This is a genomic window from Streptomyces sp. NPDC029466 (assembly GCF_055574515.1).
The window spans coordinates 1-49,552 of sequence record NZ_JBVHZH010000056.1; the positions used below are offsets into that span (position 1 = coordinate 1).

Consider the following 49,552-nt stretch of genomic DNA (forward strand, 5'->3'; position numbering starts at 1 on the left):
TGCCCCCCCCCCCCCCCCCCCACCTCCCCCCCCCCCCCCCCCCTCTCCCCTCCCCCCCCCCCCCCCCCCCCCCCCCCCCCCCCCCCCCCCCCCCCCCCCCCCCCCCCCCCCCCCCACGCCCCTGCGCGAAGAGCCGACCGGCGGCGTACGCGAAGGCGCCGGCCAGGGCCGCGCTCACCGCCCGGCACTACGATCTTGGGTGAGGCGTGGGTACCCGCGCGTCCCGCAGCACCGAGAGGCTCCGCACCATGGTCAGCACGTTCCCGCCGCTCGCCGACGCCCTCGCCGCGGGGCCGGTCGTCCTCGACGGCGGGCTGTCGAACCAGCTGGAGGCCGCCGGGCACGACCTCAGCGACGCCCTGTGGTCGGCACGGCTGCTGGCCGAGGAGCCCGCGGCCGTCATCCGGGCGCATCTGGCGTACTACGAGGCCGGGGCGCAGGTCGCGATTACCTCCAGCTATCAGGCGACGTTCGAGGGGTTCGCGCGGCGCGGCATCGGCACGGAACAGGCGGCGGAGCTGCTGGCCCGGAGCGTGGAGCTGGCCCGTGAGGCGGCCGGACGGGCCACGGCCGCCGGGGTCACCGGGCCGCTGTATGTGGCCGCCTCGGCCGGCCCGTACGGCGCGATGCTGGCCGACGGCTCCGAATACCGCGGCCGCTACGGGCTGTCGGTGGCGGAGCTGGAGCGGTTCCACCGGCCGCGGCTGGAGGTGCTGGCGGCGGCCCGGCCGGATGTGCTGGCGCTGGAGACGGTGCCGGACGCCGAGGAGGCCCGGGCGCTGCTGCGGGCGGTGCGCGGGCTGGGTGTCCCGGCCTATCTGTCGTACAGCGTCGCCGGGGACCGGACCCGGGCCGGGCAGCCGCTGGCGGAGGCGTTCGCGGTGGCGGCGGAGGCGGACGAGGTGATCGCGGTGGGGGTGAACTGCTGCGCGCCGGACGACGCGGACCGGGCGGTGCCGCTGGCGGCGCAGATCACCGGCAAGCCGGTGGTGGTCTATCCCAACAGCGGGGAGCGCTGGGACGCGGCGGCCCGGGCGTGGTGCGGCAGCCCGGAGTTCAGCGCGGACCGGGTCGCCGCCTGGGCCGCGGACGGTGCCCGGCTCATCGGGGGCTGCTGCCGGGTGGGGCCGGAGGCGATCGCGGAGCTGGCGGCCGGGCTCGGCCGCTGACGGGCGCCGGGAGCGGGACCGGCGGCGCTCGCGGCTCCGGACGCGGGCCCAAGGCGTTACACAGACGCAACCGACGGGGCGGCGACAGAGCCCCGGGCCGATGGCAGGATGCAGCCACATCGCAGCATGCACGGCTTGGATGATCTGTATCCGTTCTGGAGGACCAGTGTCCGCTCGCTCCGCGTTGCCTGTCATAGCCGTTGCCACGGCCGTCGTCGTCCTGGCGGGGTGCAGCAGCACCAAGTCCGACGGGAAGAAGGGGTCCGGCGGCCTGGAACTGGTCTCCTCCGGGACCCTGAAGACCTGCACCCACCTGCCGTACGCACCGTTCCAGGTGAAGAAGGACGGCAAGGTCGTCGGATTCGATGTGGATCTGGTGGATCTGGTCGCCAAGGATCTCGGCGTCAAGCAGGAGATCGTCAACACGCCCTTCGAAGGCATTGAGACCGGCCAGGACTTCACCATCCGCAAATGCGACCTGGCCGCCGCCGGCATGACGATCACGGCCGCGCGGGACAAGGTCATGGATTTCTCCGACCCCTATTTCAATGCCACCCAGGCACTGTTGACGAAGAAGAGCAAGCCCGTCAAGAAGATCGAGGATCTCAAGGGCAAGAAGCTCGGCTATCAGAAGGCCACCACCGGCGGGATCTACGCCAAGGACCACGGCAAGGGCGTCGAACTGGTGGAGTTCGAGGACCTGGGGCTGTTGCTGACCGCGGTGAAGTCCGGCCAGGTCGATGCCGGCATCAACGACAACGGGGTGCTCTTCGACTATGTGAAGCAGAACCCGGACACCAAGGTCACCGCGGAATTCAACACGGGTGAGCACTACGGCATCGGCGTACGCACCGGCAATGACGCGCTGCGCAAGAAGATCAACGCGGCGCTGAAGAAGGCGAAATCCGACGGGAGTTACGACCGGATCTACAAGAAGTGGTTCGGCACCACCCCGCAGAGCTGAGGCCGCCCGTTATGTCTGTGTCCAAAAGACAGCGCGCGCGGATCACCCGCGGCGTGCAGTACGGCGTGCTGGTCGCCGCCGTGGTGGTCTTCGCGCTGATCGCCGACTGGCACCAGCTGCGGATGGCGTTCTTCGATGTCGAGGTCGCGAAGGCGCTCTTCCCGGAGATCATCACCACGGCACTGGTGAACACCGTCCTCTACACCCTGCTCGGATTCGGTTTCGGTCTGGCGCTGGGGCTGGTGCTGGCGCTGATGCGGCTCTCGTCGGTGCCGCCCTACCGCTGGATCGCGGTCACCTATATCGAGTTCTTCCGCGGTATCCCCTGTCTACTGGTGTTCATCGCCCTCGGCTTCGGTGTGCCGCTGGCCTTCGAGGTCGCGCTCGATATGAACGTCACCGTGATGCTGTCGCTCGGGCTGGTCGGTGCGGCCTATATGGCGGAGACCATCCGGGCCGGCATTCAGGCCGTCCCCAAGGGGCAGACGGAGGCGGCGCGTTCATTGGGAATGTCGCAGGGGCGGGCGATGGCCTCGATCGTCATTCCGCAGGCGTTCCGTATCGTGCTGCCGCCGCTGACCAATGAACTGATTCTGCTCACCAAGGACTCCTCGCTGGTGTATCTGCTGGGTCTTTCCCTCACCCAGTTCGAACTGGCCAACTTCGGCCGGGACGCGCTCAATGAGCACAAGAGCCTGACCCCGATCCTGATCGCAGGGCTGCTCTATCTCGTGATCACCCTCCCCCTCGGCCAGCTGGTCCGTCGGCTGGAGGCCCGTACGGCGAAGGCCAGGTGAGCGGCGTGACGACCGAGCAGGCGGCACCGGAGACGGTGGACGCGAAGGCCATCGACGTACAGGGCCTGCGCAAGGCCTTCGGGGAGCTGGAGGTGCTGCGCGGGATCGACTTCTCGGTGGCGCGCGGTGAGGTGGTGTGTGTCATCGGGCCCTCGGGCTCCGGGAAATCGACCCTGCTGCGCTGTGTGAATCTGCTGGAGGAGCCGAGCGCGGGCCGGGTGGTGGTGGCCGGCACCGAGGTCACCGACCCGGACGTGGACATCGACCGGGTCCGCCGGCGGATCGGGATGGTCTTCCAGTCCTTCAACCTCTTTCCGCATCTGACCGTGCTGGAGAACCTCACGATCTCCCAGCGGCGGGTGCTGCGCCGCGACCGCACGGAGGCGGAGCGGGTCGCCCGTGCCAACCTCGAACGGGTCGGGCTGAGCGACAAGGCGGCCGCCTATCCGGCGCAGCTGTCGGGCGGGCAGCAGCAGCGGGTGGCGATCGCCCGTGCGCTGTCGATGGACCCGGAGCTGATGCTCTTCGACGAGCCGACCTCGGCGCTGGACCCGGAGCTGGTCGGTGATGTGCTGGCGGTGATGCGGGGGCTGGCGCAGGAGGGGATGACGATGCTCGTCGTCACCCATGAGATGAGCTTCGCCCGGGAGGTCGCCGACCGGGTGGTGTTCATGGACGGCGGCGTGATCGTCGAGCAGGGCACCCCGGAGCAGGTGGTGGGGGCCCCGCAGCACGAGCGGACCAGGACGTTTCTGGCGCGGGTGCTGGATCCGGCGGCCGCCGAGGTCGGCGAGGTCGCGGACACCGGCGCCGCGGGCAAGCGGGTGGATCGCTGAGCGGGGGCTGAGCCCTCGGGCACCGAACTGCCGCGGTGCGCGCACCGACGGGGGGGGGGGGGGGGGGGGGGGGGGGGGGGGGGGGGGTGTGGGGGGAAGCCGAGGGGGGGGGGGGGGGGGGAGCGGGGGGCCTCCCCCCCCCCCCCCCCGCCCCGTGGTGGTCCTGCCCTCGCCCCGTGGTGGTCCGCTGACCTCCGCGGCGGCGGTCAGGACAGCGGCTTGGTGAGCTTCTTGGTAAGCGAACGGTTGCCGGTCAGGCTACAGCTGATGGTCTTGATGCCGAGCCGGTAGCCGCTGAGGCTGGGGTACTGGACGTAGGTGCCCTCGGCGGTGCCGGAGGGCTGCTGGGCCGCCTTGCGCTCCAGCTCGTCGCGGCACAGCGAGGCCGCCTTGCTCTGGATGCCCGATTCGGTGGTGAGCCCGGACCCCAGACGGTGCGTGGCGACGACCTCGGCGTCGTGCGGGCCGTTGCAGGAGGCTTCGTCGTTGTTGCCGCCGCCGTCCGCGGGGCGGTCGTAGCAGTCGCCGACCTTCAGCAGATAGAAGGGGATCTTGCCGTTTGAGGGCGTCGGCAGGGACTTCTCGAAGTCACCGCCGGTGGGCGACGCGGTGGGCGTGGGGTCGTCGTAGGGCGTCGGGGACGCGCTCTCGGACGGGGTGGCGCTGGTGCTCGAACCGGACGGCTGGGCGCGGTGGTTGCCGCCGTCATCGCTGTTGGCCACCACGATGATGGTGATGACGGCGGCCAGCACGATCACGCCACCGCCGATGATCGCCGCGATGGTCTTGCCGTTGCCGCCACCGCCGGGCGGGCCGGGGGGCTGCTGCCAGCCGCCGGGGCCGCCGGGTCCGGGCGGACCATAGCCGCCCGCGGGCGGGCCGTAGCCGCCGGGGGCCTGGCCGCCCGGGGGCGTGCCGTAGCCACCCGGGCCGTATCCGCCCTGACCCTGACCGCTCGGCCCGTAGGCACCGGCCGGCGGGCCGAAGCCGCCCGGAGGGGCGTTGGGCGGCTGGTTCGGCTGATTCGGCGGGGGCGGAGGAAAGCTCATGGCGGAAATGATCGCTTCTTTACTCGGTTTTACGGGACTCGGTGACCAACCTGGAACAATTCACGTCTGAAATGTCCGGCCCCTGGGCACCGTTGGCGACAGACAGCAAGCCAGCCTACGGCCCGGAGGCTTTCCGTGTTCACCGACCTTCCCCTGGACGCGCTGCACACCTACTGCCCACCGCGTCCGGAGCCGGCCGGCTTCGACGCGTTCTGGCGGCGCACCCTCGTCGAGGCCCGCACCCATGCCCTCGACCCGTGCTTCACCGAGGTCGATGCGGGGCTCGCCCTGCTGCACACCCATGACGTGACATTCGCGGGCTTCGGCGGGCATCCCGTCCGCGGCTGGTTCCTGCTCCCGCGCGCGGCCGCCGGACCGCTGCCGTGCGTCGTGCAGTACCTCGGATACGGGGGCGGGCGACTGCTGCCGCACGACTGGCTGCTGTGGCCGTCCGCCGGCTACGCCACGCTGGTCATGGACACCCGTGGGCAGAGCGGCCCCAACCGGCCCGGTGACACCCCCGATCCGGTCGGTTCCGACAATCCGGGGGTCCCCGGCAAGCTGACCCAGGGACTGCTCGATCCGCACGGCTACTACTACCGGCGGCTGTTCACCGACGCGGTACGGGCCGTGGAGGCGGCGCGCGGCCATGGCGCGGTGGACTCCGACCGGGTCGTGGTCGCCGGCCACAGCCAGGGCGGCGCCGCGGCGCTGGCGGTGGCGGGCCTGGTCCCCGGCCTGGCGGGGGCCTTGATCGATGCGCCGTTCCTGACGCACATCCGCCGTGCGCTGGAGGTCACGGACGTCGGCCCGTACGGCGAACTCACCCGCTACTTCGCGGGGGCACGGGACCGGATCGACACCGCGCTGCACACCCTGGACCACTTCGACGGCCTGAACTTCGCCGCCCGCGCCACCGCCCCGGCACTCTTCGGCACCGCACTGCGCGACGAGGTGACCCCACCGTCCACCGGTTTCGCCGCCTTCCATCACTACGCGGGCGAGAAGGAACTGAAGGTGTGGCGGTTCAACGCCCATGAGAGCGGCGGCGGTGAGCAGCGGGCCGCCGAAATAGCCTTTCTGCGCGGCCTGCTCGGGTGAGCAGGTCCGGGCCCGGACCCGGCCCTCAGAACGCCCCGAGCAGATGCTCCAGCGCCAGCTGGTCCAGATGCTCGAAGGCCATCCCACGGGCGGCCGCCGCCTCGACGTCGAACGTCTCGTAGGCGGTGGCATCGGCGAGCAGGCCGGCCAGGCCGTCCTCGGCGGTGGGGCGGGCCAGCTGGTCCAGGCGCGCGGCCCGCAGCGCGTCCTGGACGGCCGGGTCGGACCGGAAGGCCGCCGCGCGCTCCTTGAGGAGCAGATAGTTGCGCATACAGCCGGCCGCCGAGGTCCAGACGCCGTCCAGGTCCTCGGTGCGCGGCGGCTTGAAGTCGAAGTGCCGCGGCCCGTCATAGCCGGCCGTTTCCAGCAGGTCGACGAGCCAGAAAGCAGCACGCAGATCACCCGCGCCGAAGCGGAGGTCCTGGTCGTACTTGATTCCGCTCTGGCCGTTGAGGTCGATGTGGAAGAGCTTGTCCGCCCACAGCGCCTGGGCGATGCCGTGCGGGAAGTTCAGCCCGGCCATCTGCTCGTGGCCGACCTCGGGGTTGACGCCGAAGCGCTCGGGGTGCTCCAGCCGTTCGATGAAGGCGAGGGCGTGCCCGACGGTGGGCAGGAGGATGTCGCCGCGCGGCTCGTTGGGCTTGGGTTCGAGGGCGAATTTCAGGTCGTAGCCCTGCTCGATGACGTATTGACCGAGGAGGTCGAAGGCCTCCTTCAGCCGGTCCAGGGCGGTCCGTACGTCCTTGGCCGCGCCGGATTCGGCGCCTTCCCGGCCGCCCCATGCGACATAGGTACGGGCGCCGAGGTCGGCGGCGAGGTCGATGTTGCGGAGGGTCTTGCGCAGGGCGTAGCGGCGGATGTCGCGGTCGTTGGCGGTGAAGGCACCGTCCTTGAAGACGGGGTGGGTGAAGAGGTTGGTGGTGGCCATCGGGACGATCAGGCCGGTGGCGTCCAGGGCCTGCCGGAAGCGTTTGACGGCCGCCTCGCGCTCGATGCCGCCGGCGCCGAACGGGATCAGATCGTCGTCGTGGAAGGTGACGCCGTACGCACCGAGGTCGGCGAGGCGGTGCACCGATTCCACCGGGTCCAGGGCGCGGCGGGTGGCGTCCCCGAAGGGGTCCCGGCCCTGCCAGCCGACGGTCCACAGGCCGAAGCTGAACTTGTCCGCGGGCGTGGGCTGACGGCTCATCGCGACTCCCTCGATCATTTCGTCAAGGCACTTTACAAATTCTGCCGCGGCCAAACTAATATGCGACAGCACACCGGGGAACCCCCTGGACCGAGAGCACGGATGACGGGCCTCCGAGGGAGAGTGCACGATGGCCGCACAGGCTGCGGGACCGCTGGTCGTCGGGGTGGACAGCTCCACCCAGTCCACCAAGGCGCTGGTCGTGGACGCGGTGACCGGTGAGGTCCTCGCCCGGGGCCAGGCGCCGCACACGGTCGGCGGCGGCGCCGGCAAGGAGAGCGACCCACGGCAGTGGTGGCAGGCGCTGGGTGAGGCGCTGGCTCAGTGCGGCGACGCGGTGCGGCAGGCCTCGGCGGTGTCCGTCGGCGGGCAGCAGCACGGGCTGGTCACGCTGGACGCGGCCGGCGAGCCGGTGCGTCCGGCCCTGCTGTGGAACGACGTCCGGCCGGCGCCGCAGAGCGAGCGGCTGATCGCGGAGCGGGGCGGTGCGAGGGCCTGGGCGGACCGGGTCGGGAGCGTGCCGGGACCGGCGTTCACGGTGGCCAAGTGGGCCTGGCTGCGCGAGCACGAGCCGGCCGCGGCCGCCGCCACCGCCGCGGTGCGGCTGCCGCACGACTACCTCACCGAGCGGCTGACGGGCGAGGCCGTCACCGATCGCGGCGATGCGTCCGGGACCGGCTGGTGGGCATCGTCCACCGGGTCCTATGACGCGGAGATCCTGGCGCACGTCGGGCTGGACCCGGCGCTGCTGCCGCGGGTGGCGCTGCCGGGTGAGGCCGCCGGGACCGTACACGCCGGTCATCTGCCGCTGCCCAAGGGCGCGTTGGTGGCCGCCGGCACGGGCGACAACATGGCGGCCGCGCTCGGTCTGGGCCTGCGCCCCGGCCTGCCGGTGCTGAGTCTGGGCACCTCGGGGACGGTCTATGCGGTCTCCACCCACCGGCCCGCCGATCCGTCCGGCACCGTGGCGGGCTTCGCCGACGCCCGCGGCGACTGGCTGCCGCTGGCCTGCACCCTGAACTGCACGCTCGCCGTGGACCGGGTGGCGGCGCTGCTGGGCCGCGAACGGGAGGCCGTGGAGGAGGGCGGCGGGGTGGTGATGCTGCCGTACCTGGACGGGGAGCGCACCCCGAATCTGCCCGGCGCCTCGGGGCTGGTGCACGGGCTGCGGCACGACACCACGGCCGGCCAGCTGCTTCAGGCGGCCTACGACGGCGCGGTGTTCACCCTGCTGGAGGCCCTGGACCGGGTGCTGGACGCGGACGCCGCGCCCGATGCGCCGCTGCTGCTGATCGGCGGCGGCGCCCGGGGCCGGGCCTGGCGGGAGACCGTGCGCCGGCTGTCGGGCCGTCCGGTGGTGGTGCCCGAGGCGCAGGAGCTGGTGGCGCTCGGGGCGGCGGCACAGGCGGCCGGGCTGCTGCTGGAGGAGGATCCGGCGGCGGTGGCGCGCCGCTGGGGGACGGCGCGCGGCGCGGAGTACGAGGCGCGGCCGCGGGACGAGGCCGCCTGGGAGCGGCTGTCGGCGACGCTCGCCGACGGCGCGCCGCTGCTGCGGCCGTGACCGTACCCCCGCAGCCGTGGACCGGCTCCCGTTCGCACCCTCTGGAGAGCTCATGACCGCGCCCGGCGGCGACACCCAGCACGGCATCCGGCGGCGCAATCTGGCCCGGGTGCTGCGGACCGTGGCCGCGCAGGGCCCGGTCTCCCGGCCGGCGGTGGCCGCACGGATCGGGCTGACCCGGGCGGGGGTGGCGCCGCTCGTCGACGAGCTGCTGCGGGCCGGGCTGCTGGTCGAGACGGGGCGGGCGGCGACCGGCGGCCGGGGCAGGCCGGGCAGTGAACTGACGGTCAGCGACCGGGGCCCGGCCGGGATAGGGGCCGAGATAGGCGTCGACCACCTGGCGGTGTGCGCGGTCGATCTGCGCGGGCGGGTCCGGGCCAGGGTCGCGGCCGATGCCGCGAACCGGCACCGCGCTCCCGGGCCGGTGCTGCGGCAGCTGTCCGGCCTGCTCGCCGAGGTGACCGCGGAGATGGCCGGCGAGGGCCTGCGGCCGGCCGGGCTGACGGTCGCGGTGCCCGGTCTGGTGGCCCGCGACGCCACGACCGTGGTGCACGCCCCCAACCTCGGCTGGCGGGCGGCCGATCTCGCACCGGGGCTGGCCGGGGTGACGGCCCCGGAGGACGGCTCGTTCACCGTCCCGCTCACCGTCGAGAACGAGGCCAACCTCGGTGCGCTGGCCGAACTCCGGCTGGGCGGAGACGCCGGCCGGCCCGCCCCGCCACCGGACTTCGTGCATGTGTCGGCGGAGGCCGGGATCGGTGCCGCGGTCGTCGTGGACGGCCAACTCCTGCGGGGCGCCCGGGGCTTCGCGGGGGAGCTGGGGCATGTGCCGGTGTATCCGGACGGCCCGGCGTGCGACTGCGGCGGCCGTGGCTGTCTGGAGCAGTACGCGGGGGAACCGGCCGTGCTGCGGGCGGGCGGGCTCACCCCCGAGCGGGCGGCGGCACATCCGGGGCCGGGTGCCCGTATCGGTCTGCTGGCTCGCCGGGCCGCCGACGGGGACGCCGCCGTCGTCCGCGCCCTGCACGAGGCGGGGACGGCGCTGGGCATCGCGCTCGCCGGGGCGGTGAATCTGCTCGATCCGCAGGCGGTGGTCCTCGGGGGTGCGCTGGCCGGGCTGGCGCCCTGGGTACTGCCGTCCCTGGAGCGGGAGTTGACGCTGCGGACGGCCGTCACGGCGGAGAGCGGGCGGGCCGGCGGGCCGACGGTGACGGTGTCCCGGCTGGGCGCCGACGGACCGCTGCTCGGAGCGGCACACGCGGCGCTCCAAGGCGTCCTGGACGACCCCCTCCATTGCTGCGCCCCGGCACACTCTCCCCGGAATTGAGCCCGCTAAACCTTTCCAGGGAGCGGGAATTCCATGCCACCCAATCGAGCGATTGTGCCGATAAAAACAGCACCACTACCTTCGGTTCGGCGGGCCGCCGCGGAACTGCCTTGAAACGGGGTTTCGGGGCGGGCCGCATCGCACCGTTCGAGGAGACAGGTGGCACTGTGACCATTGCCGATGAATCGCTGCACGGCACCGCGGAAGAGGCCCGGAATTCCAGCCTGAGTACCACCGCGGCGCGGAATTTGGCGACCACCACCAAAACCGCGCCACAGATGCAGGGCATCACTTCCCGATGGCTGCTGCGGCTGCTGCCCTGGGTGCAGGTTTCCGGTGGCACCTATCGCGTGAACCGCCGGCTGACCTACACCCTCGGCGACGGGCGCATCGATTTCGACACCAGTGGCAGTGATGTTGCCATCATCCCCGAGGAGCTGCGCGAGCTGCCCGCCCTGCGGGAGTTCACCGATACCGAGGTGCTGGCGGCGCTCGGCGACCGCTTCACCCAGCAGGAATACGCGCCCGGTGAACTCATCGTTGAAGCCGGCGGGCCGGGCGACCGGCTGGTGTTGCTGGTGCACGGCCGGGTGGACCGTATCGGCACCGGCAAATACGGCGAGGACACGGTGCTCGAAGCGCTGGCCGGCGGGGACCACCTGGGCGACGAGCCGCTCACCGATTCCGAGGGGACCTGGCAGTTCAGCTATCGGGCGGTGACCCGGGTGACCGTCATGACGCTGTCCCGGCAGGCCGCGCAGGAGATCATCGACCGCTCCCCCGGGCTGCGCGAGCATCTGGCCGCGGCCGGCCAGGGCACCGCGCAGCCGACGAACGCGAGCGGGGAGTCCGCGGTCTCCGTCGCCTCGGGCCACCAGGGCGAGCCGTCCCTTCCCGGCACCTTCGTCGACTACGACGTCACGCCCCGGGAGTACGAACTCAGCGTCGCGCAGACCGTGCTGCGCACCCACAGCCGGGTCGGCGACCTCTACAGCGATCCGATGAACCAGGTGGAGGAGCAGCTCAAGCTGACCATCCAGGCGCTGCGGGAGCGTCAGGAACACGAGATGATCAACAACCCCGAGTTCGGGCTGCTGCACAACGCCGACCTCAAGCAGCGCATCCACACCCGCACCGGCCCGCCCACCCCCGACGACCTCGACGATCTGCTCGCGACGGTCTGGAAGGAACCGGGCTTCCTGCTCGCGCATCCCCTGACGATCGCGGCCATCGGGCGGGAGTGCAGCGCCCGCGGGCTCTATCCGACCGCGGTCGATTTCATGGGGCATTCGCTGCCCTCCTGGCGCGGGGTGCCGATTTTCCCGTGCAACAAGATTCCGGTGACGAAGGAGCGGACGAGTTCGGTGCTGCTGCTGCGCACCGGCGAGGAGCAGCAGGGCGTGGTCGGCCTGCAGCAGACCGGAATTCCCGATGAATACGAGCCGGGTCTCTCGGTACGTTATATGGGCATGGACGACCGGGCGGTCATCAAGTATCTGGTCAGCGCCTATTATTCGGCGGCCATTCTGGTGCCCGATGCGCTGGGTGTTCTCGACGACGTACAGATCGGCCACTGAAAGACCTCCGGCGGAAAAGCGGCCGCGCCCCGGCATTTCCCGCCGTCCTGGCGCGCGGGCATTTCCGCGCACCGCACCGATCTACGCACCGCACAGACAAGAACAGGTGAGCCTTCCTCATGACCACATCGGTGGACCCGACGTCCGGCCCGCAGGCGTCCGCGCCCGAGCAGACCCGCTCCAGCCTGGACACCGCGGCAGCGCGCAAGCTGGCGACCACGACCAAGACCGTGCCGCAGATGCAGGGGATCTCCTCCCGCTGGCTGCTGCGCATCCTGCCCTGGACGCAGGTCTCCGGCGGTGCGTACCGCGTCAACCGGCGGCTTACCCACACCCTCGGTGACGGACGGGTGGAGTTCGTCTCGACCGGGTCCGAAGTCCGGGTGATTCCGGCCGAGTTGCGCGAGCTGGCGCCGCTGCGCGGCTTCGCCGACGCCTCGGCGCTGGAGGCGCTGGCGGACCGGTTCGTCCAGCGCGAGTTCGCGCCCGGTGATGTGCTCGCCCGGGCGGGCGGGCCGACCGACCGGATCGTGCTGATCGCCCACGGCAAGCTCGACCGTATCGGCACCGGCAAGTACGGCGACGAGACCGTGCTGGGGGTGCTGGCCGACGGTGACGCGATCGGTGCGGCGGCGCTGCTGACCGCGGACGCGGAGTGGGAGCACTCCGTACGGGCGGTGACCCGGGTGACCGCGCTGACCCTGTACCGCAGTGACCTGGAGGAGGTGCTGGGCCGGTCGGAGTCGCTGCGCACCCACCTCGCGGACGTCGGTGCGGCGCTGGTGCCGGCGCAGAACAAGCACGGTGAGGCGGCCATCGAACTCGCCGCGGGCCATGTCGGCGAGCCGATGCTGCCGGGCACCTTCGCCGACTACGAACTGGCGCCGCGGGAGTACGAACTCAGCGTCGCCCAGACGGTGTTGAAGGTGCATTCGCGGGTCGCCGATCTCTACAACGACCCGATGAACCAGCTGGACCAGCAGCTGCGGCTGACCGTGGAGGCGCTGCGGGAGCGCCAGGAGCACGAGATGGTCAACAACCCCGAGTTCGGGCTGCTGCACAACGCCGACCTCAAGCAGCGCATCCACACCCGCAGCGGCCCGCCCACCCCCGACGACCTGGACGAGCTGATCTCCCGGCGCCGTAAGACGCAGTTCCTGCTGGCGCATCCGCGGACGATCGCGGCCATCGGGCGGGAGTGGAACGCCCGGGGTATCTACCCCACCACCGCGGAGGTCGAGGGCAGCACGGTCCGTGCCTGGCGGGGCATTCCGCTGCTGCCCTGCAACAAGATCCCGGTCACCCCGGACCAGACCAGCTCGATTCTGGCGCTGCGGGTCGGCGAGGAGAACCAGGGCGTGGTCGGACTGCACCAGACCGGCATCCCGGACGAGTACCGGCCCGGCCTCTCGGTGCGCTTCATGGGCATCAATGACCAGGCGGTCATCAATTACCTGGTCAGTGCCTACTTTTCGGCGGCGGTGCTGGTGCCGGACGCGCTGGGCATTCTGGAGGACGTCGAGATCGGCCACTGACCGGCGGGGTCCACGCACCCGGGTGCCGCGTCCACGAGCGGCCGTCAGCGCCGTCGGCGTGGCACCCGGGTGACGCCCGATCAGGTACCCCGTGCCCCTCCTGACCTGCGCCGTTCTGCCTTTGGTCGAGCCATTGGCAGAACGGCCATTCCCTTGGCAGGCCGTGCCCTGTTGCGCATCATGAACGCACCGCATGTGCGTGACATGTACGCGACCACCCCTCGGTCCTTGTCAGGAGTTCACATGGAGCCCGCCCCCCGCCACCCGGCCCGCCGGCGCCTGCTGACCGGAGCGGCCGCGCTCGCCGCGTCCGCCGCACTCACCCCCCTCACGGCAGGCGCCACCGCCGCCGCCACGCGCCGGCGGACACCGTCCGGCGGCGCCTACCCCCCGGTCCACTGGGTTCCGGCCAGCCCGGGCAACTTCACCGCCGCCGACCGCCCGGCGCAGTATCCGGTCGAGCGGGTCGTGGTGCATGTGACCCAGGAGACCTACCGGGACACCCTCAAGCTGTTCCAGGACCCGGCGCACAAGGCGGCCGCGCACTATGTCGTACGGTCCGCCGACGGCTATCTCGCCCAGTGCGTCCGCGAACGGGACGTCGCCTGGCACGCCGGGAACTGGGACTACAACACCCGCAGCATCGGCATCGAGCACGAGGGCTGGATCGACGACCCGACCTGGTTCACCGACCCGCTCTACGAGCAGTCCGCCCTGCTCACCGCCGCCATCTGTGACCGCTACCGGATCCCCAAGGACCGGGAGCACATCATCGGCCATGTCGAGATCCCCGGCACCGACCACACCGACCCCGGTGAGTTCTGGGACTGGGCGCGCTATCTCCAGCTGGTCAACGACGTCTCCTGGCACACGCCGGATGACCCGGTCCGGCGACACGACGGCCGTTCCGCCGGTCTACGGATTCCTGACACCTCCGGGTCATAGTGAGCGTCTCCGGCGCCTGGGACAGTTGACGTGAGGTCAGGGGGGATCGTGAAGCGGCGATTCGGTCGGGTTCGCGCGATGCTGACGGTGCTGGTGGCGTGGGGTGTGCTGGCCGGCGGAGGGGTGACGGGCGGATCGCCGGCCGCGGCCGCGGGAACGGATCTCCGCCGCTCGGGTGCCGTGCCGGTGGCACCCGGTGTGGTCTACGGCGAGTTCCGGATGACGCTGCCGCGCGGCACCGTGCACGGGCATCTGCTGACCGTCGATCTGGCCGATCCGCGGGTCACCGTGGATCTGCTCTACCCGGGGGCGGTCGGCGCACGGTCCCCGGTCTCCCAACTGGCCGCGGAGCGCCGGGCGGTGGGGGCCGTCAACGGCGACTTCTTCAACATCACCGAGACCCAGCACCCGGGGGTGCAGCCGACCGGTGCCGCGGTCGGCCCGGCGGTGGCCGCGGGGCGGCAGCTGAAGGGCGCGGTGCCCGACGGGCAGCGGTTCGGACCGGCGATGCCGCCCGGGGCGACCACCGAGGACGTGATCGGCGTCGGCTATGACCGCCGCGCCCGGCTGGACCGGCTCACGCTGCGCGGTGCGGTGCTGACCGGCCAGGGAGCGCTGCCGCTGCGCGGACTGAACCAGTACGCGCTGCCGGTCGGCGGGATCGGCGCGTACACCGCACAGTGGGGTCCGGCGTCCCGCCTGCGCGCCACCTGCGGGACGGATACCGACCGGGCGGCGCCGTGCAGTACGGAGACCGCGGAGGTGACGGTCCGGCACGGCCGGGTGACGGCCATCGGGGAGGTGCCGGGCGCCGGCGGGGTGGCCGTGGGCAGTGTGGTGCTGGTGGGCCGGGAGGAAGGGGCGCGGCAGCTGCGCGGGCTGCGCCTCGGTGAGCCGGTGAACGTCAGCTCCTACCTCGCCGGCCGGGGGCACGGCCGCCTGCGCTGTGCGGTGGGCGGCTTCCCGATCGTGCGGGACGGTGCGCCGCTGGCCGGACTGGACACGGCCGCCGTGGCGGTGCGTACGTCCGCGGGGACCGGGGACGGCGGCCGGATGCTGTATCTCATGGCGCTGGACGGGGCACCGGGCCAGACCGGCCTGACGGTGCGCGAACTGGCGGAGCTGATGGCGCAGTTGGGGGCGCGGGACGCGATGGACCTGGACGGCGGCGGTTCCTCGACCCTGGTCACCGGCGACGCCTACGGGGCCACGGTCCGCAACCATCCGTCCGGGGGCGCCGAGCGGCCGGTACCCAATGCACTCGGGGTGTTCTCCGCCGGCTGAACGGACGGCGCCGCGACCGCGGCGCCGCGCCTCCCGCCGGGCCGCCCTCGTTACGGACGCAGGCTGCTCACCACGTCGGCGGCGCCGGACAGCCCTTGGTGGATGTCCGGGGCGAGGCTGCTGCTCGCCAGATAGAAGCCGAGCAGCGCGCACACCAGGGCGTGCGAGAACTTGAGCTTGCCGCTGCGCAGGAAGATCACGGCCAGGACCACCAGCAGCAGGACGACCGAGATGGAAATCGCCACGGGACGCACACCTCCTCAACCGCCGCCCGAACGGACGGCAAGGGGTGGCCAGTTTGGCGTATTTCAGGGTATGTCCGGTTCTTGTCCGGGTGCTCCGATCGGGTGATCACTGCGGGTCACAGGGCGGCGGGATGCCGGGAACGGTGGCGGCACGGGCGGGAGGTCACACCACCGTGGCGTGGATCACATCACTCCCCGCAACGGAGGGTGGCGATCGGTCGTCTTAGCGGCCGACAGCGCCGCCCTCCCCCCTGCCGACGGAAAGCCCCCAGATGAGCCAGCCCCCTTCCCTCCGCCACCGGACGTTCCGGCGGCGGTGCCCCGCACTCGCCCTGGTCACGGCCGTCGGCGCGGGCACGCTCAGCGCCTGCGCGGGCATCACGGCGCCGGCGCCGGTGGCCGACCCGGTGAAGGTGGCGCTGGGGGCGGCCGGCGGCACCAGGACCGTGCAGGCCGGCGACAAGCTGAAGGTGACCGCGGAGGGCGGCGTGCTGACCGAGGTGACGGTGACCGACCCCAGGGGCCGGCGGCTGCCCGGCGGGTTCGGGGCCGACGGCACCTTCTGGACCTCCAGCGCCGAGATCGCCCCGGCCACCAAGTACTCCATCGTCGCCAGGACCAGGAGCGACCGGGGCGGTGTCGGCGCGGCCAGGGAGTCGCTGACCACCGCGCAGCCGGCCAGGCTCAACACGCTGGTGCTCGACCCCGGCACCCAGGACGCCGTGGTCGCCGTCGACCGGCTGCTCACCCTCACCTTCGACCACCCGGTGACCGACCGGCCCGCGGTGGAGCGCCGGCTGCGCGTCACCACCGACGACCGGACGACCGGTTCCTGGCACTGGACGAAGGACCCCAACGGCAAGGACCAGGTGAGCTGGCGGCCCGCACAGCGCTGGAAACCGGGCACCGAGGTCAGGCTGCGGGCGGAGCTCGACGGGGTGGATTCCGGCGGCGGGCGCTACTTTTCCGGCGACTATGACCTGAACTTCACCATCAGCCGGAGTTGCACCGACTCGGACCTGGGGCGGGTTTGTGGCAAGGTCCACATGGGTGACCCCGCCGGGATCGCCCCGTCCTCCGTACGAGGGAAAGACGACCACACCACGGGGATCGGAGACTGGCACGACCGGCGATCCCCGTGGCGGCGAAACAGCGCCCCCGCGTCGAGCAGCTGACCCCTTTCAGAGCCTAGTGTGACGGAATGAGCACCGTGCAGGACCAGGAACAACTCACGGGGTGGCGGCGCTTCCAGCGCCGGGTCCCCAATGGCTTCGCCATCATCTTCAGCGTATTGGGGCTCTTTTGTGCCCTGACGGCGCTGATCGGGCCGCTCCGGCGCGGACTCCAGCCGGTGATCTACTGGCTGGACACCCTCACCATCCCGGTGGCGCCGAACTTCGCCTATGCGGCGTTCCTCTTCCTCCTGGGCGCGGCGATGACCGCCCGGAAACGGGTGGCGCTGTGGTTCGTGGTGGCCTACATGGTGCTGGTCATCCTGGCCGACGCGCTGTTCCTGGCCTACCGGCTCTGGGAGTTCTCGTTCTCCCTGGTGCTGTGTGCCGGGGCGCTGGTGCTGCTGCTCGTCTCGCACCGCGAGTTCTACGCGATCACCCGGCGCGGTGCGTTCCTGCGCGCCATCCTGGTGCTGGTCGGCGGGCTCGTGGCGGCGGTGCTGATCGGCTGGGGAATGGTGTCGCTGGCCCCGGGCACGCTGGAGGCCGGCGCCGCCAACCGGCTGCTGTGGACGGCCAACCGGGTCTGCGGCGGGCTGGTCGGCGGCCATCTCGTCGAGGGGCATCCGCCGCACTGGATCAGCGCCGTGCTCGGTCTGCTCGGTGCGCTGGCGCTGCTGAACGCGGCCGCCACGCTGTTCCGTTCGCAGCGGATGGAGGCCGCGCTGCACGGTGACGAGGAGGACCGCATCCGGGCGCTGCTGGACCGCTACGGCAGCCAGGACTCGCTCGGCTACTTCGCCACCCGCCGCGACAAGGCCGTGGTCTTCTCCCCCAGCGGCAAGGCCGCCGTCACCTACCGCGTCGAGGCCGGGGTCTGCCTGGCCAGCGGTGACCCGGTCGGTGACCGTGAGGCATGGACCCAGGCCATCGAGGCATGGCTGGAGGTCGCGGGGCGGTACGGCTGGCAGCCGGCCGTCATGGGCGCGAGCGAGGACGGCGCCAAGGCGTTCGCCCGCAGCGGTCTGAACGCGCTGCAGCTCGGCGACGAGGCGATCCTGCACGTCAAGGACTTCGACCTGGCCGGCCGGGAGATGCGGGTGACCCGCCAGGCCGTCAACCGCGTCGAGCGGACCGGTGCCACCTTCCGCGTCCGGCGCCACTCCGCGCTGACCGACGAGGAGATGCAGGAGGTCATCCACCGGGCGGACGCCTGGCGGGACACCGAGACCGAGCGCGGCTTCTCGATGGCGCTGGACCGGCTGGGCGACCCCGCGGACGGGGAGTGCCTGCTGGCCGAGGCGTTCGACGGTGACGGCAACATGATCGCGCTGCTGTCGTTCGTCCCCTGGGGCACGGACGGCATCTCGCTGGACGTGATGCGCCGCGACCGCAGCGCGCCCAACGGCGTCATGGAGTTCATGGTGGCCCAGCTCTGCGCCCAGTCCGGGGCGATGGGCGTGCGCCGGATCTCGCTGAACTTCGCGGTGTTCCGCTCCGCCTTCGAGGAGGGCGCCCGGATCGGGGCCGGCCCGGTGCTGAAGGTCTGGCGCCGGCTGCTGCTGTTCTTCTCCAAGTGGTGGCAGCTGGAGGCGCTCTACCGCTCCAACGCGAAGTACAACCCGGAGTGGTATCCGCGGTTCCTGTGCTACGCGGACGCCGGTGCGCTGGCCCGGATCGCCCTGGGCTCGGGTATCGCCGAGGGCTTCGTCGACGTACCGAGCCTGGGCGCGCTGTGGGGCAAGGGCCACAAGAAGCGGGTGCTGGCCCCCGCGAGCACCGCCGGTCTGCCCTCGCTGGACGAACTCGGGCTGGTCAAGGCGGCGCCGGCCACCGATGAGGAGCAGCACGCACAGGAGCTGGCCGCGCTGCCCGAGCAGGTGCGGGTGCGCCACCTCAAGCTGGAGCGGCTGCGGGAGGCCGGCACCGACCCGTATCCGGTCGGCGTGCGGCGTACGCACACCCTGGGCGAGGTCCGCGACGAGTACCCGGAGCTCGCGCCCGGTACGCGCACCGGCAAGTCCGTCAGCGTCGCCGGGCGGGTGCTGCTCACCCGTGACCACGGCGGGGTGCTCTTCGCGGTGCTGCGCGACTGGTCGGGCGATCTCCAGATCGCACTGACCCGGGACGGCAGCGGCAAGGAACTGCTGGACCGCTTCGGTTCGGACATCGACCTCGGTGACCATGTCGAGGCGGAGGGCGAGGTCGGCAGCAGTGACCGCGGCGAGCTCACCGTGTTCGTCACCGGGTGGCGGCTGACGGCCAAGTGTCTGCGGCCGCTGCCCGACAAGCGGCGCGGGCTGTCCGACCCGGAGGCCAAGGTCCGCCAGCGGTATGTGGACCTGGTGGTCTCGACGGACGCGCGGGACAACCTGCGGGCGCGCAGCACGGCCGTGCAGGCGCTGCGCCAGGGGCTGATCGACCGCGGCTACCTGGAGGTCGAGACGCCGATGCTCCAGCAGATCCACGGCGGCGCCAACGCCCGTCCGTTCCACACCCATATCAACGCCTACGATCTCGATCTGTATCTGCGGATCGCGCCGGAGCTATATCTCAAGCGGCTGTGTGTGGGCGGTATGGAGAAGGTCTTCGAGATGGGACGGACGTTCCGCAACGAGGGCATCTCCTACAAGCACAACCCCGAGTTCACGATGCTGGAGGCGTACCAGGCGTTCGCCGACTACGACGTGATGCTGGACCTGACCCGGGAGCTGATCCAGAGTGCGGCGATCGCCGCGTTCGGCAGCGCCACCGCCCGTAAGGCGGACGGGAACGGCAAGCTCGTCGAGCACGACATCTCGGGGATCTGGCCGGTCAAGACCGTTTACGGCGCGATCTCCGAGGCGCTCGGTGAGGAGGTCGACGCGGACACCGCGCCGGACCGGCTGCGCCGGCTGTGCCATGCCTCGGCGGTGCCGGTGAAGCCGGAGATGGGCCGCGGCGACATCGTGCTGGAGATGTATGAGCGCCTGGTGGAGGAGAAGACTCAACTCCCCACGTTCTACAAGGACTTCCCGACCGATGTGTCGCCGCTGACCCGGCAGCACCGCAAGGACCCGCGGCTCGCCGAGCGCTGGGACCTGGTCGCGTTCGGCACCGAGCTGGGCACCGCCTACTCGGAGCTGACCGACCCGGTCGAGCAGCGTCGGCGGCTCACCGCGCAGTCGCTGCTGGCGGCCGGCGGTGACCCGGAGGCGATGGAGCTGGACGAGGACTTCCTCCAGGCGCTGGAGTACGCGATGCCGCCGACCGGTGGTCTGGGCATCGGCGTGGACCGGCTGGTGATGTTCCTGACGGGTCTGTCGATCCGTGAGACGCTGCCGTTCCCGCTGGTACGGCGCCGCTGACAGGCATCCCGGGACCCGCGGTCACCGCGGGCGGTACGGCACCGGCCACCTCCTTGCGGGGGTGGCCGGTGGCGTAGGCGGGTGCCGCCCCGCACACGCCGGTCGTCGGTGGTCAGTCGCCATTGTCGCTCGCCGGTCGCCGGTCAGAACCAGTTGACGGTGAGCGGGAAGTCGGCGGTGGCGGTGGCGCCCCTGGCGTCGGTGGCGGTGACGGTGACCGGGAGGGTGCCGGTCTGCCACGGTCTGCCGGTGATACGGCCACCGGCGGCGTCGAGGGTCAGGCCCAGGGGCAGGCCGGTGGCGCGGTAGGTGAGCGGGGGTGTGCCTCCGGTGGCGGTCAGCTGGACGGTGCAGGACCGGCCGAAGCGGCAGGTCTGCGGGCCGGGGGTGGTGAGCGTGAGGTCGTCGCCGGGCGGTTCGGTGCCGCCGGTGTCGAACGCCGCGGTGACGGGGGTGGCGGTGGCGGCGTTGCCCGCGTGGCCGGTGCCGTACATGTCCTCGAAGGTCCGCAGCAGGCTGAAGTGGTTGTAGTCGCCGCTCACCGCGCCCCGCTTGACATGGGCGCCGTGGAAGACGGTCGCGATCCGGTTGGAGCCGAGGTAGTTGTCCTCGTCCCAGGTCACCATCAGCAGGCTGTTGTGGTCCTTGGCCCACCGGGCGTAGGAGTCGAGGTTGTTCCTGAGCCAGGTGTCGCCGCTGCCGACCGCGCAGTCGTGCATGTCGTTGCACATGTCCGGAATGACGAAGGACAGCGTCGGCAGCTTGGTGAAGTCGTCCTTGGGGAATTGCGCGAAGGTCTTGCCGGTGGTCACCGGCAGGTTCTTGAAGGCGAACCAGGGGTTGTGCTTCTGCGCGTAGCGGCCGCTGGAGCAGGTGGTGGAGCCCTCGTTGGGCAGTCCCTCGTTGTAGCTGGCGAAGGTCTTGCCGGCCGCGATCAGCTCCTGGCCGAGATTGGGGGCGGACAGCGACTGCGCGGTGTAGCAGCCGTCGCCGGTGACACCCTGGGTGGCGCCGGAGAAGAGGTTGAAGTAGTTCGGCTGGCTGGGGTGGGTGAGGGCCTTCATGCCGGTCAGTTCGGCGCCGTCCTGGGCGAGTTGGTTGAGGTAGGGCGCCTGGGCGTTGCCGATGATCTCGCCGTACTGCTTGTTCTCGAAGACCACGATCACGACATGGTCGTAGGACGGCAGCGCGGACCGGACGGTCCGGGCGTCCGCCGCGGAGGCGACGGCGAGCAGGCCGAGCGTGCCGAGTGTCGCCACGACCGCCCTGCGCAGGCGGATCGCTGTGCGTCTCATCTGGTTCTCAGCTCCTTGTCCGGGGGGTGAGGGACGGGTGGGGGTGGTCAGTCCTCGCGTCGGGCCGCGTCCGCGACCGCGATCCGCAGAAAGCGCGGTATGGGCAGGTCGCAGCGGCGGCAGGCTTCGGCCACCGCGTCCCGGACCGCCGCGCGCCGGTCGGGCGGCATCAGCAGCAGCACGCTGCGGCCCGGCCGTTGTCCGGGCCACGAGGCGGACCAGGCACCGGCGCGCAGGGCGTCGTGGACCGCGGTGGCGAGCGCGGTGGCGGTGGCCGTGGCGCCGCCGGTGGAGCGGCGGGCGGTCACCAGCAGCAGGCTCGGCTGCGGGCCGCCGTCCGGGGCGCGAAGCGGCCGGCAACTGCCGTCGGGTGCCAGCAGCCGGCCGGGCCGGGCGAAGAGCACGGCCCGGCGCAGCGCGTCATCGCCGGGCACTCCGGCGGCCAGCAGCCGCGCCAGCTGTGCGCGGGCCGGCGGGCAGCCGCCCCGGTCGGCGTGCACGGACGCGACCGCCAGCGCGGCGGCGCACTCCAGCGGCTCGGCGCCGGACAGCCCCACGGCGTCCGGCAGGGTGGCGTTCAGGTAGAGATCGGCGCCGCCGCGGCCGAGGCCGGCGGCGGCGAGGGTGCGCAGCGCGGCGTACGGGCGGGCCGCCCAGCCGGGGGCGTGGCCGGCCGGTCCGGTGAGCGGGAGTTCGGCGGTCTCGGCCGGGTGGTGGAGCGAGCCGCAGCGCAGCATGCCGTCGTCGCGCGGGGCGACGGCCGCGGCGACATACCAGTTGGCCGCCGCGACCCAGCCGGTGCGGGGCGCCGTACCGGTTCCGGGCGGCGCGGCGGGCGGGGTGAGCCGGAAGGCGTACGGTGCCCGCCACACCGCTTCGGGCCGGCGGTGGTACGCCGTCGCGAAACCGTGGGCGAGCAGCCGCACCAGGGGGTCCGCGGTCGCGCGGCGGGCCAGGTCCACCGTGTTCATCCCAGCTCTTTGCGGGCGAGCAGCCGGTAGGCGTTGCCGCCGTCGGTGGCCCGCGCGATCGCGGTGCGCAGGTTGTCGACGGCGAGGGCGGCGGCGTAGCCGGGAACGGCCATGGCCTGTACGGCGCTTCGGGCGGCACGGCGGGCGCGGGTGGCGGGGACGGTGGCCCAGGGGGCGAGCGGGTCGGGGGCGAGCCCGTTCGCGGCGAGGGCGACGGCGCCGAGGAAGTCCGCGTTGTTCTGGTGGGCGGGGCCGTGCTGCTCGGCGAGTACGGTGAAGCCGCGGGCCTCCAGGGCCTGTTTGAGGTTGCCGGCCGGCATCAGGTGCTGGTGCTGGGGCTGGAACCAGGGCAGCCAGTAGCGGCCGAGCAGCCGGGCGATCCGGGACTCGGGGTCGGGGAGTTCGATCAGCAGATGGCCGCCGGGGGCCAGGACCTTGACGGCCGCGTCGAGTTCGGCGCGCGGGTCCCGGGTGTGTTCGAGGTAGTGGTGCATGCTCACGGTGTCGTAGCGGCCGGCGAGCCGGTCGGCGAGATCGGGGAACTGGCCCTGGTAGGCGGTGTCGATCCAGCCCCGCCGTTCGGCCGCGTGGACCCCTTCGCCCATGTCCAGCCCGTCGAAGCGGGTGTCGGGCCAGACGCCGCGGGCGGCGTTGCAGAAGTGCCCCCCGGCGGTGCCGACGTCGAGCCAGGCCCTGGGGGTGGTGAAGGGCCGGAGCAGCTCGGCGCGGTCGCGGTAGGTGGCGGTCATCCGGCCGAGGACCAGGGCGGCGCCCTCGCCACCGAGGCCCTCGTAGAAGTCGCGGTAGTAGAAGTCGAGCCCGTCCGGCGTGAGCCGGGGGTTCTGGAAGACATGGCCGCAGTGGCGGCACTCCTCCAGGGTGAAGCGGCCGGGCTTGCCCTGGAGCAGGTCGGGCATCCGGACCCGTACGACGGGGTCGGGAGCCGAGCACCAGGGGCAGTCGGCGCGGCGGGGTTCGAAGAACCGGTCGGTGCCGGCGGCGAGGTCGGCGGTGTACGCGGCGTGGCGCGCCGGGGCGGCGGCCCGGGGCTGCTCGGGTGGGGTGGCCAGGGTGCGCAGCGCGGCGGACAGGGAGCGCAGGGGACGGGACGCGGTGGCGCGGGCCAGTCCGGCCGGGCGCGGGCCCCGGGCCGGGCTCAGTACGGCGGCGGGCTGAAGCCAGTACAGGGCGGCCGCCGCGGCGCCCCAACGGGGCGCCGAGAGCGCGCACTTCACCAGCAGCGCCAGTCCCGCCAGCTGGGCGGCGGACAGCAGGGCCGGCGGCAGGCCCCGGGCGCGGAGCTCCTCGGCGCGCCGGGTCGGGTCGGGGTGCGGGGACCGCAGGCCGGGGGCGATGGCCCAGCCGGTGGCGTCCGGGGCGTACTCCTTGAGGGTGCGGAGGAGGCGGATCAGGCCGGCCACCGACTGCGGCGGCGCCTCGGTGTCGAGCCCGGCCCGCCGGTGGATGTCGTCGGCCACCAGCAGGGCGTGGCCCGCGCCGTGGCCCGGCGCGCACCGGTCCGTGCGGTGGGCGGCCGGGTCGAGGAGCCGGAGCAGCCCGAGGACGCTCTCGGCGTCGAGGTGGGCCGGGATCAAGTCCACGACGCGCAGTCCCTCGCGGGTGGCGTGGGCGACCGCGGCGCGCAGGGTCGCCTCGTCGGCCACGACACCGGGCGCGGTGATCAGCTGCCAGCCGGTCAGCGGCGGCCGGGCGGTGTCGTGCGGCCCGGCGGGGTCGAGCACGGGCAGCGCGGCGAGCCTGCGGCGGGCGCGTACGGTACCCGCCCCCAGGGCCGTCACGGCGACGGCCGCCGCCCATCGCGTGCGGTGTCCCGAACGGTGCGCTCGCGTCATGTGGCTCACGGTCCCTTCTCGTTGTCGGTCGGGGCGGTGCCGGTGGCGGACGGGCCGGGGCGCGGTCCGGGCCGCAGTTTCTCCAGGCGGTCGGCGGCGGTGGCGGCGCCGCCCGCCGCGGCGAAGGACGCCTGGATGCGGCGGGCCGCCCGGCGGTGGGCCGGGTCGTCCAGCACGGCGGACAGCGCCTGGTGCAGCTCGTCGGCACGCGCGCGGCCGAAGCGCACTCGCACCCCCGCCCCGGCCTCGGCCACCTGGCGGGCGACGATCGGCTGGTCGTCGCGTACGGGTGCCACCACCAGCGGCAGCCCGTAGGCGAGCGCCTCGCACACGGTGTTGTGGCCGCCGTGGCACAGCACCGCGTCGAGGTGCGGCAGCAGCTGGAGCTGGGGGACGTACTCCTGGTGCAGCATGTGCGGCGGGATGTCGCCGGCGAGGTCGCCCGGGGCGGCCAGGATCAGCTGTGCCCGGTCCGCGAGGGCGTCCGCGGCGCGCAGGACCGCGGGGTAGAAGCGGGCGCCCGCCGCGCGGTTGAGGGTGCCCAGCGAGACGAGCACCCGGGCGCGGCCGGGGTCGAGCCGGCGCCACGGGAAGTCACCGCCGGCCGGGCGGGCGCCGAAGGCGGGGCCGACGAACGCGTACTGCGGCGGGTACCGCCCGGCGGCGCCGGCGGGCACGGCGTCCCGGGTGTGCGCCGCGGCCCGCTCCGGGCCGTCGTCACCGATGAGTGCGGGGGTGGAGAAGACCAGGACGAGGTGCGGGGAGAAGCGCGGGTCCCAGCCGCCGGGCGCGCCGCACTCGGCGAGCAGTGCCGCGATGCGCCGGCTCACCCACTCCCCCACCTTCGGGAAGTCGTCGAACGGCCGGACGATCTCCGCCGAGGTGGTCGCCGAGGTCGCCCAGGGCAGGCCGTGCCGGCGGGCCACCACGGGCCCGGCGAGGGCCTGTTGGTCGGTCACCAGGATGTCGGGGCGGAAGGCTTCGACGGCGGCGTGCACTCCGGGCAGCATCGCTCGGGCGAGCGGGATGAGGGCCTCCGCCCAGAGGAAGCGCAGGGCGGCGATGCCCCGCAGATCGCGCCACCGCGCGCCGCCCAGCTCCTGGCCGCCGGGCGCGTCCCGGTCTCCCGCCGCGTACAGCAGGGAGCCCGTGGGGAGCATCGGGGTCAGGGCCGCCGCGGGGCCGGTCCAGGCGACCTGGTGGCCGCGCGCGGTGAGCTCAGCGGCGACCGCGAGCGTGGGGTTGACGTGTCCGGCCAGCGGCGGGACGACGAACAGCACTCTCATCGGGCCACCGCCCCGGCAGGTGCGCCGAGCCGGCCCAGCAGCGCGTCGCAGAGCCCCTCGGTGGCCTCGTTGAGCACGGTGTGCCCCACCCCGGGCAGCACACAGAGTTCACAGTCCGGCGCACTCAGCGCCAACTCCCGTGCGCCGGGCAGCAGTTCGGAGTGCTGGCCGTAAACGGCGAGGACCGGGCAACGCAGTCGGGCGAAGTCGCCGGGGGTGAAGGGCGCATCGGCCGCGATGTCCTCGATGAGGGTGGTGTGGTTGAGCAGGGCGTCGGCGGCGGCGGTGAGCCGGGCCTCCTTGCGCCGCCCGAGCGCGGCCAACTGGCCTTCCAGCGCACGGTGTTCGAGGCCGAGGGCCGCGACGGAGAGGGTGTCGGTCATGTCCTCGATCCAGTCCCCGGTCAGATGGGCGTCGATCAGGACGACGGAGGCGACGAGATCGGGCCGGACGAGGGCGGTGTGCAGCGCCAGCGCACCGCCGTAGCTGTTGCCGACGAGCTGGACCGGACCGCGGTCGAGGCCCAGGGAGCCGAGCAGGGCGATGAGATCGGCCACCGAGGTGGCCCGGTCGTAGCCGGTGGGCGGGCGGTCGCTGCGGCCGTGCCCGCGCTGGTCGTAGAGGAGCACGTCGTGTCCGGCGCGGGAGACGGGGCCCGCGAGGGTGCAGTAGAAGCTGGACAGGTTGTCCATCACCAGCCCGTGGAGAAAGACGACGGTGGGGCCGTCGGGCCGGGGGCCGCCGTGGCCCGGAAGCCGCTGGGTGTGCAGGCGCAGCCCGCCCGCGGGTGTGAGGGCCATGGCGCGGTCAGCTCGCGCAGGCCTGGTCGGCGAGGGTGACCCGGTCGATGTGGGCGGCGAGTTCGCCGACCGTCATGGCCAGGATCTGGTCGATGTCCTTCTCCGCGAGCAGGCCGAGGAGGTCCACCGCGGGGCCGTAGCGCTGCTGAAGCAGTTCGGCCAGCGCGACGAACTCGATGCTCTCCAGGGCCAGATCGTCATTGAAAGTGGTGGCGCAGGTGATCTCGCCCACCAGGAGGATCTCGTCGCCGACGACGCTCACCAGCATGTCGGTGATCTCGGCCAGGATCGTCCGGGTGCGCGCGGGAAGCGGGTCAGCTGCCATGGGTGGCCTCCGTGGGAGTGAGGGTGTCGGTGCCCGTACGGTCCTCGGGCCGCGGCCCGGTCCAGGCGACGACATGGCGCCCGGACAGGTCATCGACGGAGTCGAGGTGGACGAGGTGGGGCCGGCCGTCCGGGGAGAACACCCGGAGCGCGCCGCCCGGTGCGGACGTCACGGCCCACTCCAGCGGACGCCGGCCGGGGCCGTGGCCGGCGGCCTTCGCCGCGGCCTGCTTGGCGCACCACAGTGCGGTGAGCCAGTAGGCACGGCCGCTGTGCCCCGGCGTATGGCGTGCGTGGAGGTCGTCCGCCAGGCGGCGTTCGGCCGGGGAGAGGGCGAACCGTTCGAGGGCCTGAGGATCGTCGGCGACGCGCTCGATGTCGATGCCGACCGGGCCCGACCGGTGGGCGAGGGCGACGGCGAGCCGGCCCTTGTGCCCGAGCGTGAGATGGAGGCCGTGGGCGAGCGGGCCCTCGGGGCGGGGGCGGCCGTGCCCGTCGGTGTCGATCTGGATCTCCGCCGGGAAGACGGGCCCGGCCCCCGACTCCCACAACAGTTCCCGCACCGCGTCCTTGGCCGCGATCCGCCCCAGCAGCCAGGGCGCGCGAGCCTGGGGAGCGCACGCTTCGTAGCGGGCCCGCTCGGCCGCGCCCAGATAGCGGCGCATGACCAACTCCTGCGAGGCCGGGTCCGACCAGCGGCGCCGGGCCAGGGACCAGCCGCCCGGCCGGGGTTCCCCGATACCGCACACCTCCGGGGTGAACTTCATCGGCCACACCCGCTCATCGGCACCGAAGCGCCTGTACGTCCAGCCCTCCAGACGCGCCCACACACGGCCGTCGGCGCCGCACAGCTCCACCTCACCACGCACCGAACCGGCCCTGACCTCGCGGATCCGGGCGGTGGCCGCCAGCAGCGCACCCGCACGGGGCGGCGGGCCGTAGAGCCGTACGCGGTCCAGGGAGGCGGGGAAGACCAGTCGGTCACCGCTCAGTTTCAGCTGCATCCAGTGGCCGAGGAGCTGCCCCGCGGCGTCCAGCAGGGCACCCGGCGCTGGCAGGGCGCGCAGGGTGCCGCGGATGCCGTCGGCGGCGAGCGTGCGGACCTCGTGGACCCCGGCGAACGCGGGCCCGTGGAACATCCACCGGTCCCGGTAGAGCGCCTCCGCACTCACCGGCGCCGGCCGCCCGTCCGCCAGGCCCGCGGGGTCGGGGGGCGGCGGAGCCGGGTGCTGCGCCGCCAGGTGGACGGTGACGGCGGCGTAGTCCCCAAGACTCACCCGCACCCGGCCGGCCCCCTCGGGGGTGGCACTGACCGCCAGGTCGACGGGCGGCGCAACGGCCAGCCAGCGCAGGGCCCGTACGCCGGAGTATCCGGTGACGAGCCCCCCGGGGCGCACCTCCCGAGCCGCCTCGGCGGCCAGCTCCAGCAGCGTGGTCATGGGAACCACGGGGAACCGGTCAGCGGGCTCGGGCCAGCCCTCGGGCTGAAGGTAGACGCAGTGGTCCCGGACGTAGGGCAGCGTCTCCAGGGAGAGGTGACGGAGGGTGCGGTGGGGGGTGGGGGCTGTTGGGGGTGGGGGTTCGGTGGTGTGTGGGGCTGTGGGGGTGGTGCGGTGGGCTGTGGTGGTGTGGGCGGCGGACGTTCGGGGTGCGGCGGGGGTGCTGGGGGTGACGAGGGGGCTCGGGGCGGTGGTTGTGGCGGGGGCGGTGGCGGTGCGGGGTGCGGCAGCGAGGGTGGCAGAGGCGGGGACCTCGCGGGGTGCGGCAGCGGCGGCGCTGCGGGCGTCTGCGGCGGCGCTCGCGGCGGCAACGCTGCGGGTGGCGGCCCGGGTTTCGGCGAGGACCGCGTCCAGGGCTTGTCGAACGGGCTCCACTACGGGCGGCCGGGGGTAGGGCAGCGCTCCCCCGCCCCCTCCCCCTCCTCCCCCTTCGGGGGAGGGGGCGGGGGTGGGGGTGGGGGGTGGGGGCGGATCGGCAGGCGCGAGAACCGGGACACCCGGCGTCGCCCCGCCGAGGCGGACCAGCGGTGAGTCGAGGTCGAGCCGTATCGCCGCACCGGCTCCCTCCGGGACCGCGACGCGGCCCGTCGCGCCGTCCACAGCGCGGTCCATGGGCCGGTCCGAGGCGCGGTCCCTGGCCCCGTCCCCCGTGTGGCCCCTCTCGCCACCCAGGACCCGGCCCCGAGCCCCGCCCACGACACCGACCGTCACCATGCCGGAGCCGCGCTGCGGGACCGCCAGCCGGTCCCACCGTGGGTTCAGCCCCTCGGTCCACAACGCCGCCGCCAGTCTGCGGAGTTGGGCGGGGCCGTCGTGGCGGGAGTCGGCCGCGGCGACGGCGAGATGGTCCTGGCCGTGGAGGGTGTCGGAGACGAAGCCGGTGAGGCTGCCGGCGCCTGCCTGGACGAAGGCGCGGACGCCCGTCTCGTAGAGCCGTCTGGTCAGCTCCTGGAAGCGGACCGGTTCCAGGAGGTGCCGCAGTACGAGCCGGCGGATCGCGGAAGGGCTGTCCGGGAAGGGGGCGGCGGTCGTCGCCGACCATACGGGGAGCCGCTGGTCCCGTAGCGGCAGGGCGTCGAAGGCGGTGCCGGTCTGATGGAGGTAGGGCGCCCACATCGGGGTGTGGAAGCCGGAGCGGAAGGGCATCTCCTGGGCCCGCACGCCCTGGCCGGCGAGTCTGCGCACGGCCTCGGCCAGCGGCTCCGGCGCTCCGCAGATCACCGACTGGTGCGGGCAGTTGTCATGACTGACCGCGATCCGCTCCAGGCCCGCGAGCGCGGACGCCGCCTGTGGGGCGCCGCAGCCCAGGGCCGCGTAGACCAGGTCGGGTACGGCGAGCGAGCCGGGCCGCAGCGAGTCGAGGAAGGCGTCCACGGCCTGGGGCGGATACATACCGGCGACCACCATGGCGGTCCATTCGCCGAGGCTGTGGCCGGTCAACAGGTCAGGGGTGACGCCCAGTTCGTCCAGGGCGCGGGCGAGCAGCCGGCCGACGGCGAGGCTGTCCACAGCGCGTTCGACCAGTCCGGTGCCGCCGGAGACCGCGGGCCGGGGCAGGGCCAGCCGGTCGGCGAGGTCGTCCACCCGGGGCGGCGGTTCCGCCTCCAGCCCCGGGAAGAGGAAGGCGAGCCGCGCGCCCTCCTGCCGGGCGTACGGGCCGAAGAACGGGGCCGGGGTGAACCACACCTCGCCCCGGCCCCGCCAGGGCAGGCCACGGGCGAGGATCTTGGCGGCGAGGGCGCGGCGCTGTGGGGTGGGGTCGAGGAGGGCGAGCCGGCAGGGGCCGTCGTCGGGCACGGGGGCGCCGGTGCCCGTCGGCGCACCGTCGCCTTCCGCCAAGTCCCGTAAGGAGTCGGTTAATTGGGCGGGGGTGTCCGCGGCGAGCAGGACGACGCGCTCCGGCTCGGCCGTGCGGACCCGGGCCGAGCGCTGGGCTGTCCGCTCAGCCGCCCGCTGGGCCGTCCGCTCGGCCGCCCGCAGTGGAGGCGTCCGGTGCGGGGGCGGTGCTGCCGGGGCCCGTCGGCCCGGGGCCTCTTCCAGGACGGCGTGGGCGTTGATACCGCCGAAGCCGAAGGCGTTGACGGCCGCGCGCAGCGGTGTCCGTCCGGCGTCCCATGGCTCGGCCTCGGTGACCGGACGCATACGGGTCCGCGCCAGGCCCTCGTGCGGCTCGTCCAGATGCAGGGTCGGCGGCAGCGTCCGGTGGTGGACGGCGAGTGCCGCCTTGATCAGTCCGGCGATCCCGGCGGCCTGCATGGTGTGGCCGAGCATCGACTTCACCGAGCCCAGGCCGACCGGCGGAAGGCCGGCGCCGGGTGGGCCGAACACCCGGGCCAGGGTGTCGAGTTCGACGCCGTCGCCGACCGGGGTTCCGGTGCCGTGGGCCTCCAGCAGGCCGAGCGCCGCGGGGTGTGCGGGGTCGAGCCCGGCACCGGCCCAGGCCTGCGCCAGCGCGCTGATCTGCCCTTCCGGCCGCGGGCTCATCAGGCCGGCGGCGCGGCCGTCGCCCGCCACCCCCGTCCCGCGGATGACCGCGTACACCCGGTCGCCGTCGCGCTCGGCGTCGGCCAGGCGCTTGAGGAGGACGACACCGGTGCCCTCGGACAGCAGGGTGCCGTCGGCCCGGCGGTCGAAGGGACGGATGTGCTGGGTGGGGCTGAGCGCCCGCAGTTGGGTGAAGACGCTCCACAGCGTGGCGATATGGCAGTGGTGCACGGCTCCGGCGACCATGAGGTCACAGCGGCCGGCGCCCAGCAGATCGACGGCCTGTGCCACGGCCAGCAGGGAGGAGGCGCAGGCCGCGTCGAGGGTGTAGGCGGGGCCGCGGAAGTCCAGCCGGTTGGCGGTGCGGGCGGCGGTGAAGCTGGGGACCAGGCCGATAGAGGCCTCGGGCTGTTCGGGGCCGAGGCTCGCCTGGAATGCCTCCCGTACCGCCGCGATCCTCGACTCCCCTAATTCCGGAGCGAGTTCGCGCAGGGTGACGGCGAGCTGATGGGCCGTACGGACCCGCTGGTCGAGCCGGGCGGTGGCGACGCCCATGAAGCCGCCGCGGCCGAGGATGACGCCGATACGGGAGCGGTCGGCGGGCAGCCGCTCCTCACCGCCCGCGTCGGCGATGGCGTCGGTGATGGTGCGCAGGGCGAGCAGCTGATCGGGCTCGGCGCCCCGGACGGCGGCGGGCATGATGCCGAAGCGGGTGGGGTCGAAGGCGGCCGGCTCAGCCAGGAAGCCGCCCCGGCGGCAGTAGAAGCGGTCGCTGCGGGCGGGGCCCCGGGCGGCGTGCGGGTCGTAGTAGATCTCCGGGTCCCAGCGGCCGGGCGGCACATCGGTGATGCAGTCGGTACCGGCCACCAGGTTGCGCCAGTACGCGCCGAGGTCCTCGGCGCCGGGGAACAGCGCCCCCATGCCGACGATCGCGGCGTCCGTGGGCCGGGGACCGGTCTGCCGGGCGGGTCTCTCACTCATCGCCCGCCCCCTCCCCACCGGCCTCCGCCGCCAGCACGACCTGGGCCGCCGTACCGTGCGCCAGTTCGTCCAGGAGGGCGGCGGCCGCGGCGTCGGGATCCAGGAGCGGGATGCCCCGACGGGCGTAGGCGCGGGCCAGTTCGGGGGTGACCATGCCGCCGCCCTCTGCCGCCCACGGACCCCAGTCGACAGCCAGGACGCGCCGGGAGGTGCGGGCCGACCAGGCCGTGGCGAGGGTGTCCAGGGCGTCGTTGGCAGCGGCGTAGTCGGCCTGGCCGCGGTTGCCGAAGACCCCGGACACGCTGCCGAAGAGGACCAGGAACCCGGTGTCGTCACCGGCGGCGGACAGCAGATGGCGGGCGCCGTCGACCTTGGTGGCGAAGACCCGGGCGAACGAGGCCGGGTCCTTGTCCCGCAGCAGCTTGTCCGCCAGGGTGCCGGCGCCGTGCACGATCCCGTCGAGGCGGCCGTGCCGGGCCCGGATGTCCCGTACCACGGCGTGTACGGCGGCCTCGTCGGTGACATCGGCCGCGTGGTACCGCACCGAGGCGGCGAACGGGGCCAGCGCGGCGAGGGTGGCGGTGATCTCGCGGCGGGCCAGCACCGCGCCGGCGGCCGCCTCGATCTCGGCGGGTCTGCGCAGCCCTTGGGCGAGCAGCGCGGCCCGCAGCGCGATGCGGTCATGGGCATGGGCGAGGGCCGGATCCTCGGGGATCTCCGGCAGGGGCGTCCGGCCGAGGAGTTCGATGTGGCACCCGTGCGCGCGGGCCAGGGCGAGCGCCGTACGGGCAGTGATGCCGCGCGCCCCACCGGTCAGCAGCACCACGGAACCGGCGCCGGGCGACGGCCGGCCGAGGCCGGTCCGGTCGTCCGGCAGCGGGGTGGGGACGGTGCTCAGGGTGGTGCGGGTGCCGTTGGTGCGGCCGACGACGACCGGTTCGCCGGGGGCGCAGAGTTCGGCGAGGAGGTGTGCCGCGATGCGTTCGGGGCGGTCCTTGGGGTTGAGGTCCACGGCGCGGACCAGGACGTCGGGGTATTCGAGGGCGGCCGTACGGGCGAAGCCGCGCAGTCCGGCACCGGGCAGCGGATCGGGAGCGTCCGCGGTGGCGTCCTGGCCGAAGGTGCCGCCGGCCGCGGTGGCCAGCAGCAGGCGGCGGGCCCCACCGGTCAGGGCGGCGCGCCATGCGGCGAACTGATCGGGCAGTACGGCGCCGCGGCCCGCCCGCAGGGCGCTGAGGTCCACCACTCCGCCGGTCCCTTCGGCGGCGCACCGTACCAACCGCTCGGCGGGGACGGTGCGTACCCGTGCGCCATGGCTCTCCAGCAGGGCGGTGAGGGCCAGCGCCACGCCCTGGCCGTCCTCCACCACGACGAAGTCGCTGCCCGCCACCACCTCGGCGGGCGGCCGGGCCGCGGGCGGGCCGAGCGGGGTGACCCGGACCAGGGAGCGGGTGGGGCGCAACGGCGCCGGGCCGAGGTCAGACGCCTCCTCCAGGGCGAACGGGTCTCCGATGGCGGGCGCGGGAGCGGACACCGCGGGCGGCACCGGCGCGGCCGGAGCGGCCGAAGCGAACGGTTCGCCCGGATCGACCGGTGTGGCCGGTGTGGCCAGTGGGGCCGGAGCGGGAGCGGCCGTGGCGGCCGGTGTGGCCGGAGCGACCGGCGCGGGCACGGTTTCGGCCGGCGACGGCGGAGGCTCGGGGCGGGCGGCGGCGATCCAGTCGACGATGCCGCTGATGGTCTTGACGCGGGCGAGCTGTTCCACGGCCGATTCCATGGCCCCGTCCGCGTCCTGCGGCAGTCCGATTCGGTCGGCCAGCGCGCCGACGATCTCCACGCGCTTGATCGAGTCCACCGAAAGGTCCGCCTCCAGGTCGAGCCCGGCGTCCAGCATCTCGTGGGGGTATCCGGTCCGCTGGTGGATGATCTCCCGTACGGCATCGAGGAGTTCGGCGGGACTCAGGAGCCGTGGGGCGGTGGCGGGCGGCTGCGCGATGACGGTGTCGGCGGCGCTCGCGGGCCCGGCCCCGGCCCCGGCTCCAACTCCGACCCCGTCCCCAGCCCCAGCCCCAGCCCCGGCCCCGGCCCCGGCCCCGGCAGCTTCCGTGTACGGCGGGACGGCCCACTCCTGGACGGCAGCGGATCCGACCGGCTGGGCGGGCGCGGCGGCTTCGCCCAAGTACCGCAACACCACATCCCGTTGGGCCGCCACCAGCTCCCGCGTGGTGCGCAGATACTCCAGCACGGCGTCGCGCCGGGCGGCGTCACCGGGAGCGGTGCCGCCGCCGGGAACCGCGCCACCGCCGTCGAGCGCCGCGCTCTGCCCGGCCTCCCTCGGCGCCGCGTCCTGCTCGCTCCGCCGGGTGTCCACCCGTCGGGCCGGGCGCAGTCCGCCGGGCAGGCAGGCGCCGTCCGCGGTGCGCACCGTGTGGCCGTTCACCAGCCACCCCGGGCGGCGCGGCGGCGCGTCGGGCAGGGGTTGGGCACGGCCGCGGAACAGCGCCTCCGGGTCGACCGGGACTCCGGCCGCGGCGAGCCGGGCCAGAACGTGCGGCAGCCTGGCCAGTCCGGACTCGCCCGGTACGTCCAGCGCGAGCGCGGTGTGCGGACGTTCGCCCAGGATCTGCCCGACGAGACCGGTGAGCACCCGGCCGGGGCCGGCCTCCACGAAGGTGCGGACGCCGGCGGCGTACATGTCCTCGATCTGGTCCACGAACCGCACCGGGGCGGCGACCTGGCCCGCCAGGGTGTCCCGCACCGCGGACGCCTCGCGGGCGTAGGGGCGCGCGGTGGCGCCGGACCAGACCGGGAGGGCGGGCGCGGTCACCTCGGTCGCGGACAGTTCGGCGGCGAGTGTGTCGCGGGCGGCGGCGAGTTGTGGACTGTGGAACGCGCAGGCGACCGGCAGCCGGCGTGCCTCGGCGCCGGCCGTGCGCAGCGCGGCCACGGCGGCTTCCACGGCGTCCGTGGGGCCGGAAATCACGCTCTGTTCCGGCGCGTTGTGGTTGGCGACGACGACACCGGTGTCACGGGTCAGCTCCCGTACCCGGTCCGGCGCGGCCACGACGGCGGCCATCGCACCGGGGTCGTCGCCGGCGGTCGAGAGGATCGCCTCGCCGCGGCGCGCACTGAGCCGGAGCAGCGCTTCGGTGTCGTAGGCGCCCGCCGCCCACAGGGCGGTCAGCTCGCCGTAGGAGTGGCCCGCCGTGCAGTCGGGGCGCACCCCGAGTGTGGTGAGCAGCCGGTGTGCGGCGGCGGAGGCGAGGCCGAGCGCCGGCTGGGCGACCCGGGTGTCGGTGAGGGCGGCCTGCTGGGCGGCCCGGTCCTCGGGGGTGAAGGCGGCGGGCGGGAACATGGCCGCGACACAGTCCGGGTCGGCGTCGTCCAGGAGGCCGCGCAGCGCCGGGAAGGCGAGGAACAACTCGCCGAGCATGCCGGTGCGCTGGCTGCCCTGGCCGGGGAAGAGGAAGGCGAGCCGCCCGGGGCCGGCGTCGCGGGTGCGCGGGTGGACACCGTCGGCGGCGGTGAACCGGCGGGCGAGGGCCAGCTTGGCGGCGAGATCGTCGAGGTCCTCGGCGACCACGCAGATCTGGACCGGCCCGTCCGCCGCCGCGGTTTCGGCGGCCAGGTCGCGCAGCGGCCACGGGCGTCCGGCCTGGTCGTTCGCCGCCAGCCGGGCGGTGAGCCGGTCCATGGCGCGTACGGCGGCGGACCGGTCGGCGCCACGGAAGCAGAAGAGTTCGGCGGGCCAGTCCGTGAGGGCGTGGGCGGGTTCGGGCGCGCCGTCGTAACCGGCGAGCACGGCGTGGTAGTTGGTGCCGCCGAAGCCGAAGGCGCTCACTCCCGCGATACGGCGTGCCACGGGGGCCGGCCAGGGCCGGGCGCGTCCGGTGTCGAAGCGGAACGGGCCGGTATCCGCCTCGGCCGGCCGGGTCAGATGCAGGGTCGGCGGCCGCACTCCCGTGTGCACGGCACGGGCGGCCTTGATCAGTCCGGCCAGTCCGGCGGCGCATTTGGTGTGCCCGATCTGCGATTTGACCGAGCCGAGCGTACAGCTGCCGGGTGCCGCGCCCGCACCCTCGAACAGCTCGGTGAGGACGGCGAGTTCGGTGGTGTCACCGACGACGGTCCCGGTGCCGTGCGCTTCGAGGAGGCCGACCTGCGCGGGGCTGATCCCGGCGCGGCGGTAGGCGCGTTCCAGGGCCCGCCGCTGACCCTCGGGCCGCGGCGCGGTCAGCCCGAGGGACCGCCCGTCGCTGGAGGTGCCGACCGCTTTGACGACGGCGTAGACCCGGTCGCCGTCGCGTTCGGCGTCCGCGAGGCGTTTGAGGACCAGACAGCCGACGCCCTCGCCGAGCGCGATCCCGTCGGCCGACGCGTCGAACGGGCGGCAGCGGCCGGTCGGGGACAGCGCCTGTACGGAGGCGAACATCAGGTAGTCGTTGATGCCGTTGTGCAGATCGGCGCCACCACACAGCGCCATATCGCTGTCGTGGTCGCGCAGTTGGCGGCAGGCCAGGTCGAGCGCGGCGAGCGAGGAGGCACAGGCCGCGTCCACGGTGCAGTTGGCGCCGCCCAGGTCGAGGCGGCTCGCGATGCGTCCGGCGATCACGTTGGCGAGCACGCCGGGGAAGGAGTCCTCGGTCAGCCGGGGCAGTTCGGCGTCGAGGGCGGGCGGCAGGTCTCCGAGGTAGGCCGGGTGCAGGGCGCGCAGCCCGTAGGCACCGGCCAGTTCGGTGCCCGCCTCGGCGCCGAAGACGACGCTGGTACGGGCGCGGTCGAAGTCGCGGTCGGCGTATCCGGCGTCCGCCAGGGCCTTGGCGGCGGCATCGAGGGCGAGCAGCTGCACCGGTTCGATGCCGGTGAGGGAGGCCGGGGGGATGCCGTGGGCGAGGGCGTCGAAGGGGAGCGCGGGCAGGAAGCCGCCCCAGCGCGACGGGGTGCGTTCGCCCGCCCGCGCGGGGTCCGGGTCGTGGTAGGTGGCGGCGTCCCAGCGGTCGGCGGGCACCTCGGTGACGGAGTCGACGCCGGTGACGACATTGGACCAGTAACGGGCCGCGTCGGGCGCGCCCGGATAGCAGCAGGCCATGCCGACGATGGCGATGTCCAGCGGCGTCGCGTCCCGCTCCGGCTGTGCGGCCGGTGGCCGGAACTCCTGTGCTCGCGCGGCGAGTTGAGCGGTGGCCCCGTCGGTCACGGCGGTGTGCAGCGCGGCGACGGTGGTGGTGGCGTGGCGGGCGGTGGCGGCCTGGCCCAGCATGTACAGGCCCTCTCGGCGCTGGTCGTGCTCTCCCACGGGCGCGGGCGGTCCGCCATCGGTGTGCCGCAGGCCCTTGCTCGCGATCCGCAGCCGTCCGAGGTTGCGCCGCTCCAGTTCCTCCCAGCGGGCCCGGGGGTCGGTGCCGTGCGCGGCCAGGCGTCGGTCGGCCGCCGCGAAGTCCTCGGTGTAGGCGGTGTCGGCGCAGCGCGTGGCATGCCCCGGGGCGGTGCGCAGCAGTACGGTCCGGTCGCAGGCCAGGGCGGTGTCCTGGAAGCCGGGGAGGACGGCGCCGGTGGCCACGGCCTCCTCCGTGAAGAGATAGGCGGTGCCCATCAGGACGCCGATACGGGCACCGAGTCCGGCGAGCGGGGCGGCGGCGGCCGCGGCCATGGCGGCCGAGCGGGCGTCGTGGATACCGCCCGCGAAGAGCACGTCCAGCCCCTCGACCGTCCCGCCGTGCGTACGGGCATGCGCGGTCAGCCGCTCGATCTGCTCCTCCCACAGCGGGAAGCTGGCCCGGGGGCCGATGTGTCCCCCGCACTCCTGCCCTTCGAAGACGAACCGCCGGGCGCCTTCGGCGAGGTAGCGCTCCAGCAGTCCGGGCGCCGGGACATGGAGATAGGTCCGGGTCCCGGCCGCTTCGAGGGACGCGGCCTGGGCGGGCCGGCCGCCGGCGATCAGGGCGTACTCGGGGGCGAACTCGGCCACCGCGGCGAGCTGTTCGCGCCGCAGTTCGGGCGGGGCGAAGCCGAGCAGGCCGACGCCCCAGGGCCGTTCGCCCAGCCGCTCGGCGGTCTCGGCCAGCAGCCGGCGCACCTGTACGCCGTCCATGACGGCTAGCGCGAGAAAGGGCAGCCCGCCCTCGGCGGCCACGGCCGCGGCGAACGCGGCCTCGTCGCTGACCCGGGTCATCGGCCCCTGGGCCACGGGGAGATGACGGGCGCCGGGGCGGGGGGCGAGCGGGCGCAGGCGCGCCGCGGCGTCGAGATGGCCGGTGAGGGCGGCCCGTACGGCCTGCACGATGCCGCCGGTGGTGCGGTGACGGGCGGCGAGCCGGGCGGCGAACGCACCGTCCTGGCCGATGGGAAGCAGCTGGGTGCGCAGATCCCGGGCGCCGAGACGGGCGGCGATCCGGGCGGGGTCGGGGTCAGGCCCGGGGGCCGGCCCGGGGGCAGGGTCGTGGCCGGTGGTCCGGTCCTCCGCTCCCCCGCCGTCCGCACCCCCGGCTTTGTCGCCATCCGTACCCCTGACTTCGTCGCCGTCCGCACCCCCGGCCTCGTCGCCGGCAACCCGCGGGCGGAGGTCCGGGCGGGTGAGGACCCGGTGGCCCGCGACGAGGGTGGTCTCGCTGCCGTCCATGGCGCGGATCGCGGCGGCGACCGCCCGGGGCAGCCGATCCTCGCCCTCGGTGGTGAGCGCGAGCTGGGAGTCGAGCAGCACTCCGGCCGCCCCGCCGGCCACGGCCGCGGCGGCGGTGTGCGGGCCGATGCCCCCGGCGGCGAGGACGGGGACGGTCACGGACGGGTCGGCCAGCAGGCGCTGGAGCAGGACACAGGTGGTGAGTTCGCCCACCCGGCCGCCCGATTCATGGCCGCGGGCGACGAGCGCGCTGACCCCGGCGGCACACGCCGCAGCGGCCTCCTCGGGGGTGGTGACCTCGGCCCAGACGCGGCGCCGCCCACCGTCGGCCCAGTCCGCCGGCCTCCCGGGGGCCGGACCGGGCGCGGGGGCGGCTTCCGGTTCGCGGGCGGCTCCCGGCTCGGGGGCGGCTTCAGGCTCGGCGGCGGCCCAGGCCCGTGGGTCGGCGAGCAGCACGGTGTCCACCGCCTCGGGCAGATCGGCGGGCGTCAGCGGGCACCCCACCGGTATCCGCACGCCGTAGGACAGCTCCCCGAGCCGGGCGAGCGCGGCGCGCGCCGGGCCGGGGTCCCGGCCGAGGTCCAGCAGGCCCAGCGCGCCCGCGCGGGCGGCCGCGAGGACGATCCGCTCGCCCGGTTCCTCGAACGGCGAGAGCGCCACGACGAGATCGCGGCCGGCGGAGTCGCGGCCGCCGGACTCGGGGCGGGCGGACCCGGCGGGGGCGGACCCGGGGTGTGCGGCCCCGGCGGTCCGGACGGCGGCGGCGGGCCCGGAGCCGGAAGGTCCGCCGGACCCTGGGCCGGCGGGCGGAGTGTCCGGGCCGGTAGATCCGGAAAGGGGGGTGCCGGGGAACGGGGGCCGGGGGACCACGGGCGCTCCTTCTGCCGGGGGCGAACACGCTGACCACTGCCACCTGCGGTAACCAGCGGTAGCCACCGCTGATGCCGCGTTGCATCGTGAGGCCACCCCCGTGCACTGTCAACGCAACTGCAACAGGCAGTGGTTGAATGCGCCAAGGTCACGACGGCGGCCCCCGGACCACCCCGTGCCCCCACCGCCCCCGCACTGACCTGCGCTTCGCTGCCCCGCGCCGCCCGCTTACCGGCCCCGTCGGGCCGCTCCGCCGCCGCGGCGGCGACCGAAACCCGACCCCGGTGCCTCAACCCGCCCGCAGCACCCCGGGGTTGGCGCAGTGCGCCAACGGCTCACCGCGCAGATAGCGGCCGACGTCCGCGGCGACGATCCGGGCCGCCTTGTGCGCGACCTCCTGGCTGCCGCCCGCGATATGCGGGGTGAGGACGACACCGGGGGCGGTCAGCAGCCGGGAGGCGGCGGGCAGCGGCTCCTCGGGGAAGACATCGAAACCGGCGCCGGACAGCTGCCCGGAGTCCAGCGCGTCGCAGACCGCGTCATAGTCGAGCAGCGCGCCGCGGGCGCAGTTGACCAGGACCGAGCCGCGGGGCATCGCGGCGATCTCCCGGCGCCCGATCATGCCGGTGGTCTCCTCGGTGACCCGGGCATGCAGCGAGACGATGCGGGAGCGGGTCAGCAGCTCGTCGAGGGAGACCTGTTCGGCGAGGCCGGCCGGCGCCTCGGCGCGGACGTACGGGTCGTGGACGAGGACGTGCGCGCCCATGGCGGCGAGGACCTTGGCGACCCGGCTGCCGATGGCACCGAAGCCGATCAGCCCGACGGTGGCGCCGTCGATCTCGATGCCGCAGTTGTCGTAGTCGTAGTAGTCGCCGCGCCAGACGCCCCGGCGGAGGTCGGTGTGGGTGTCGCCGACGCCGCGGGCGGCGGCCAGCAGCAGGGTGAGGGTGTGTTCCGCGGTGGCGGTGGCGTTCCGGCCGGGGGCGTAACAGACCGCGACGCCGTGCCGGGTGGCGGCTTCCACGTTGGCGTTGACCGGGCCGCCGCGGCTGGTGCAGAAGAGTTTCAGATCGGGGCAGTGGGCGAGGATCCGCTCGGTGAGCGGGCCGTGCTCGGTGACACAGATCTCGGCGCCCCGGAGGGCCTCGATCATCTCGTCCTCGCTGCCCGATGCCTCGATGACCTCGGCCACCGGCCCGAACGGGGTGTGTGGCCAGTCGAATTGGATCTCGCGTACGTCCAGCGGGGTGTCCCCGGCGGCCGCCCGCACGGCCCGGGTGAACAGCTCCGGGCGGATGAAGTGGTTGCCGGCGGCGAGGACGGTGGTGCTCATGAGGGGCTGCTCCTGAGGGCGGGTACGGGGCGGGCGGTTCAGTGGAGGGCGGCGGTCCGGGCCGGGGCCGGGGCGTTGAAGCTGAGCAGCGCGGTCTGCCCGTTCTCGATGCGCAGCTCGGTGCGGGCGCCGTTGTCGAGCCGGGGGAAGACCCGGCGGTAGTCGGCGAGCGGGATGCCCAGCAGATGGCAGAGCAGGACCCGGACGAGGGTGGAGTGCGCGACGAGCAGGATCCGGCCGTGCGGCTGTGCGCGGGCGAGTTCGGCGAGGCAGTCGGCGGCCCGCGCGGCGGCTTGGCGCGGATCTTCGCCGTCGGGCAGATGGTGGGCGACCGGGTCGGCGAGGAAGGCGGCCAGCCGCTCCGGGAAGCGCCGGTGCATCTCGTCCCTGGTCAGACCCTCGCCCTGGCCGAAGTCGAGTTCGTAGAGCCGTTCGTCGACGTGGGCGGTCAGACCGCAGGCCGCGGCGGCGGGGGCAGCGGTGAGCCGGGCGCGGGAGAGCGGTGAGCTCCAGATGCCGGTCAGTCCGGCGGTGGCGGCCCAGGTGGCGAGGGCGGCGGCCTGCTCGCGGCCGAGGTCGGTCAGCGGCACGTCGGTGCGGCCGGCGTAGCGGTTCTCCGCGTGCCAGACGGTTTCGCCATGGCGTACGAGGATGAAGTCGGTCACGGTGCTGCCCTCCTGCGGGCGTGGTCGGCCACGGTCCGGCCGAGCCAGCCACGGCGGGTGAGTTCGTCGATGAAGCGGAGATGGACGGGGAGGTAGCGGGCGGTGCGGTCCGGCCGCGGGGCGATCTCCCGGGCGGTGCGGACCATGGCGGCGGCGGCTTCCTGGAGGCCGGTGCCGGAGGAGGTGGCGGCGAGCACGGCCATGCCGACGGCGCCCTCGGCCTGTTGTGGCAGCCGGACGGGGCGGCCGAGGACATCGGCGCGCAGTTGGCACCAGTAGGCGTTGCGGGCGCCGCCGCCGGTGAGGGTGAGCGGCCCGTCGACGGGCGCGCCGAGGTGGTCGAGGTAGTCGAAGCAGAGCCGTTCCAGGCAGGCGACGCCGAGGAGGCAGGCGTGGAACTCGGCGGCCCGGGTGGGGGCGTGGCCGAGGAGGAAGGGTGCGGCTCCGGGGGCACGGAAGGGGAAGCGTTCGCCGCCGCCGGCGACGAGGGGGTAGGCGACCGCGTCCGGGTCCAGGGCGGCGGCCTGTGCGGTGAGGGCGTCCAGGTCCGCGCCGGGGAAGCGCTGGGAGAGGACGCCCGCGCCGCTGCTGGAGGCGCCGCCCGGCAGCCAGGTCCCGCCGGGTCCGCGGTGGCAGTAGACGACGCCCGCCGGGTCGCGGACCAGATGCGGGCTGCTGCCCTTGAGGACGAGGGTGGTGCCGAGCACCGAGTTCCAGGCGCCCGGCGCGAGCGCTCCGGCGCCGATCTGGGCGGCGCAGCCGTCGGTCATCCCCGCGACGATGGTGGTCCCTTCGGGGATGCCGGTGGCGTCGGCGGCCGCGGCGCAGACCGTGCCGAGCGGGCTGCCGGGGCGGACCACCTCGGGCAACATCCCCTCGGGAACGCCCAGTTCGGCCATCACCTCGTGCGGCCAGCGCTCCTCGACGAGGTGGTAGCCGGTCTTGAGGGCGTGGCTGGCGTCGCTCGCGACCTGCCGTCCCGCCAATCTCCAGGTGATCAGGTCGACTTGGTGCAGCAGCCGGGAGCCGGTGCGGAGCCCGGGGTCGTCTTCCAGCAGCGCGACGAGCTTGGGCAGCGCCCAGGACGGCTGCATGCTGCGATAGCCCAGCTCCTGCCAGACCTGCTCCCCGGCGGCGTTGACCGCGGCGGCCGGTGCGGCGGCGCGCCCGTCGTCGTACATCAGGCCGGGGGTGCGCGGGCTGCCCCGGTGGTCGGCGAGCAGGATCGTGCCGGAGGTCCCGTCGACCGCCAGACCGCGGATTCGGCGGGTGTCGAGGCCGGCCAGGGCCTCCCGGCAGGCGGCGCCGAGGGCGCGCCACCACTCCTCGGGGTCCTGTTCATGGCGGTTGCCGTCGCGCCGGCCGGTCAGCGGGCGGGCGGCGGTGGCCAGCACCCGTCCGGTGCCGTCGACGGCGACACAGCGCGCGCTCTGGGTGCCCAGGTCGAGGCCGAGCCAGATGCCGTCGAGGGCGGGGGCGGCGCCGTGGTGGCGCGGGTCAGACACGGGGTCCTCCGGGGGTGGTCGCGGGGCTGCCGGTGGCTTCGGTCGGCCGGCCGGGGGCCTCGGCGGGGCGGGCGGCGCTCCCCCGCCAGACGGCGCCGCCGCGCCAGCCCGCCTCCCGGGCGCGCGTCCGCCAGCCGAGGAAGTCTTCGTAGAGCGCGCCGTAGAACTCCGCGCGCTCCGGCTCGGGCTCCCAACTGCGCTGCATCCGGACGTACTTGGCGGCGGCGCTGTGCATGCTGGTCTCGGCGCCGGTGCGGACCAGACCGGTGAGGAAGGCCCCCTTGGCGCCGAGTTCGGTGTCGCCGGAGCGGGCGGTGGGCACCCCGGTGGCATCGGCGATCAGGGCGCACCAGGCGTCACTGTTGGCGCCGCCGCCGCACAGCCGCAGCTCGCTGACGTCCGTACGGGCGGCGGCCAGTGAGTCCCGCAGCACCAGCGAGAGCCCGTCGAAGACGGCGCGCGCCAGATCGGCGGGCGTGTGCTCCAGGGACAGGCCCCAGAAGGAGCCGCGGGCGCCGGTGTCGAGGAACGGGGCGCGCTCGCCGGCCGGGGAGAGATAGGGCAGGAACATCAGGCCGCGGGCGCCCGGCTCCGACTCGAAGGCCAGCTGCGCCAGCTCCGGCGGTCCGGGCAGATGCAGCAGCCGGGCCGCCCAGCCCAGCACCTCGGCGCCGTTGAGCGTGGGGAAGGCCCGCAGCACCCGTTCCCGGCCCCGGTAGGCGATATGGATGCCGGAGGGTTCGCCGCCGGTGTCGATCCCGGTGCGGACGATCTCGGTGCACAGCGTGGTGCCCAGGATGCTGCACGCTTGGCCGGGGTTGACGACGCCGACGCCGCGGGCGGTGGCGGCGATGTCGTACGGGGACATCACGACCGGCAGGCCCGCCGGGAGGCCCAGCTCCGCCGCGGCCCCGGTGGTGATTTCGGCGATCCGCTGCGACTCCCCGAGGACGGTGGGCAGCAGCCGTTCGCAGGCGCCCAGGCCGAACAGCTCGATGATGGCGGGGTCATAAGCGCCGGTGGCATGGTCGAGGAACGGGGCGGAGGCGTCGGACTCATCGCTCGCCCGTACACCGGTGAAGCGCAGGAAGAGCCAGCCGGCGGCGGTGAGCGAGGTGGCGGAGCGGGCCAGCCGGTCCGGGTCGTGGGCGGCGAGCCAGGCGAAGAGGGCGTTGGGCATGCCGGCGCAGGTCAGCGAGCCGTTGCGGCGGAAGGCCGCTTCCAGGACGCCGTCCCGCTGCCAGCGGGTGAGCAGATCCCCGGCGCGGCCGTCGGACCACAGGATCGCGGGCCCGGTGGGGCGGCCGCGGTCGTCGACGAGCCAGGCGCCGTCGCCCTGGGCGGTGAAGGACACCAGCCAGACCGGGTCGGTCAGCCCGTCGAGGACCGTGCGGACGGTGTGGACGACGGCGTCCCAGACGGCGTCCATGTCCTGTTCCGCCCAGCCGGGGTGCGGGCGCAGGACCTCGGTGCCCCGGCGGGCGACGGCGATCTCGGTGCCCTGGTCGTCGAAGACGACGGACTTGATCACCGTGGTGCCGACGTCGATGGTCAGTACGGACATCAGTGGGGTCCTCTCACGCCGGTGACGGGGCGGCGGTGGACGCGGTGCCGTCCGGGGCGTCGCCGCGCCGGGCGCCGGCCTCGGCGCCGTCCGCCGTACCGGGCGCGGCCGGCAGCTTCAGGAAGTGGGCGAGCAGGCAGCTCACCGCATACATCCCCGCGAAGATCCAGACCACCCCTTCGACGCCGAGCGGTCCGACGAAGACGGCGACGACGGCGGGGCCGACGAAGGTACTGGCCCCCGCGCCCAGGTTGAGGGCGGCCAGGGCCTGGCCCCGGTGCTTCGGCTCCAGGGTGGGCACCAGCGCCGAAAGCGGTACATAACCTGCCAGCGTAGCCCCGTAGAACGCGGCGACCAGGAGGGCGAGCGGGAAGTTCGCGCCCACCGCGTCGGGGACGTAGAAGAGCAGCAGCGTGCTGAGCGTGCAGCCGGCGCCGCCGAACCAGGCGATGGTGCGGCGCCAGCCGAGCCGGTCGCCGACCACGCCGAACAGCAGGTTGGCGAAGATATTGGTCGCGAACATCGCGCTGAGCAGATGCAGCCACTGGGTGAGGCTGAAGCCGACCGTCCTGGTGAAGTGGATCGGCAGGATGACGAAGAAGCCGAACTGCGAGGCCGTGTTGATCACCCGGACGACCGAGCCGACCCCGACCCTGGGGTTGCGCCACAGAATCGTGACGCTGCCGACCAGGGTGGCCACCGGCCCCTCCCCCGCGCCGGGGGCCCGGCGTACCCCCCGGTCGTCACGGACCAGCAGCAGGGCGATCAGCCCGCCCGCGGCCACCAGCACCAGCGCGGCCCACAGGGTGGCGTAGGAGCCGATGCGCGGGATGAGCCCGCCGGCGACCAGCGAGCCGAGGGTGGGCAGACCGCCGTGAAGGCGAACCAGAACCAGCCCATGGCCGTACCGAGCCGGGCGCGCGGGGCCACTCCGGCGATCCAGACGAGGAACCCGTAGGCGAACAGCGGATATCCCAGGCCGCGCAGCCCGTAGGCCAGCATCATCAGCGGATAGCTGGTCAGCGGGATGGCGGCGAGGAGGAAGAGCAGCTGGAAGACGGCCCAGATGCCCAGGCCGGCCCACATGACGCGGCGCGGCCCCCACAGGTCGGACAGCACTCCGGAGAGCCAGGCGGCGATCCCGGCGGCGACGCCGTAGACGGTGAACAGCAGCGCGACCCGGGATTCGGAGAAACCCTGGTCGAGGAGGTAGGGCGAGAGATAGCCGGACTCGACCCCGTCTCCGATCATGAAGAGGAGGAGTCCGAGGTATCCCCAGGCGAGGGTCGGCGGGATGCCCAGGCGTGTGATCAGCGAACGCGGAGGAGAATTCTTCATTGATTCTCCCTTTCTGCGGCGGCGGGGCAGGAGGGTGGACGCAGTGATGGAACCGCCGGGCGGAAACGGGCGTCAATGGCCGCCGGAATCTTCGCATCGGGCCCGCGACCTGCCATGTTGTGTCGTACCGGAGCCGCATGTGGCGGCCCTCGCGGCCGCGCGCGCCATGTGAAATCCGTGCGAACATAACGCGGCGTCTTCACGTGGCGGAGCCCGTGAACGGTGCGGGCCGCACCGGCTCGCCGCACGCACAACCGGGACCGGAGGGAGCGGAGCGATGGACCGGGTCGAGGCGCAGGAGGACCGGCGGCGCCGGATGCGGGACACCGTCATCGCCCGCGGGTTCGTGCGCACCGCGGATCTCGCCGACGAGTTCGGCATCAGTCTGATGACCGCCAACCGCGATCTGGACGCCCTTCAGACGCAGGGGTGGCTGCGCAAGGTGCGCGGCGGTGCGACGGGGCTGCCGTCGGCGCAGTTCCACGGCAGTGTCGCGGAGCGGATGGCCACCATGGCGCAGACCAAGCAGCAGCTCGCGCGGGCCGCCGCCACACTTCTGGTCCCCGGGCAGACGGTGCTGCTCGACGACAGCACGACCTGTCTGCTGCTGGCGCACCAGCTCACCGGGCACACCCCGCTGACAGTGATCACCAACTCGCTGCCGGCCCTCACCACGCTCGCCAAGGAGCCCGGCATTTCCCTGATCACGCCGGGCGGCGCGTACTTCCCGGCGTATGACGCCTTCATGGGCCCGCACACCGCGGACGCGGTCCGGGCCTTCCGCGCCGATGTGCTGTTCCTGTCCACCACGGCCGTCACCAACGGCCGCTGCTACCACACCTCACCGGAGACCGTGCAGGTCAAGCGGGCCATGATGGAGAGCGCCGGCCGCCGGGTACTGGTCGCCGACCACACCAAGTTCACCAAGGGTGGCCTCTACGCCCTCGCCCCGCTGACCGACTTCGATCTGCTGATCGTCGATGACGGGCTGGCGGCGGAGCAGGTGCGAGCGGTACGGGCGGGCGGCACCGAGGTGATGGTGGTGCCGGGGCGGGGGCCGGTGACCTGAGTCAGCGTGCGGTGCGGCCGGCCGCCCCGAGGAGGGTGAGGTCGTCCTCCGTCAGCCGCAGTGCGCCGGCCGCCACGTTGTCGACGAGATGATCCGGGTCGCCCGTCCCCGGGATCGCCAGCACATGTGCGCCTTGCCGCAGGATCCATGCCAGCCGTACCCGTGCCGGTGACACCCCGTGGGTGCGGGCGACGGCGCGCACCTCGTCGTGCTCGGCGCGGACGGCTCCCGCCTCGCGCCCCTCCCCGGCGATGGAGAAGAAGGGCACGAACGCGATGCCACGGGCCGCGCAGGCGTGCAGCATCGGTGCGCCGCCGGCCGCGTCGAGGCCGTAGCGGTTCTGGACGCACACCACCGGTGCGATCGTCAGCGCCTCGGCGAGGTGTTCCGGGCGGGCGTTGGAGAGGCCGAGGTGGCGGACGAGTCCGGCATCGCGCAGCTCGGCGAGGGCGCCGAAGTGCTCGCTGACCGAGTCCTGGCCCATGAGGCGCAGGTTGACCACGTCGAGGTGGTCGCGGCCGAGTTGGCGCAGGTTCGCCTCGACCTGGCCGCGCAGCTGGTCGGGCCGCGCGGGGGTGGTCCACTCGCCGGAGGCGTCCCTGACCGGGCCGACCTTGGTGGCGATGACGAGGTCGTCCGGGTAGGGCGCCAGCGCCGAGTTGATCAATTCGTTGGCGGAGCGCAGCCGGGAGAAGTAGAAGTCCGCGGTGTCGATGTGGTTGATGCCGAGTTCGACCGCGCGGCGCAGTACCCCGATCGCCCGGCCCCGGTCGCTGGGGGTGCCTTGATGGAAGGCGGCGCTGCCGGTCAGGCGCATGGCGCCGAGGCCGAGCCGGTTGACCTTGAGATCACCGAGCAGCCAGGTGCCCGCTGCTGCCGCAGAAACCGTGTCCGATGTCATCCTTCTCCCCAGCCCCCATCCGATCGGCCCCCGCCGCTCGACGGTTCACGGCGCGGTGGCCTTGGAGTATGCGCAGGTGACAGGCGTGCCGGAAAGGCACCGGGGGTCGGGCAAATGTCACAGCGCGGCCGGGAACTCCCGGTACGGCGCGGCGAGTTGTTCCTGGTGAGACGTCGCCCCGTCGGCGGCAGCCGGACCGCCGTCGCCGCACCAGCGCCCGAGGGCCGACGCCCTCAGACCGCCGGGCTCGCGGTCCAACTGGCCAGCAGGGCCAGACGGTCCGCCGTCTGCGTCCCCGGTTCCGGCGTGTAGACCACCAGCATCTGATCCGGCTCCCCCGTCACCGTCAACGTCTCGTAGGGCATGGTGAGTTCACCCACCACCGGGTGCCGCATCCGCTTCGCCCCGTACGTCTTCTCCTTGACCTGGTGGTCCGCCCACAGCCGGCGGAAGTCCTCACTGCCCAGCGAGAGTTCGCCCACCAGCGTCGCCAGTTGTTTGTCCCGTGGGTGGTTCCCCGCGTCCAGGCGCAGATAGGCGACCGTCTCGGCGGCCACCGCGGGCCAGTCCGGATAGAGCTCGCGTGCCTGCGGGTTGAGGAACACCTGGCGCGGCATGTTGCGCTCCTGGGCCGGCATCTGTGCGAAGCCGGCGACGGCGTCGCCCAGCGCGTTCCACGCGAGCACGTCCATCCGGCGGCCGAGCACGAACGCGGGTGCCTTCTCCATGGTGTCCAGGAGGAGGCGCAGTCCGGGGCGGACCCTCTGGGGCGCGGGCCCGGCGGCGGCCCGGCGGCGGGCGGTCGGTCTGGCCACCGTGCGCAGATACTGCTGCTCGGTGTCGTCGAGGCGCAGGACGCGCCCGATGGCGTCGAGTACGGCGTCCGAGACGGAGGGACCGCGGCCCTGTTCGAGGCGGATGTAGTAGTCGACGCTGACGCCCGCGAGCTGGGCGACCTCCTCGCGGCGCAGGCCCGGAACCCGCCGTCGGCCGTGCCCCGGCAGCCCGACCTCTTCGGGCCGGATGCGGGCACGCCGGGAACGCAGGAAATCGCCGAGTTCCCCCGTCAGGGATATGTCCATGCATCGATCCTAGGAGGTGCCGACGCCCCCATCCTGGTACTGGTGGACCCAGGAAAACGGCAGCCCTGGGTAGGTGCGGTGGCCGGGCGCAGTGTGGTGATCGCCCCGGGAGACGCCCGGCGGCGCTCACCACAGGCTCAGGAGTTCCCCATGTCGTACGAGACCCTCACCGGCCGCACCGCTGTCGTCACCGGAGCCGCCAGCGGTATGGGCGCGGCCACCGCCCGGCTGCTCGCCTCGCACGGTGTGCGGGTGGCGCTGCTCGCCCGCCGGGCCGAGCGGCTGGCGGAGCTGGCCGCCACCATCGAGAAGGCCGGCGGTCAGGCCCTCGCGGTCGCCGCCGATGTCACCGACGCCGCCTCCGTGGACGCGGCGGCCGAGCGGGTGCACCGCGCATACGGTCAGGTCGACCTGGTGGTCAACGCGGCGGGCGTGATGCTGCCGAACCCGGTCACCGACGGCCGCGCCGACGAGTGGCAGCGCATGCTGGACACCAATGTGGCCGGGGCGCTGCGGGTCATCCGCGCGTTCACCCCGGACCTGATCGCGGTGGCCGCGGCGGGCCGGACGGCGGACCTGGTGAACATCTCCTCGATCGGCGCGCACGTCGCGTTCCCCCACTATGCGGTGTACGGCGCGACGAAGGCCGCGCTGACCTACCTGTCGCAGTCGCTGCGCACGGAGCTGGGCCCGCGCGATGTCCGGGTCACCAATATCGAGCCGGGTCTCACGGACACCGAGCTGGGCGACCACATCGACAACGCGGAACTGGCCGGTCAGCTGGGCGGCATGTTCGACGCACTGACCGGTCTGGCGGCGGACGACATCGCGGACCTGATCGCCTACACGACGAGCCGTGCCCGCCATGTGAACCTGCGCCAGGCGATCGTGCTGCCGACGCGGCAGGCGTGAGGCACCGCCCCGGGGGGGGGGGGGGGGGGGGGGGGGGGGGGGGGGGGGGGGGGGGGGGGGGGGGGGGGGGGGGGGGGGGGGGGGGGGGGGGGGGGGGGGGGGG

At 73.9% G+C, this 49,552-nt stretch carries 34 protein-coding genes; 15 read left to right on the forward strand and 19 right to left on the reverse strand.

What is annotated here, in order from left to right:
* The first annotated feature begins 248 nt into the window (after positions 1 to 248).
* From mmuM to ACZ4XD_RS32170, 4 genes are all read left to right on the forward strand, one after another.
* Positions 249 to 1,169, forward strand: coding sequence for a homocysteine S-methyltransferase (mmuM, locus tag ACZ4XD_RS32155; protein WP_468047922.1), 921 nt, complete (start codon positions 249 to 251; stop codon positions 1,167 to 1,169).
* Positions 1,170 to 1,335: 166 nt separating this feature from the next.
* Complete coding sequence (locus tag ACZ4XD_RS32160; RefSeq protein WP_468047924.1) at positions 1,336 to 2,133, forward strand: basic amino acid ABC transporter substrate-binding protein; 798 nt, start codon at positions 1,336 to 1,338, stop codon at positions 2,131 to 2,133.
* Positions 2,134 to 2,144: 11 nt separating this feature from the next.
* Entirely contained in the window at positions 2,145 to 2,930 is a 786-nt protein-coding gene (locus tag ACZ4XD_RS32165) for an amino acid ABC transporter permease (RefSeq protein ID WP_042160743.1), read from the forward strand.
* A gap of 5 nt (positions 2,931 to 2,935) precedes the next feature.
* Positions 2,936 to 3,766, forward strand: a complete 831-nt coding sequence (locus ACZ4XD_RS32170; protein WP_386682995.1) for an amino acid ABC transporter ATP-binding protein — start codon at positions 2,936 to 2,938, stop codon at positions 3,764 to 3,766.
* Positions 3,767 to 3,972: 206 nt separating this feature from the next.
* Here ACZ4XD_RS32170 and ACZ4XD_RS32175 read toward each other — a convergent pair whose 3' ends face one another.
* Positions 3,973 to 4,815, reverse strand: a complete 843-nt coding sequence (locus ACZ4XD_RS32175; protein ID WP_468047927.1) for a hypothetical protein — start codon at positions 4,813 to 4,815, stop codon at positions 3,973 to 3,975.
* A 135-nt stretch (positions 4,816 to 4,950) separates the two neighbouring features.
* Between ACZ4XD_RS32175 and ACZ4XD_RS32180 the strand changes: the two genes are divergently transcribed.
* Positions 4,951 to 5,916 carry an acetylxylan esterase gene (locus ACZ4XD_RS32180; protein ID WP_468047929.1) on the forward strand — a complete coding sequence of 322 codons (966 nt, stop codon included), beginning with the start codon at positions 4,951 to 4,953 and terminating at the stop codon, positions 5,914 to 5,916.
* 25 nt (positions 5,917 to 5,941) lie between these two features.
* Here the strand turns inward: ACZ4XD_RS32180 and xylA are convergent, their stop codons facing one another.
* Positions 5,942 to 7,105 carry a xylose isomerase gene (xylA, locus tag ACZ4XD_RS32185; RefSeq protein WP_468047931.1) on the reverse strand — a complete coding sequence of 388 codons (1,164 nt, stop codon included), beginning with the start codon at positions 7,103 to 7,105 and terminating at the stop codon, positions 5,942 to 5,944.
* Between the two features lie 130 nt (positions 7,106 to 7,235).
* On the opposite strand from xylA, the gene xylB reads away from it, so the two are divergent.
* The 6 genes from xylB (at position 7,236) to ACZ4XD_RS32215 (ending at position 15,334) form a co-directional block, all read left to right on the forward strand.
* Positions 7,236 to 8,666 carry a xylulokinase gene (gene xylB, locus ACZ4XD_RS32190; RefSeq protein WP_468047933.1) on the forward strand — a complete coding sequence of 477 codons (1,431 nt, stop codon included), beginning with the start codon at positions 7,236 to 7,238 and terminating at the stop codon, positions 8,664 to 8,666.
* Positions 8,667 to 8,718: 52 nt separating this feature from the next.
* Positions 8,719 to 9,993 carry an ROK family protein gene (locus tag ACZ4XD_RS32195; RefSeq protein ID WP_468047936.1) on the forward strand — a complete coding sequence of 425 codons (1,275 nt, stop codon included), beginning with the start codon at positions 8,719 to 8,721 and terminating at the stop codon, positions 9,991 to 9,993.
* Positions 9,994 to 10,160: 167 nt separating this feature from the next.
* A complete protein-coding gene (locus ACZ4XD_RS32200) occupies positions 10,161 to 11,570 on the forward strand; it encodes a family 2B encapsulin nanocompartment shell protein (protein WP_468047938.1) in 1,410 nt (469 codons plus the stop codon).
* Between the two features lie 119 nt (positions 11,571 to 11,689).
* The gene (locus ACZ4XD_RS32205; protein WP_468047940.1) at positions 11,690 to 13,105 is read left to right on the forward strand and encodes a family 2B encapsulin nanocompartment shell protein; all 1,416 of its coding nucleotides are present in this window, start codon (positions 11,690 to 11,692) and stop codon (positions 13,103 to 13,105) included.
* Between the two features lie 243 nt (positions 13,106 to 13,348).
* Entirely contained in the window at positions 13,349 to 14,050 is a 702-nt protein-coding gene (locus ACZ4XD_RS32210; protein WP_468047941.1) for an N-acetylmuramoyl-L-alanine amidase, read from the forward strand.
* Positions 14,051 to 14,128: 78 nt separating this feature from the next.
* Positions 14,129 to 15,334, forward strand: coding sequence for a phosphodiester glycosidase family protein (locus ACZ4XD_RS32215; protein ID WP_468047982.1), 1,206 nt, complete (start codon positions 14,129 to 14,131; stop codon positions 15,332 to 15,334).
* 50 nt (positions 15,335 to 15,384) lie between these two features.
* Here the strand turns inward: ACZ4XD_RS32215 and ACZ4XD_RS32220 are convergent, their stop codons facing one another.
* Entirely contained in the window at positions 15,385 to 15,579 is a 195-nt protein-coding gene (locus ACZ4XD_RS32220) for a hypothetical protein (protein ID WP_387236296.1), read from the reverse strand.
* A gap of 272 nt (positions 15,580 to 15,851) precedes the next feature.
* Between ACZ4XD_RS32220 and ACZ4XD_RS32225 the strand changes: the two genes are divergently transcribed.
* On the forward strand, positions 15,852 to 16,754 hold the full coding sequence (locus ACZ4XD_RS32225) for an Ig-like domain-containing protein (RefSeq protein ID WP_468047944.1): 903 nt from the start codon (positions 15,852 to 15,854) through the stop codon (positions 16,752 to 16,754).
* A 26-nt stretch (positions 16,755 to 16,780) separates the two neighbouring features.
* Positions 16,781 to 20,098, forward strand: a complete 3,318-nt coding sequence (gene lysX, locus ACZ4XD_RS32230; protein ID WP_468047946.1) for a bifunctional lysylphosphatidylglycerol synthetase/lysine--tRNA ligase LysX — start codon at positions 16,781 to 16,783, stop codon at positions 20,096 to 20,098.
* Between the two features lie 143 nt (positions 20,099 to 20,241).
* On the opposite strand, the gene ACZ4XD_RS32235 is transcribed toward lysX, so the two are convergent.
* From ACZ4XD_RS32235 to ACZ4XD_RS32300, 14 genes are all read right to left on the reverse strand, one after another.
* Positions 20,242 to 21,393: an alkaline phosphatase family protein gene (locus ACZ4XD_RS32235; RefSeq protein ID WP_468047948.1), complete on the reverse strand. Its 1,152-nt coding sequence runs from the start codon at positions 21,391 to 21,393 to the stop codon at positions 20,242 to 20,244.
* A 47-nt stretch (positions 21,394 to 21,440) separates the two neighbouring features.
* Positions 21,441 to 22,364, reverse strand: coding sequence for a galactokinase (locus ACZ4XD_RS32240; RefSeq protein WP_468047950.1), 924 nt, complete (start codon positions 22,362 to 22,364; stop codon positions 21,441 to 21,443).
* Positions 22,361 to 24,217 (reverse strand): methyltransferase domain-containing protein, encoded by a 1,857-nt coding sequence (locus ACZ4XD_RS32245; RefSeq protein ID WP_468047952.1) that lies wholly within the window; start codon positions 24,215 to 24,217, stop codon positions 22,361 to 22,363. Before ACZ4XD_RS32245 ends, ACZ4XD_RS32240 begins: the two co-directional genes overlap by 4 nt.
* 5 nt (positions 24,218 to 24,222) lie before the next feature.
* Positions 24,223 to 25,497 (reverse strand): glycosyltransferase, encoded by a 1,275-nt coding sequence (locus tag ACZ4XD_RS32250; protein ID WP_468047984.1) that lies wholly within the window; start codon positions 25,495 to 25,497, stop codon positions 24,223 to 24,225.
* Positions 25,498 to 25,499: 2 nt separating this feature from the next.
* Positions 25,500 to 26,303, reverse strand: a complete 804-nt coding sequence (locus ACZ4XD_RS32255) for an alpha/beta fold hydrolase (RefSeq protein ID WP_468047954.1) — start codon at positions 26,301 to 26,303, stop codon at positions 25,500 to 25,502.
* A 7-nt stretch (positions 26,304 to 26,310) separates the two neighbouring features.
* Entirely contained in the window at positions 26,311 to 26,628 is a 318-nt protein-coding gene (locus tag ACZ4XD_RS32260; RefSeq protein ID WP_468047956.1) for an acyl carrier protein, read from the reverse strand.
* The gene (locus ACZ4XD_RS32265; RefSeq protein WP_468047958.1) at positions 26,618 to 31,591 is read right to left on the reverse strand and encodes a type I polyketide synthase; all 4,974 of its coding nucleotides are present in this window, start codon (positions 31,589 to 31,591) and stop codon (positions 26,618 to 26,620) included. The genes ACZ4XD_RS32260 and ACZ4XD_RS32265 overlap by 11 nt, the downstream gene beginning before the upstream one ends.
* Positions 31,584 to 38,870 (reverse strand): SDR family NAD(P)-dependent oxidoreductase, encoded by a 7,287-nt coding sequence (locus ACZ4XD_RS32270; protein WP_468047960.1) that lies wholly within the window; start codon positions 38,868 to 38,870, stop codon positions 31,584 to 31,586. Before ACZ4XD_RS32270 ends, ACZ4XD_RS32265 begins: the two co-directional genes overlap by 8 nt.
* A 499-nt stretch (positions 38,871 to 39,369) precedes the next feature.
* The gene (locus ACZ4XD_RS32275) at positions 39,370 to 40,413 is read right to left on the reverse strand and encodes a 2-hydroxyacid dehydrogenase (protein WP_468047962.1); all 1,044 of its coding nucleotides are present in this window, start codon (positions 40,411 to 40,413) and stop codon (positions 39,370 to 39,372) included.
* A 38-nt stretch (positions 40,414 to 40,451) separates the two neighbouring features.
* A complete protein-coding gene (locus tag ACZ4XD_RS32280; RefSeq protein WP_468047964.1) occupies positions 40,452 to 41,078 on the reverse strand; it encodes a histidine phosphatase family protein in 627 nt (208 codons plus the stop codon).
* Entirely contained in the window at positions 41,075 to 42,583 is a 1,509-nt protein-coding gene (locus ACZ4XD_RS32285; protein WP_468047966.1) for an FGGY-family carbohydrate kinase, read from the reverse strand. The genes ACZ4XD_RS32280 and ACZ4XD_RS32285 overlap by 4 nt, the downstream gene beginning before the upstream one ends.
* On the reverse strand, positions 42,576 to 44,147 hold the full coding sequence (locus ACZ4XD_RS32290; RefSeq protein WP_468047968.1) for an FGGY family carbohydrate kinase: 1,572 nt from the start codon (positions 44,145 to 44,147) through the stop codon (positions 42,576 to 42,578). The genes ACZ4XD_RS32285 and ACZ4XD_RS32290 overlap by 8 nt, the downstream gene beginning before the upstream one ends.
* Positions 44,148 to 44,160: 13 nt before the next feature.
* Positions 44,161 to 44,937, reverse strand: coding sequence for an MFS transporter (locus tag ACZ4XD_RS32295; RefSeq protein WP_468047970.1), 777 nt, complete (start codon positions 44,935 to 44,937; stop codon positions 44,161 to 44,163).
* A complete protein-coding gene (locus ACZ4XD_RS32300) occupies positions 44,913 to 45,485 on the reverse strand; it encodes an MFS transporter (RefSeq protein ID WP_468047972.1) in 573 nt (190 codons plus the stop codon). The genes ACZ4XD_RS32295 and ACZ4XD_RS32300 overlap by 25 nt, the downstream gene beginning before the upstream one ends.
* Positions 45,486 to 45,762: 277 nt before the next feature.
* Between ACZ4XD_RS32300 and ACZ4XD_RS32305 the strand changes: the two genes are divergently transcribed.
* Positions 45,763 to 46,554: a DeoR/GlpR family DNA-binding transcription regulator gene (locus ACZ4XD_RS32305; RefSeq protein ID WP_468047974.1), complete on the forward strand. Its 792-nt coding sequence runs from the start codon at positions 45,763 to 45,765 to the stop codon at positions 46,552 to 46,554.
* 1 nt (position 46,555) lies between these two features.
* Here ACZ4XD_RS32305 and ACZ4XD_RS32310 read toward each other — a convergent pair whose 3' ends face one another.
* Together ACZ4XD_RS32310 and ACZ4XD_RS32315 are read right to left on the reverse strand one after the other, a co-directional pair.
* Positions 46,556 to 47,455, reverse strand: coding sequence for an aldo/keto reductase (locus tag ACZ4XD_RS32310; protein ID WP_468047976.1), 900 nt, complete (start codon positions 47,453 to 47,455; stop codon positions 46,556 to 46,558).
* A gap of 233 nt (positions 47,456 to 47,688) precedes the next feature.
* Positions 47,689 to 48,537 (reverse strand): helix-turn-helix transcriptional regulator, encoded by an 849-nt coding sequence (locus ACZ4XD_RS32315; RefSeq protein WP_468047978.1) that lies wholly within the window; start codon positions 48,535 to 48,537, stop codon positions 47,689 to 47,691.
* A 150-nt stretch (positions 48,538 to 48,687) separates the two neighbouring features.
* On the opposite strand from ACZ4XD_RS32315, the gene ACZ4XD_RS32320 reads away from it, so the two are divergent.
* A complete protein-coding gene (locus ACZ4XD_RS32320) occupies positions 48,688 to 49,449 on the forward strand; it encodes an SDR family oxidoreductase (protein ID WP_468047980.1) in 762 nt (253 codons plus the stop codon).
* Positions 49,450 to 49,552 lie beyond the last annotated feature (103 nt).

Bases quoted from the DNA above. Each gene is read 5' to 3' on its own strand.
- ACZ4XD_RS32275 (WP_468047962.1), bottom strand. From the start codon at position 40,413: ATGAGCACCACCGTCCTCGCCGCCGGCAACCACTTCATCCGCCCGGAG.
- ACZ4XD_RS32255 (WP_468047954.1), bottom strand. From the start codon at position 26,303: ATGGCCCTCACACCCGCGGGCGGGCTGCGCCTGCACACCCAGCGGCTT.
- ACZ4XD_RS32240 (WP_468047950.1), bottom strand. From the start codon at position 22,364: ATGAACACGGTGGACCTGGCCCGCCGCGCGACCGCGGACCCCCTGGTG.
- ACZ4XD_RS32245 (WP_468047952.1), bottom strand. From the start codon at position 24,217: ATGACGCGAGCGCACCGTTCGGGACACCGCACGCGATGGGCGGCGGCC.
- ACZ4XD_RS32195 (WP_468047936.1), top strand. From the start codon at position 8,719: ATGACCGCGCCCGGCGGCGACACCCAGCACGGCATCCGGCGGCGCAAT.
- ACZ4XD_RS32175 (WP_468047927.1), bottom strand. From the start codon at position 4,815: ATGAGCTTTCCTCCGCCCCCGCCGAATCAGCCGAACCAGCCGCCCAAC.
- ACZ4XD_RS32260 (WP_468047956.1), bottom strand. From the start codon at position 26,628: ATGGCAGCTGACCCGCTTCCCGCGCGCACCCGGACGATCCTGGCCGAG.
- xylA (WP_468047931.1), bottom strand. From the start codon at position 7,105: ATGAGCCGTCAGCCCACGCCCGCGGACAAGTTCAGCTTCGGCCTGTGG.
- mmuM (WP_468047922.1), top strand. From the start codon at position 249: ATGGTCAGCACGTTCCCGCCGCTCGCCGACGCCCTCGCCGCGGGGCCG.
- ACZ4XD_RS32210 (WP_468047941.1), top strand. From the start codon at position 13,349: ATGGAGCCCGCCCCCCGCCACCCGGCCCGCCGGCGCCTGCTGACCGGA.
- ACZ4XD_RS32320 (WP_468047980.1), top strand. From the start codon at position 48,688: ATGTCGTACGAGACCCTCACCGGCCGCACCGCTGTCGTCACCGGAGCC.
- ACZ4XD_RS32265 (WP_468047958.1), bottom strand. From the start codon at position 31,591: ATGAGTGAGAGACCCGCCCGGCAGACCGGTCCCCGGCCCACGGACGCC.
- ACZ4XD_RS32165 (WP_042160743.1), top strand. From the start codon at position 2,145: ATGTCTGTGTCCAAAAGACAGCGCGCGCGGATCACCCGCGGCGTGCAG.
- lysX (WP_468047946.1), top strand. From the start codon at position 16,781: ATGAGCACCGTGCAGGACCAGGAACAACTCACGGGGTGGCGGCGCTTC.
- ACZ4XD_RS32225 (WP_468047944.1), top strand. From the start codon at position 15,852: ATGAGCCAGCCCCCTTCCCTCCGCCACCGGACGTTCCGGCGGCGGTGC.
- ACZ4XD_RS32290 (WP_468047968.1), bottom strand. From the start codon at position 44,147: ATGTCCGTACTGACCATCGACGTCGGCACCACGGTGATCAAGTCCGTC.
- ACZ4XD_RS32205 (WP_468047940.1), top strand. From the start codon at position 11,690: ATGACCACATCGGTGGACCCGACGTCCGGCCCGCAGGCGTCCGCGCCC.
- ACZ4XD_RS32315 (WP_468047978.1), bottom strand. From the start codon at position 48,537: ATGGACATATCCCTGACGGGGGAACTCGGCGATTTCCTGCGTTCCCGG.
- xylB (WP_468047933.1), top strand. From the start codon at position 7,236: ATGGCCGCACAGGCTGCGGGACCGCTGGTCGTCGGGGTGGACAGCTCC.
- ACZ4XD_RS32310 (WP_468047976.1), bottom strand. From the start codon at position 47,455: ATGACATCGGACACGGTTTCTGCGGCAGCAGCGGGCACCTGGCTGCTC.
- ACZ4XD_RS32300 (WP_468047972.1), bottom strand. From the start codon at position 45,485: ATGAAGAATTCTCCTCCGCGTTCGCTGATCACACGCCTGGGCATCCCG.
- ACZ4XD_RS32215 (WP_468047982.1), top strand. From the start codon at position 14,129: ATGCTGACGGTGCTGGTGGCGTGGGGTGTGCTGGCCGGCGGAGGGGTG.
- ACZ4XD_RS32235 (WP_468047948.1), bottom strand. From the start codon at position 21,393: ATGAGACGCACAGCGATCCGCCTGCGCAGGGCGGTCGTGGCGACACTC.
- ACZ4XD_RS32305 (WP_468047974.1), top strand. From the start codon at position 45,763: ATGGACCGGGTCGAGGCGCAGGAGGACCGGCGGCGCCGGATGCGGGAC.